The sequence below is a fragment of the Paenilisteria rustica genome, assembly GCF_013820765.1.
Classification (GTDB): Bacteria; Bacillota; Bacilli; order Lactobacillales; family Listeriaceae; genus Listeria_A; species Listeria_A rustica.
On record NZ_JABJVM010000001.1, the window covers coordinates 115,343 to 173,013 of the forward strand.

At 42.0% G+C, this 57,671-nt stretch carries 61 protein-coding genes, 1 tRNA gene and 1 riboswitch (1 of these 63 cut by a window edge); of the genes, 45 read left to right on the top strand and 17 right to left on the bottom strand.

The genetic code is table 11. The features are described 5' to 3' along the window. Positions 1-227 carry the beginning of a lipoteichoic acid synthase gene (gene ltaS, locus HPK16_RS00520; protein ID WP_181675071.1) on the bottom strand. The gene continues 1,762 nt to the left of window position 1, outside the view, so the window shows 227 of its 1,989 coding nt (coding positions 1-227); the start codon lies at positions 225-227; the stop codon falls past the left edge of the window. A gap of 458 nt (positions 228-685) precedes the next feature. Between ltaS and HPK16_RS00525 the strand changes: the two genes are divergently transcribed. From HPK16_RS00525 to HPK16_RS00610, 18 genes are all read left to right on the top strand, one after another. After that, positions 686-1,348 (top strand): sortase, encoded by a 663-nt coding sequence (locus HPK16_RS00525; protein WP_181675320.1) that lies wholly within the window; start codon positions 686-688, stop codon positions 1,346-1,348. Between the two features lie 418 nt (positions 1,349-1,766). Next, positions 1,767-2,228 (top strand): hypothetical protein, encoded by a 462-nt coding sequence (locus HPK16_RS00530; protein ID WP_181675072.1) that lies wholly within the window; start codon positions 1,767-1,769, stop codon positions 2,226-2,228. Between the two features lie 246 nt (positions 2,229-2,474). Further along, entirely contained in the window at positions 2,475-4,943 is a 2,469-nt protein-coding gene (locus HPK16_RS00535; RefSeq protein ID WP_181675073.1) for a DNRLRE domain-containing protein, read from the top strand. A gap of 14 nt (positions 4,944-4,957) precedes the next feature. Further along, positions 4,958-5,407, top strand: a complete 450-nt coding sequence (locus tag HPK16_RS00540) for a YiiX/YebB-like N1pC/P60 family cysteine hydrolase (protein WP_181675074.1) — start codon at positions 4,958-4,960, stop codon at positions 5,405-5,407. Positions 5,408-5,420: 13 nt separating this feature from the next. Beyond that, complete coding sequence (locus tag HPK16_RS00545; RefSeq protein ID WP_181675075.1) at positions 5,421-5,780, top strand: DUF3139 domain-containing protein; 360 nt, start codon at positions 5,421-5,423, stop codon at positions 5,778-5,780. Between the two features lie 89 nt (positions 5,781-5,869). After that, positions 5,870-6,229 (top strand): hypothetical protein, encoded by a 360-nt coding sequence (locus HPK16_RS00550; RefSeq protein ID WP_181675076.1) that lies wholly within the window; start codon positions 5,870-5,872, stop codon positions 6,227-6,229. 120 nt (positions 6,230-6,349) lie between these two features. Continuing rightward, a complete protein-coding gene (locus tag HPK16_RS00555) occupies positions 6,350-6,697 on the top strand; it encodes a DUF3139 domain-containing protein (protein ID WP_181675077.1) in 348 nt (115 codons plus the stop codon). Between the two features lie 137 nt (positions 6,698-6,834). Beyond that, on the top strand, positions 6,835-7,284 hold the full coding sequence (locus HPK16_RS00560) for a hypothetical protein (protein WP_181675078.1): 450 nt from the start codon (positions 6,835-6,837) through the stop codon (positions 7,282-7,284). A gap of 178 nt (positions 7,285-7,462) precedes the next feature. Next, positions 7,463-7,771, top strand: a complete 309-nt coding sequence (locus tag HPK16_RS00565; RefSeq protein ID WP_181675079.1) for a hypothetical protein — start codon at positions 7,463-7,465, stop codon at positions 7,769-7,771. A 156-nt stretch (positions 7,772-7,927) separates the two neighbouring features. Continuing rightward, positions 7,928-8,500, top strand: coding sequence for a VanZ family protein (locus HPK16_RS00570; RefSeq protein ID WP_181675080.1), 573 nt, complete (start codon positions 7,928-7,930; stop codon positions 8,498-8,500). Between the two features lie 207 nt (positions 8,501-8,707). Then, the gene (locus HPK16_RS00575) at positions 8,708-9,439 is read left to right on the top strand and encodes an MBL fold metallo-hydrolase (protein WP_181675081.1); all 732 of its coding nucleotides are present in this window, start codon (positions 8,708-8,710) and stop codon (positions 9,437-9,439) included. Positions 9,440-9,453: 14 nt separating this feature from the next. Further along, a complete protein-coding gene (gene lplA / locus HPK16_RS00580) occupies positions 9,454-10,449 on the top strand; it encodes a lipoate--protein ligase (RefSeq protein WP_181675082.1) in 996 nt (331 codons plus the stop codon). A 212-nt stretch (positions 10,450-10,661) separates the two neighbouring features. After that, complete coding sequence (gene glgB / locus HPK16_RS00585; protein WP_343064787.1) at positions 10,662-12,632, top strand: 1,4-alpha-glucan branching protein GlgB; 1,971 nt, start codon at positions 10,662-10,664, stop codon at positions 12,630-12,632. Between the two features lie 35 nt (positions 12,633-12,667). Further along, a complete protein-coding gene (locus HPK16_RS00590) occupies positions 12,668-13,810 on the top strand; it encodes a glucose-1-phosphate adenylyltransferase (RefSeq protein WP_181675083.1) in 1,143 nt (380 codons plus the stop codon). Continuing rightward, positions 13,800-14,948: a glucose-1-phosphate adenylyltransferase subunit GlgD gene (gene glgD, locus HPK16_RS00595; protein WP_181675084.1), complete on the top strand. Its 1,149-nt coding sequence runs from the start codon at positions 13,800-13,802 to the stop codon at positions 14,946-14,948. The genes HPK16_RS00590 and glgD overlap by 11 nt, the downstream gene beginning before the upstream one ends. Then, positions 14,945-16,372: a glycogen synthase GlgA gene (gene glgA, locus HPK16_RS00600; protein WP_181675085.1), complete on the top strand. Its 1,428-nt coding sequence runs from the start codon at positions 14,945-14,947 to the stop codon at positions 16,370-16,372. Before glgD ends, glgA begins: the two co-directional genes overlap by 4 nt. A gap of 190 nt (positions 16,373-16,562) precedes the next feature. Continuing rightward, positions 16,563-18,968, top strand: a complete 2,406-nt coding sequence (locus HPK16_RS00605; RefSeq protein ID WP_181675086.1) for a glycogen/starch/alpha-glucan phosphorylase — start codon at positions 16,563-16,565, stop codon at positions 18,966-18,968. Between the two features lie 18 nt (positions 18,969-18,986). Continuing rightward, positions 18,987-20,795, top strand: coding sequence for an alpha-amylase family glycosyl hydrolase (locus HPK16_RS00610; protein WP_181675087.1), 1,809 nt, complete (start codon positions 18,987-18,989; stop codon positions 20,793-20,795). Positions 20,796-20,921: 126 nt separating this feature from the next. Here HPK16_RS00610 and HPK16_RS00615 read toward each other — a convergent pair whose 3' ends face one another. Further along, the gene (locus HPK16_RS00615; protein ID WP_181675088.1) at positions 20,922-21,494 is read right to left on the bottom strand and encodes a hypothetical protein; all 573 of its coding nucleotides are present in this window, start codon (positions 21,492-21,494) and stop codon (positions 20,922-20,924) included. An 81-nt stretch (positions 21,495-21,575) separates the two neighbouring features. Here HPK16_RS00615 and HPK16_RS00620 point away from each other — a divergent pair, with 81 nt between their 5' ends. After that, positions 21,576-21,800, top strand: a complete 225-nt coding sequence (locus HPK16_RS00620) for a hypothetical protein (RefSeq protein ID WP_181675089.1) — start codon at positions 21,576-21,578, stop codon at positions 21,798-21,800. Positions 21,801-21,967: 167 nt separating this feature from the next. On the opposite strand, the gene HPK16_RS00625 is transcribed toward HPK16_RS00620, so the two are convergent. The 6 genes from HPK16_RS00625 to HPK16_RS00650 form a co-directional block, all read right to left on the bottom strand. Beyond that, a complete protein-coding gene (locus tag HPK16_RS00625; RefSeq protein WP_181675090.1) occupies positions 21,968-22,528 on the bottom strand; it encodes an isochorismatase family protein in 561 nt (186 codons plus the stop codon). Continuing rightward, positions 22,525-23,742, bottom strand: a complete 1,218-nt coding sequence (locus tag HPK16_RS00630; protein ID WP_181675091.1) for a multidrug efflux MFS transporter — start codon at positions 23,740-23,742, stop codon at positions 22,525-22,527. Before HPK16_RS00630 ends, HPK16_RS00625 begins: the two co-directional genes overlap by 4 nt. 80 nt (positions 23,743-23,822) lie before the next feature. Then, on the bottom strand, positions 23,823-24,647 hold the full coding sequence (locus tag HPK16_RS00635) for a helix-turn-helix domain-containing protein (RefSeq protein ID WP_181675092.1): 825 nt from the start codon (positions 24,645-24,647) through the stop codon (positions 23,823-23,825). A gap of 9 nt (positions 24,648-24,656) precedes the next feature. Then, positions 24,657-25,268 (bottom strand): TVP38/TMEM64 family protein, encoded by a 612-nt coding sequence (locus tag HPK16_RS00640; RefSeq protein WP_181675322.1) that lies wholly within the window; start codon positions 25,266-25,268, stop codon positions 24,657-24,659. A 144-nt stretch (positions 25,269-25,412) separates the two neighbouring features. Continuing rightward, entirely contained in the window at positions 25,413-26,393 is a 981-nt protein-coding gene (locus HPK16_RS00645; RefSeq protein WP_181675093.1) for a glycosyltransferase family 2 protein, read from the bottom strand. Between the two features lie 5 nt (positions 26,394-26,398). Further along, positions 26,399-28,531 carry an ArnT family glycosyltransferase gene (locus HPK16_RS00650; RefSeq protein ID WP_425487901.1) on the bottom strand — a complete coding sequence of 711 codons (2,133 nt, stop codon included), beginning with the start codon at positions 28,529-28,531 and terminating at the stop codon, positions 26,399-26,401. A gap of 230 nt (positions 28,532-28,761) precedes the next feature. On the opposite strand from HPK16_RS00650, the gene HPK16_RS00655 reads away from it, so the two are divergent. From HPK16_RS00655 to nfsA, 4 genes are all read left to right on the top strand, one after another. Beyond that, positions 28,762-28,832: transfer RNA gene (locus HPK16_RS00655), tRNA-Gly, on the top strand. A 376-nt stretch (positions 28,833-29,208) separates the two neighbouring features. Then, entirely contained in the window at positions 29,209-30,333 is a 1,125-nt protein-coding gene (gene queG / locus HPK16_RS00660; protein WP_181675324.1) for a tRNA epoxyqueuosine(34) reductase QueG, read from the top strand. Positions 30,334-30,338: 5 nt separating this feature from the next. Beyond that, positions 30,339-30,848: a tRNA (uridine(34)/cytosine(34)/5-carboxymethylaminomethyluridine(34)-2'-O)-methyltransferase TrmL gene (trmL, locus tag HPK16_RS00665; protein ID WP_181675094.1), complete on the top strand. Its 510-nt coding sequence runs from the start codon at positions 30,339-30,341 to the stop codon at positions 30,846-30,848. A 12-nt stretch (positions 30,849-30,860) separates the two neighbouring features. After that, positions 30,861-31,598 carry an oxygen-insensitive NADPH nitroreductase gene (gene nfsA, locus HPK16_RS00670; protein ID WP_181675095.1) on the top strand — a complete coding sequence of 246 codons (738 nt, stop codon included), beginning with the start codon at positions 30,861-30,863 and terminating at the stop codon, positions 31,596-31,598. A gap of 34 nt (positions 31,599-31,632) precedes the next feature. Here the strand turns inward: nfsA and HPK16_RS00675 are convergent, their stop codons facing one another. From HPK16_RS00675 to HPK16_RS00685, 3 genes are all read right to left on the bottom strand, one after another. Further along, positions 31,633-32,106 carry a low molecular weight protein-tyrosine-phosphatase gene (locus HPK16_RS00675; protein ID WP_181675096.1) on the bottom strand — a complete coding sequence of 158 codons (474 nt, stop codon included), beginning with the start codon at positions 32,104-32,106 and terminating at the stop codon, positions 31,633-31,635. Between the two features lies 1 nt (position 32,107). Next, positions 32,108-32,845, bottom strand: a complete 738-nt coding sequence (locus HPK16_RS00680) for an SMI1/KNR4 family protein (protein WP_181675097.1) — start codon at positions 32,843-32,845, stop codon at positions 32,108-32,110. Between the two features lie 84 nt (positions 32,846-32,929). Continuing rightward, a complete protein-coding gene (locus HPK16_RS00685; protein WP_181675098.1) occupies positions 32,930-33,355 on the bottom strand; it encodes an Rrf2 family transcriptional regulator in 426 nt (141 codons plus the stop codon). Between the two features lie 178 nt (positions 33,356-33,533). Between HPK16_RS00685 and HPK16_RS00690 the strand changes: the two genes are divergently transcribed. The 9 genes from HPK16_RS00690 to HPK16_RS00730 all read left to right on the top strand — a co-directional run bounded on the left by HPK16_RS00690 (position 33,534) and on the right by HPK16_RS00730 (position 42,280). Further along, on the top strand, positions 33,534-34,007 hold the full coding sequence (locus HPK16_RS00690) for a Dps family protein (RefSeq protein WP_036089159.1): 474 nt from the start codon (positions 33,534-33,536) through the stop codon (positions 34,005-34,007). 474 nt (positions 34,008-34,481) lie between these two features. Then, positions 34,482-34,784: a HesB/YadR/YfhF family protein gene (locus tag HPK16_RS00695; protein WP_181675325.1), complete on the top strand. Its 303-nt coding sequence runs from the start codon at positions 34,482-34,484 to the stop codon at positions 34,782-34,784. Positions 34,785-35,024: 240 nt separating this feature from the next. After that, positions 35,025-36,107, top strand: a complete 1,083-nt coding sequence (locus HPK16_RS00700; RefSeq protein WP_181675326.1) for an MBL fold metallo-hydrolase — start codon at positions 35,025-35,027, stop codon at positions 36,105-36,107. Between the two features lie 7 nt (positions 36,108-36,114). Beyond that, the gene (locus HPK16_RS00705; protein WP_181675099.1) at positions 36,115-36,348 is read left to right on the top strand and encodes a DUF3006 domain-containing protein; all 234 of its coding nucleotides are present in this window, start codon (positions 36,115-36,117) and stop codon (positions 36,346-36,348) included. A 78-nt stretch (positions 36,349-36,426) separates the two neighbouring features. Next, a riboswitch (SAM riboswitch) is annotated at positions 36,427-36,536 on the top strand. 128 nt (positions 36,537-36,664) lie between these two features. Continuing rightward, positions 36,665-37,696 carry a methionine ABC transporter ATP-binding protein gene (locus HPK16_RS00710; protein WP_181675100.1) on the top strand — a complete coding sequence of 344 codons (1,032 nt, stop codon included), beginning with the start codon at positions 36,665-36,667 and terminating at the stop codon, positions 37,694-37,696. Then, positions 37,680-38,330: a methionine ABC transporter permease gene (locus tag HPK16_RS00715; RefSeq protein WP_181675101.1), complete on the top strand. Its 651-nt coding sequence runs from the start codon at positions 37,680-37,682 to the stop codon at positions 38,328-38,330. The genes HPK16_RS00710 and HPK16_RS00715 overlap by 17 nt, the downstream gene beginning before the upstream one ends. An 89-nt stretch (positions 38,331-38,419) precedes the next feature. Beyond that, positions 38,420-39,274, top strand: coding sequence for a MetQ/NlpA family ABC transporter substrate-binding protein (locus HPK16_RS00720; protein WP_181675102.1), 855 nt, complete (start codon positions 38,420-38,422; stop codon positions 39,272-39,274). 24 nt (positions 39,275-39,298) lie between these two features. After that, a complete protein-coding gene (locus tag HPK16_RS00725) occupies positions 39,299-40,492 on the top strand; it encodes a M20 family metallopeptidase (protein ID WP_181675103.1) in 1,194 nt (397 codons plus the stop codon). 150 nt (positions 40,493-40,642) lie between these two features. Further along, positions 40,643-42,280, top strand: a complete 1,638-nt coding sequence (locus HPK16_RS00730) for a peptide ABC transporter substrate-binding protein (protein WP_181675104.1) — start codon at positions 40,643-40,645, stop codon at positions 42,278-42,280. Positions 42,281-42,320: 40 nt separating this feature from the next. Here HPK16_RS00730 and HPK16_RS00735 read toward each other — a convergent pair whose 3' ends face one another. Together HPK16_RS00735 and HPK16_RS00740 are read right to left on the bottom strand one after the other, a co-directional pair. Beyond that, the gene (locus tag HPK16_RS00735) at positions 42,321-43,517 is read right to left on the bottom strand and encodes a CynX/NimT family MFS transporter (protein WP_246369190.1); all 1,197 of its coding nucleotides are present in this window, start codon (positions 43,515-43,517) and stop codon (positions 42,321-42,323) included. Positions 43,518-43,521: 4 nt separating this feature from the next. Beyond that, on the bottom strand, positions 43,522-44,202 hold the full coding sequence (locus HPK16_RS00740; RefSeq protein ID WP_181675106.1) for a FadR/GntR family transcriptional regulator: 681 nt from the start codon (positions 44,200-44,202) through the stop codon (positions 43,522-43,524). A 182-nt stretch (positions 44,203-44,384) separates the two neighbouring features. Between HPK16_RS00740 and HPK16_RS00745 the strand changes: the two genes are divergently transcribed. Further along, positions 44,385-45,440, top strand: a complete 1,056-nt coding sequence (locus HPK16_RS00745) for an AI-2E family transporter (protein WP_181675107.1) — start codon at positions 44,385-44,387, stop codon at positions 45,438-45,440. A 44-nt stretch (positions 45,441-45,484) separates the two neighbouring features. Here HPK16_RS00745 and HPK16_RS00750 read toward each other — a convergent pair whose 3' ends face one another. Both HPK16_RS00750 and HPK16_RS00755 read right to left on the bottom strand, forming a co-directional pair. Next, on the bottom strand, positions 45,485-46,369 hold the full coding sequence (locus HPK16_RS00750; protein WP_181675108.1) for an alpha/beta hydrolase: 885 nt from the start codon (positions 46,367-46,369) through the stop codon (positions 45,485-45,487). Then, entirely contained in the window at positions 46,366-47,202 is an 837-nt protein-coding gene (locus HPK16_RS00755; protein WP_181675109.1) for an alpha/beta hydrolase, read from the bottom strand. The genes HPK16_RS00750 and HPK16_RS00755 overlap by 4 nt, the downstream gene beginning before the upstream one ends. A 165-nt stretch (positions 47,203-47,367) precedes the next feature. On the opposite strand from HPK16_RS00755, the gene HPK16_RS00760 reads away from it, so the two are divergent. After that, positions 47,368-47,826, top strand: coding sequence for a DUF4064 domain-containing protein (locus HPK16_RS00760; protein ID WP_181675110.1), 459 nt, complete (start codon positions 47,368-47,370; stop codon positions 47,824-47,826). Positions 47,827-47,929: 103 nt separating this feature from the next. Continuing rightward, positions 47,930-48,136, top strand: coding sequence for a hypothetical protein (locus HPK16_RS00765; RefSeq protein WP_181675111.1), 207 nt, complete (start codon positions 47,930-47,932; stop codon positions 48,134-48,136). A gap of 62 nt (positions 48,137-48,198) precedes the next feature. Here the strand turns inward: HPK16_RS00765 and HPK16_RS00770 are convergent, their stop codons facing one another. Next, a complete protein-coding gene (locus HPK16_RS00770; protein ID WP_181675112.1) occupies positions 48,199-48,444 on the bottom strand; it encodes a DUF3116 family protein in 246 nt (81 codons plus the stop codon). A 423-nt stretch (positions 48,445-48,867) separates the two neighbouring features. On the opposite strand from HPK16_RS00770, the gene HPK16_RS00775 reads away from it, so the two are divergent. The 10 genes from HPK16_RS00775 (at position 48,868) to HPK16_RS00820 (ending at position 56,901) form a co-directional block, all read left to right on the top strand. Continuing rightward, positions 48,868-49,167 carry a lmo0954 family membrane protein gene (locus HPK16_RS00775; protein WP_181675113.1) on the top strand — a complete coding sequence of 100 codons (300 nt, stop codon included), beginning with the start codon at positions 48,868-48,870 and terminating at the stop codon, positions 49,165-49,167. 29 nt (positions 49,168-49,196) lie between these two features. Next, a complete protein-coding gene (locus tag HPK16_RS00780; protein WP_425487902.1) occupies positions 49,197-50,066 on the top strand; it encodes a PspA/IM30 family protein in 870 nt (289 codons plus the stop codon). Positions 50,067-50,292: 226 nt separating this feature from the next. Further along, on the top strand, positions 50,293-51,432 hold the full coding sequence (gene nagA / locus HPK16_RS00785) for an N-acetylglucosamine-6-phosphate deacetylase (protein ID WP_181675114.1): 1,140 nt from the start codon (positions 50,293-50,295) through the stop codon (positions 51,430-51,432). Positions 51,433-51,445: 13 nt separating this feature from the next. Continuing rightward, positions 51,446-52,150, top strand: coding sequence for a glucosamine-6-phosphate deaminase (locus HPK16_RS00790; protein WP_181675115.1), 705 nt, complete (start codon positions 51,446-51,448; stop codon positions 52,148-52,150). Positions 52,151-52,242: 92 nt separating this feature from the next. After that, on the top strand, positions 52,243-52,965 hold the full coding sequence (locus HPK16_RS00795) for a GntR family transcriptional regulator (RefSeq protein ID WP_181675328.1): 723 nt from the start codon (positions 52,243-52,245) through the stop codon (positions 52,963-52,965). Between the two features lie 122 nt (positions 52,966-53,087). Next, positions 53,088-54,704 (top strand): copper resistance CopC/CopD family protein, encoded by a 1,617-nt coding sequence (locus HPK16_RS00800; protein ID WP_181675116.1) that lies wholly within the window; start codon positions 53,088-53,090, stop codon positions 54,702-54,704. Positions 54,705-54,720: 16 nt separating this feature from the next. Further along, positions 54,721-55,332 carry a YcnI family copper-binding membrane protein gene (locus tag HPK16_RS00805; protein ID WP_181675117.1) on the top strand — a complete coding sequence of 204 codons (612 nt, stop codon included), beginning with the start codon at positions 54,721-54,723 and terminating at the stop codon, positions 55,330-55,332. 19 nt (positions 55,333-55,351) lie between these two features. Beyond that, on the top strand, positions 55,352-55,675 hold the full coding sequence (locus HPK16_RS00810; protein ID WP_181675118.1) for a magnetosome magnetite crystal formation protein family: 324 nt from the start codon (positions 55,352-55,354) through the stop codon (positions 55,673-55,675). 69 nt (positions 55,676-55,744) lie between these two features. After that, entirely contained in the window at positions 55,745-56,407 is a 663-nt protein-coding gene (locus HPK16_RS00815) for an MOSC domain-containing protein (RefSeq protein WP_181675119.1), read from the top strand. Between the two features lie 80 nt (positions 56,408-56,487). Then, positions 56,488-56,901 (top strand): VOC family protein, encoded by a 414-nt coding sequence (locus HPK16_RS00820; RefSeq protein ID WP_181675329.1) that lies wholly within the window; start codon positions 56,488-56,490, stop codon positions 56,899-56,901. Positions 56,902-56,945: 44 nt separating this feature from the next. On the opposite strand, the gene HPK16_RS00825 is transcribed toward HPK16_RS00820, so the two are convergent. Next, positions 56,946-57,671, bottom strand: coding sequence for a potassium channel family protein (locus tag HPK16_RS00825; RefSeq protein WP_181675120.1), 726 nt, complete (start codon positions 57,669-57,671; stop codon positions 56,946-56,948).

Below are 57,671 nucleotides of genomic sequence, written 5' to 3' on the forward strand. Positions count from 1 at the left end.
ACAAACGAGCGTCGACCTTTTGCAAATAAGGCAAGTCCCATAAAGAACACAGCCGAACTCAGCGGATTAATAAGTAATAAAAATTGTTGCATGGCATTCTCGATACCAAGATTAAATTCAGTTTGATAAGCAATATACGTTTTTAGCCAGAATAGAATGACGGCTAGAATAAAAAATCCGTAGTTCTTACTTAAGAAGCTGAGGACTTTTCCTTTCCATTCGTTCATAGTTCACCTCTCCTAATACTCTGTGTGAGTAAGTACTTTCATCTTTAATAGAATAAAAAAAACTGGGCTTTATATGTAAGAAGCGTTACGCTAATTCCAAACCCACGTTAATCTAATTGTAACATAACTTTAACAAAAACAAAACTAAAAAACATGCGTCTAGAGACCGAGTTCATTTAAGAATGCCTTCGTGGCGCGGAATATCGCTATTTGGATGGGATGTGTTGGGTGGTTTATTTGGGGATGGATTGGGGAATATAGGAAAGAGTTGGCGTGTATAAAAAAGAACCTAGTGTTGGTAGTTCCATCTGGGCTTTGCATTAAGTTAAGAATCTGTGGATCCTGCTTCAAAAGCCAGCCTTTCGGAAATTTCGAGGCTAACGGGCTTTCTAAGCTTTTCAATGTTGCATTAGACACTAAACCTACTATATAATATAAAGAATAGCAAGGAGGAATATATATTGAAGAAAACGATTGCAATTATCATTTTAATAGTTGGGTTACTTCTTGTACTTTCGCCGTTCATTAAAAGCGGGATTGTGAAGTACCTAAGTGAACGGGATTCGGTAACGAATTACAGTGCAGAAACGATTGAAAAAAATAATGACAGAGATGCGAACTTTGATTTCGCGAGCGTCGAATTACCGTCGATGACATCGGTTGTGAAAGGGGCAGCGGATTATGACAAAAATGCCGTTGTAGGCTCGATTGCTATTCCGAGCGTCGATCTTAGTTTGATGGTCTTAAAAGGCACAAACACAGCGAATTTACTTGCTGGTGCGACGACGATGCGATCGGATCAGGTCATGGGGAAAGGAAATTACCCACTTGCCGGACATCATATGCGCAACGGCTCGATGCTATTTGGTCCAGTGATGAATGTGAAAGAAGGCGCCAAGGTATATTTGACCGATTTGACGAATTTGTACACGTATGAAGTAACGAATACAAAAATCGTGAAAGATACAGAAGTTGGCGTGATTGATAATACGGAAGAGCCGCAAATTACGCTAGTCACATGTGATGTTGCGACGGAGACGGATCAACGTTTTATTGCAACAGGGAAATTGGTTTCGACAGAGAAGCTGACGAAAGAGAAGAAAGAAAAATATTTTGAATAAGATTTCGGAATGCGCTGCATGGAATTTAGATTCTATGTGGCGTATTTTTTTGTTGGTATTTAATGTTATATAACTATATTCCTAGTTCAAATAACTATAAATCTCAAATAATGTTAAAGAAATCGCCTTCAATGTTAAATATTTTGTAAAGAAGGTCCATATGTCATTGCTTGATTGGAAACTTTGTGATACTTTTAGTATGCATGTTGGAAAATAGAAGTAGAAGGGCATGCGAAAAAAGTGAAAGAGGGAGAAATAAGATGAAGAAATGGCTATCAAGAGTATTTGTAAGCAGTATGGCGATGATGTTGGTATTTTCTAGTGTACCCATCCTTGATGCACAAGCAGTAGACACGGCAGATCATGCTACAGTTACGGCAGAAATATCAGAGAAACTAGAAAAGAAAGCAGTGAGGTTGTGGAGGAACGAACGGATACAGAAATTGTATATGATAACCAAGATGGCTCCTTTACAAAGCAAATTTACACAGAACCGATTAATGTAAAAGAAGATGGCGATTGGGAACCAGTTTCCAATATGATGATTTTGGATGGTAGTGACAGCATCGCTCCTGAAAGAACTGAAATCAAGCCAACATTTTTCCCAGAAATGGAACAAGGAAAGTATAGCCAATTTGGCGAAGGTGATAATCAGATCACATTTGCTTTAGAATCAGCAGATGGGGAGCAAGGAAAAGAGGCTGTGAAAGATGTCTCGGCTACATTAAAGGATAATGAAGTTCGCTATAAAGATATTTTAAAAAGCACGGATCTTCGTAATCTAACGTTCAATACTTCCGTTAAAGAGGATATTGTTTTGCGCGAATACACGGGAGTACATAGTTACAATTTCAATGTAACGACTGCTTTAAAAGCTTAGAAGCTAGCGGATGGCTCGATTATTTTTAAAAATGGAGCTGGTGTTGTAGAATATACATTACCAAAACCAGTGATGACAGATTCGAATATTCATCCAGATACAGGGAATGCGACAGAGTCAGATGTAGTATCATTTGAGTTGAAGAATATCGCAGCTAATATTTATCAAATTACGCTCACTGCTGATCAAAATTAGCTGAAAGATAGCGCTCGTGTTTATCCAGTATACATTGATCCGAGTGTCCAATTGAAAAAAGTAGTAGACGCAGGCATTTCAAGCGTTGCACCGACTACAAACTATTCAGGAAGCAAATTATGGGATGCAGCTCTAAACGAATACGTGTTGAAAGTTGGTCGTTACGATGATACAACTGGATTTAATTACGCGTATATTAAGCCAGATACAAGCTCGCTAGCAAATGCGACCGTCGAATCCGCTACATTTAAAGCATACGCGGTGTGGCATTTTTCATCCACAGCGAAGAATCCAGTAAAATTAGAAGAAGTGACTGGCGATTGGACAACAGCAGGCGTAACATGGAACACACGCCCAACGACATTTAACGTCGGCTCAGTAGACATCGGCCGGAATCAGTGGGCAAGCTTTGATGTGACGAGCTCGGTTCGCGCCTGGACAACAGGAGTCCGTCCAAACAAAGGCTTCATGATGCACACCGTGAACCAGCAAGATCATTGGAAAAAATTCACGGCGACCGAGACAGGTAAAAATGTACCTTATCTAGAAGTAACGTACACGTATGATAAACCAGAGAAAGCAACGATAAAAACAGTATCTAATGGTGCTGGCACTGGAACTGGAACTGGTTACATGAATATGTCATGGGACAAGGTACCAGGTGCGATAGGCTACAAAGTTATTATCGGAAACGGCTACAATTATGAACAAATCGCAGTGGGAAATGTTACCTCATGGACAACAAAAGGAAAGAACATTTTCCCAACACAAGCAGAAATTGCGAGCGGTCTGTATAAATTCCATACTGATGGAAAAGGAACCGAATTTGCGAGTGATCCACGAGCGCTCTATGAAAATGGCTATAAAGCAGGTAGTACGTTTGGTTTGCGGAATCAGTTGAAATATATTGTGCGTATTTTAGCAATCTATCCAGGTGGAGATGGTCCTACATCTGACATTACCGATGCGTATATGCCACCAGAAACATTACCAGCGAAGCCAGGGAAGTCCGTTATTAAGACATTTTCTAGTGGTCCGGGAACTGGAACAGGTTACATGGATATTTCTTGGCAAGCAGTACCAGGAGCTATTGATTATAAAGTAGTAATCGGAAACGGTTATAACTATGAATATTTCAATACAGGCAATGTGACTAGTTGGTCAACAAAAGGGAAGAAGATATTTCCGACACAAGAAGAAATAGACAATAAACAATATAAATTTCATCAGGACGGAAAAGGTGTAGAATTTGCAAATGATCCGCGAGCATTGTATGAAAATGGTTTTCAAGCGGGGAGTACTTTCGGCTTAAGAAATCAAACCAAATATATTGTGCGTATTTTAGCAGTGTATTCTTGGGGGGATGGTCAGGCGTCTGATATTACTGATGCAACGATGCCGGTGGAGCAGATGGCAAAACCTACTGTCACAAGCCATCAAGATGAGACCACTGGTAAAAGTTATCTTGATATTAGCTGGGGTTTGTCATCTGGAGCTACGTCTTACAAAGTTGGTTTTTTCAATGGGTATAGCTACCAGTATTATGATGTAGGAAACAGTACTAAGTGGTCGACAAAAGAACAACCTATATGGCCGACTCGGGAAGAGATTGACGCTGGGAAGTATGAGTTGCATACAGATGGATTAGGTGGGAGTTTGCCTTTAGATCCTTCTAAAACATATGAAAATGCGTACACTTCAAAGCAAGCAAAGAACTATGGAGATCGTTTATATTATTATGTTCGAGTTATTGCTGTTTATAATGGGGAAGAAAGCCCAACTTCTGATGCAACTACTGTTACTATGCCAATGCTAGACTTTGAATTTTCCGATGTTAACACAACTTCTGACAATAAAGAGACTGGTATAATAAATCTGTCATGGGGCGAAATTGAAGAAGCTGCAGGCTATAAAGTTTGGATTCTTGATGGAGATGTATATAATAGTTATGATGTTAGTTCTTCCTATAGTTGGAGTTCTAAATCTAAGGGTATATGGCCAGCTAAAGAGGATATCGATAAAAAATTAAAAGGATTGAACAAAGATGGAAGTGGTAAGGAACTTTCGATCTCTCCTCAAAATGTATATCAAATTAATAACCCTAATTTCCAAGACACAGAAAATTACTATACAAGAATAACAGCGTATAACACTGAAGGCGAAACGATTGCATATATAAACAATCCAAAAGTTAATTTGGAGAATGCTAGCAAAATTGTGTTTAATGGCGAAAGTGTGGATTATCTAAAAATTTATGAACAAGCTATTGAAGAAGATGTTATTGAGCCAGAGAATATAACATATGAGCAGTTTTCCAAGAGATGTCGAGAAGAGTTATATCCAGTATATAAAGATGGTTTGGATCAAGGCGCATTTGAGACTGATATAGATTATGGAGATTGGATTAAAGCGAATAACTATGGACAGACACCTAAAGCAGATCAAGAGTTTGAAGATGTTACTTTGCTGTTGAGGGCGCAGTGGAATGGTTTTTATATTAAAGCTGGAGATATATCATAACTGATGGAACTTCAATGTCAGGAGTCGTTGGGCATGCTGCAATTGCGAATAGTGATAATTATATATTGGATATGCCTGGAACATCAAAAGAGTCTAAAAAAACCAATAATAGACAGCTTCCTGTAAGAGAATGGATGAGCCAATATAAGCATGGAATGATTCGAGTCTACCGATTGAAAAATCAAACATTAGCAAAAAAAATTGCAACATATGCTGATAGAAACTATTATTCAACAACAGGTAGTTCTCAAAAAAATATTAATATACCATACGCATTTAATTATCATCTATATGAGAAACCGCCAAAATCAAGCTACTGTTCAAAGATGTTTTTTCAGGCCTACTACTATGGTTCAGGTAGCGCAGCAGTTATGAAGCCTACCAGTGGATTCCTTGCACCGTTTCATTTAATTGGGAAAATAAACAAGAGCTATGCACCAACTGGTACAACGATAGATTATTAAGGGAGGAATGGCAATGAAAAAATTTGTGATAGTAATAAGTATACTTCTAATCATTCTCCTAATAGTTCTAGGTGTGTATTTATACAAGAAAGATGTTGCAGAGACTGCTATTGACACTTATATAACTAAGTATGGCATACCTAAGAATGCGATAAGGAAAGAGGCCTTTGGCTATGCACATGCTCCTCCTGGATTTGTAAAAAGAGTCTATACGGATGATACAGGAGATGAGATTCATTACAATTTCCAATATTTTTCATGGGAAAAGAAAGTTCATTTTAGTGTTTACATTGAGGGGACCGAGGTAGGAATAGATGACCCTAGAGCTAAGAAATTAAAGTACCCGCCCCCAGCTTCCATGCAAAATCAATAGTGTCGGAGTTTAAAATAAACCATAGCCTAAAAATGACACCTAGGTTCATTTTTAGGCTATGGTAGCTTATCTTTCATTGAGGTGAAATTTTGAAAAAAGTTGTGAAGATACTCGGTATAATCGTGACAATTTTCTTGGTATTTTTAGGTGTGTATCTATACAAGAAAAATGTAGCAGAAAATGCGATTGATGCTTATGTCGCGGAATATAGAATACCTCAGAGTGCAATAAGAGATGAATCTTTTGGTTATGCATATGCGCCACCGGGATTTGTAAAAATAATATATACCAAGAGCGAAGGTGATGATATCCGTTATATATTCCAATATAACTCCAAGGAAAAGAGTGTGGATTATAGTGCGTATATAAAGGGAACCGAGGTTGGCATAGACGACCCTAGGACGAAAGAACTAAAATATCAGCCGCCAGCCTCGATGCAAAATCAATAAAAGTAGGAAACATGTCATGAGAATGGCAGGAGTTTTTCTTGGACACAAAATCTACCCTCCATCTCTATTTGCGTGAATGAGGTGGGTGAAGGCATCTGACTTAAATGGGGGGCTGAAATTTTGAAAAAGCGTTCAACGGTAATAATTAGCGTTATCGTTTTTTTAATCGCATTAGCTATCGGCGCCGTCATAGTCCACCTAAATTCCAAAAATCAAGCAGAGCAAAAAATTGATACCTATGTATTAGAACAAGGTATACCATTGGATCAAATACATGAGATAAGCTATGTTTGGGATTGGAAGTTTAGTGGTGATTACATCAAACGAATAGAAGTTGAAGGTGAAAAAGAAGGAGTCGTGTACCAGTATTTTTACACGGGGAAAGGGCAACCGGTACTATTTCGTCCCTATTCTAAAGAAGAGGGTACCGAATTTGAGGTCAAATATCCGCCGAAGGATGATAATTAAGAAATATTGAAAGATAGCACCTATCTCAAATCCTGTGTGATTGGAGTAGGTGCTATTTTAAGTATACCAGTAATTATTTGGTTGCTTTCAATAATAGACTGGTGTTTTTGTGATAAACAAATTATATAGGAGATAATATGAAAAAAATATGTATTGGAATAGTGCTGGGTGTAATTTTAATTTATGTAGGAATTTCTCTCAATCAACCACAAATTCTTAAAGGAAGTAGTGAAAATTGGAGTGTACTTTACAAACCGAGAAAAGGTGATGAAGCAGACACGGAAAAATATCCATGGATGGGTGTTATAAAATGGCGGAACATGAACGATGTTAAAATGTTGAAAGTTGAACAGATGGATGGCAAGGAAGCATATCCATTATTCGACAAAGAAATGCTAGCGGTTGAAACTGGTAACTTTAATGGGAAGAAATTAATAGATAATGAAACATTTTATAATCCACCTAAAAAGGAGGATTTGGGCGATAGTACGACGTTTAAAATCACATGGGAAAAAGATAACACTATGAAATCAGAATTAGTAGTCTTACGTTGGGAGAAAAGATATTTCGTAAAACCACTGTTCTGAAGTAGAGGATTTAAATCATTAGATAATGGAGAGTTTTATCATGACGAAAAAGAAATATCGATGGTTAATTGTGATTATTTTTCTGGGCAGCTGGATAACATATTCATTGCAGCAACCAGCTATTGTATACTCAAAAGGATAATATTGGAAAGTTGTCTATAAACCAAGAGCTGCGGGAGTGACGGATTCAACAGACCATCCTTGGAGTGGTTATATAAAATGGCGCGGACTTACAGAACCAAAAGTTCTACAAGTAGATATGATGATGGATGGCGAACCTGTTAATTTCCTTGAGGAGCACAATTTGAAAAATACGAAAGATGGTAATTTTGACGGCCGGACTATCCCTGATCCTATGACGTTTTATGATGGTCCTGATATAGACGAGGTTCAAGCAATCAAGATAACTTGGGAGAAGGGTAATAAAATATATGAAGAGGTAGTTAAATTGAAAATGTATAAAATAAGCTTAATCCCGTTTTTTTGATAGGGTTTGATTGTAATATAGCATGGAGGTGAATATTTGAAAAAAAGTTCAATAATAATTAGCGTGATTGGCTTTTTATATTAAAACGGAGAAAATAAGCAATAACGATACGACTAAAGGTATAGGAACTATTAATAAATAAGGTGGCGTTAGGCTATGCTAACTGCAAAAGTTATACTTCTCATTGCGCCTATTATCTATGTATTCTTTTTGATTCGATGGATTAGGAAGAAAGAGCCGATTGAGAAAATAGTTTTTAAATCATGTATGTTTATTTATGTAACAGGTGTCGTAGGCTATACGATGTTTCCAATTATGACAAATAGCATGTTGATTGAAGATACTCGTATTTTAAGAGATGGTGCAACTGGAATTAACATCATACCTTTTGCAACTGTTTGGGATATCTATATTTATAGTGGAGATTTGGATGTTAGTCAGGCTATTTTTCAAGTTGTCGCCAATATTATTATGTTTATACCACTAGGCTGTTTGTACCCACTATGTTCAATGTATAAAGTTAGCTGGAAAAGGATGTTTTTGTTGGCGCTCACTTTGTCAATGTCTATAGAACTATTGCAATTACTGCAAAATATTCTATATCAATCCGCTTTCAAATATGTAGATATAGATGATTTGATTTGGAATGTGAGTGGTGGAATGATTGGGTACACGCTATTTCGAATATGCAAACCGCTTTTTCAAAAGTTGAATGTTTATCATTTTTGATGTATATTGAAGCAGTTATTCGGGATAGATGATTATAAGTGGACTAAACGATTTGAAATACCAACCACCAGCCTCAATGCAAAACCAATAAAAGAAGAAAACATGTCATGAAAATGGCGTGTTTTTTTCTGGGCGCAAAATCTACCCTCCACCTCTATTTTAGTGTATGATAAAAAGGTAAACTAAATCGAGAGAGGACGTGGCGGCATGAAGTTGACTGTGTTTGGTCATTGGGGTGGCTTTCCGAAAGTGGATGAGGGAACGTCGAGTTATTTATTGGAAGAGGATGGATTTAAATTATTGATTGATGTCGGTGCGAGTGCCGTTTCTATTATGCAGAATTATGTGGACCCGAACGCCATTGATGCGGCGATTATTTCGCATTATCATCCGGATCATGTGGCGGATGTTGGGATTTTGCAGCATTATCGTTTGATCGGCGGGATGAACGCGGATGTTCCTGTGTTGCCGATGTATGGGCATGACGAGGATGCGCGTGGTTTTTCTTATCTTTCGATGCCAAATGTGTCAGAGGGAATTGCGTATAATCCGAACAAGCCGCTCACAGTTGGGCCGTTTACGATCACCTTTTTAAAGACGGTGCATCCGGTAGTTTGTTATGCGATGCGGGTTGAGGCGAACGGGAAAGTATTTGTGTTCACAGCGGATTCGGCGTATCAGGAGTCGTTTGTTCCTTTCGCAACGGGCGCAGATTTGTTGATGGCGGATACGAATTTCTATAAAGACCTCGCTGGAAAAAGTCAGATTCATATGGCAAGTACGGAAGTTGGGAAATTGGCGCAGGATGCTGGCGTGAAGACATTGTTGCTATCGCATTTACCGCAGTTTGGTGAGTTGGCAACGCTAAAAGCGGAAGCGGCGTCGGCATTTGATGGACAGATTGTGTTGGCTGAAAAAGGCCTGATTATCGAGTTTTAAGGAGGACGTAAGGCGTGTATTTTATTGATAATAAGAATGTATTGGATCCGACGATAAATTTGGCGGTGGAAGAGTTTATTTTGACGGAGCTCAATTTGGACGAACCAGTGTTGCTTTTCTATATTAACCAGCCGTCGATTATTATTGGGCGGAATCAGAATACGATTGAGGAAATTAATACGGAATATGTGGCGGCAAATAACGTCAAGGTTGTGCGTCGTTTATCGGGCGGTGGCGCGGTTTATCATGATGAGGGGAATCTGAATTTCAGCTTTATTACGAAGGATGATGGGGATTCGTTCCACAACTTCGCGAAATTTACGGAGCCGATTGTGACGGCGCTTAAGAAGCAAGGTGTGAATGCGGAGTTGAAAGGACGCAATGATTTGTTGATTGACGGCTTCAAAGTGTCTGGGAATGCGCAGTTTGCAACGAAAGGCAAGATGTTTTCGCATGGGACGTTGATGCTGGATCTTAATTTGGATCATGTCGTGGCGTCGCTGAAGGTGCGCAAGGATAAGATTGAGTCGAAGGGCATTAAGTCGGTGCGTAGCCGGGTTGCGAATATTTCGGAGTTCATGGAAAACAAGATGACAACGGAGGAGTTTCGTGATTTGCTATTGCTTGATATTTTTGATGTCGAAAGTGTGGCGGATGTGAAGGAATATGTGCTCACGGAGGCAGACTGGGAGAAGATTCATGCGATTTCCGAGAAGCGTTACAATAACTGGGATTGGAATTACGGGAAGTCACCTAAGTTTAATTTGGAGCGGACGAAACGTTTTCCAGTTGGTGGTATTGACGTGCGCCTGGACGTTGTGAAAAGTGTTATTGCGGACGTTAAAATTTTCGGTGATTTCTTCGGGGTTGGCGATGTGGCGGAGATTGAGGATAAGCTTCGTGGTGTCAATTATGAGCGCCAGGCGATTGAAAATGCTTTGAAAGACGTGAAAATAAAACATTATTTTGGTAATATTACAATGGAAGATTTCTTAGATTTATTATATTAATGACTGTTTTTGAGTCTGGGCCAAGGGGCTTAGGCTCTTTGTTTTGTATGGAGACTTATTTCTCTTCTGTAAATTAGGAGAAATGTCACATATTTTACTAGTGGTATTATTTTCAAAAAGAGAAGAAATCTGGTATATTAGAGGTAAGGAAATAATGTTTGACACTTTCCGATTTACTTCATAATGAACGCGACAGAATGATTTTTTGTTTTGTGAAAGAGAAAAAACAGATTATTCAAAAAGGGTGTGATGAAGTGAGCAATAAATTGCAGATCGGTACCATGTCAGAAGCGGATACATATTTATTTAATACGGGGAATCATTTTCAGAGTTATCAGCAACTGGGATGTCAATTTGCAGTGGATATGAATGGTAAGGAAGGGTTCTCGTTTCGTGTTTGGGCTCCTAAGGCTAGGGGAATTGCCATTGTCGGTGATTTTTGTGATTGGGATGCTGGGATGAAATTGAGGAAAATTGGTGAGACTGGGATTTGGCAAGGATTTTCGGCAGATGCGAAGCCGGGGCAGCATTACAAGGTTCTGGTGGAGGATGCGAATGGGAACAAGAAGTTAAAGATGGACCCATATGCGTTGGCGTTTGAGACGAGGCCAAAAGATGCAGCGGTTGTGACGAAATTACCGGATTTTAAGTGGTCGGATGGTCGCTGGATGGCGAAGCGAAAACGCAAAAATGTGTATCAGGCGCCACTTAATATTTACGAGGTTCATGCAGGTTCTTGGCGGAAACCAAAGGATGGTGATGCGGAATTTTATACGTTTGCGGAACTTGCGGAGACGTTGATTCCTTATGTGGCGGAGATGGGTTTTACGCATATTGAGTTTATGCCGCTCATGGAACACCCGCTGGACGCGTCTTGGGGCTATCAGATTACGGGATATTATGCGTTGTCGGCGCGTTACGGGAGCTTGGAAGATTTCATGGGCTTTGTGGATGCGTGCCATGCCGCGAATATTGGCGTGATTATGGACTGGGTGCCGGGACATTTTTGCCGGAATGATAATGCGTTGTCGTATTTTGATGGGACGCCGCAATTTGAGTATTGGAAGTCGTTTCAGGCGGATAATGTGCGCTGGGGAACGCTTAATTTTGACTTATCTAAGGCTGAGGTGCATAGTTTTTTGATTTCGAATGCGCTGTTTTGGATTGGGATGTGTCATTTGGATGGTTTGCGGGTCGATGCGGTGTCTGCCATGATTTATTTGGATTATGACGATGGGTATTGGGAAGCAAATGAGGATGGCAGCAACGTGAATAAGGCTGGTGTCGATTTTGTGCAAAAGTTAAACACGGAGGTTTTTAAGCGGTATCCGGATATGTTGATGATTGCGGAAGAAAGTACGGCTTATCCTGGTGTGACGATGCCGGTGGACGCGAATGGGCTTGGTTTTAATTATAAGTGGAATATGGGCTGGATGAACGATATTTTGAAATTTTTCGAGATGGACCCGCTGTTTCGCAAGGATTATTTTAACCTCGTGACGTTTTCGTTTATGTATATGTATAAGGAGAATTATATTTTGGCGCTGTCGCATGATGAAGTGGTGCATGGCAAGAAGTCGATGATGCACAAAATGCCGGGCGATCGGTACAACCAGTTTGCGGGACTCCGAACATTGGAGGCATTTTTGATGACGCATCCTGGTAAAAAATTGAATTTTATGGGCAACGAGACGGGTCAGTTTTTGGAGTGGAAGTTTGCGGAAGAGCTGGAATGGGCGGATTTGGAGCAGGATTTAAATCACCAGTATCAGTTTTTTGTGCGGACGTTAAATGAGCTTTATGTGGAGCATCGGGCGTTGTTTGAGTTGGATCATGATCCTGCTGGAATGGCGATTTTGGATGCGGATAATCGGGATGAATCGTTATTAACGTTTATTCGCCAAGGTGCGAAGCCGCGCGATTTCCTAGTTGTGGCGTGTAATTTTGTGCCAGTGGAAAGACAGCGGGTGCGGATTGGCGTGCCATATGAAGGAGTTTATGAGGAGTTGCTGAATACGGAGTCGCACGATTTTGGCGGGACGTGGAATGTGGCTCAGCCCGAAATGCGCACGAGTCATCAAGGATATAACGGGCAACCGTATAGTATTGAAGTTATAATGCCAGCAATGAGTGTACTGATTGTAAAACCGAAACGGATAAAAGGATATAAAAAAGGGCGGTGAGAGGGACTCGCTTTCGTTAGCGGTCCCAGATAATTATGAAAAATGACATGATTGCAATGATTTTAGCAGGTGGACAAGGTTCGAGACTAGGCGATTTAACGAAAACAATGGCAAAACCAGCCGTTTCGTTTGGCGGGAAATATCGGATTATAGATTTTTCGCTGAGTAATTGTTCGAATTCGGGGATTGATACGGTTGGTGTCGTAACGCAGTACCAGCCACTCGAGTTGAATGATCATATTGGAGACGGGTCTTATTTTGATCTGGATTATAAAAATGGTGGCGTGACGATTTTGCAACCGCATCTTAGTTTGGAAGGCGAGAAGTGGTTTAAGGGAACGGCGCACGCGATTCATCAAAATGTGGGCTTTATCGATAGTCATGATCCGGAATATGTGTTGATTTTATCCGGGGACCATATTTATAAAATGGATTATGAGAAAATGCTCGATTATCATAAGGCAAAAAATGCGGCGTTGACGGTGGCTGTTATCGAGGTGCCGATGGAAGAGGCGTCGCGGTTCGGAATTATGAACGTGGATAATACGGAGCGGATTATTGAGTTTGACGAAAAACCTGCTGAGCCAAAGAGTAATTTGGCATCGATGGGGATTTATATATTTAAGTGGAGCCTGTTGAAGCAGTATTTGAAAGATGCGCAGTCTAAAAACATTGATATGAGCGACTTTGGAAAAAATATCGTGCCATCGTATTTGAATAACGGCGAGCATATTTTTGCGTACCGTTTTTCGGGTTATTGGAAAGATGTTGGGACGATTTCGAGTTTGTGGGAGGCAAATATGGAGTTCATTAATCCTTGCCACGAGTTGAATATTCGGGACCGGGAATGGCGAATTTATTCGAAAAACCCGATTGCGCCGCCGCAACATATTACGAAGCAAGCGGATGTGAAAAATGCGCTGATTGTGGATGGCTGTTTTATTAATGGCCGGGTGAAGCATTCGATTCTATCTCAGAACGTGAAGGTTGGCGAGAATAGCGTGATTGAGGATAGTGTTATCATGCCGAACTCGGTTATCGGAAATAATGTTGTGCTAAAACGCGCGATTGTCGGCGAAAATGCGGTTATTGCGGATAATGTGGAAATTATAGGTGAGGACGAGATTGAAGTCGTTGGTCACCATGAAATGATAGGAGTGTCGGAAGATGAAGGCTAATAAAATTTGTGGGATTTTAAATTTATCGGAATGTAAAGCGGGATTACAGCCTTTGACGAAAAACCGGCCTCTTGCGGCGATGCCGTTCGCGTGTCGTTATCGCTTGATTGATTTTCCGTTGTCGAACATGACGAATGCTGGTATTAATACGATTGCAATGTTTTTGAATGAGAATAATCGCTCGTTATTTGACCATATTCGGAGTGGTAAGGAATGGGATTTGAACACGATGTACGGCGGATTGTTCGTGTTTGATGAGCGTAATGCAGATGATTTTTCACAGGAGAATTATGATAATAGTTTGAACTTCTTGACGAAATCGGCGACGGAATATGTGGTTATTATGGGAAGCAAGATGATTTGTAATATCGATTTGAAAAGCGTTTTACAACATCACAAGCAACAAGATGCGGATGTAACAGTCGTTTATAAGAAAATAACGGCGCCAATCGAGGCGGGGGATCATGAGAACTTGATGACGCTTGATCTTACTCCAGAAGGCAAAATTTTGGAGAATACGATGGTGGAGAAATCGGAGCAGGTGTCAAAGAGCAGTGCGCTTAATCTGGAAATTTACTTGTTGAAGCAAGAATTATTGCTGAAATTATTGGCTAATTATCGCGAAACGGGGCGTGACTTTTCGCTTGATGCGGTAATGAAACTCGCGGTGGAACATACGAATGCGAGTGGTTTTGAGCATACTGGGTATTTGCGCCAAATTTATTCGGTGAACTCGTATTTTGAAGGGAATTTTGATATGTTGGAAGATCAGAATTTATCGGCGTTGTTCCAAGAAAACCAGAAAATCCACACGAAGGCGAAGAACGAGGTTCCGACTTTTTACGCGGAGAATTCGGATATTAAGGATTGCTTAGTTGCGAATGGTTGCTTGTTGCGCGGGGCGGCGGAGCATTCGCTGATATTCCGGAACGTGGTGTTAGAAGAGGACGCGAGCGTGAGAAATTCGATGATTATGCAAGGTGCGAAAGTTGGTGCTGGTGCGCGATTGGAGTATGTGATTGCGGATAAGAAGAGCGTGATTGCGCCGGGGGTCGAGTTGATTGGTACGCGTGATAACCCGATTGTCGTGAAAAAGGATGAACAGATTGAGACGAGCAGAGGGGCGGAAGTCGGATGAAAGTCTTATTTGCAGCAGCGGAGGTCTTTCCGTTTGTGAAAGTGGGTGGCTTGGCGGATGTGGCGTATGCATTGCCGAAAGAGTTGGTGAAGCAGGGTGTGGATATTCGCGTGGTATTACCGTTTCACACGAAGATGGCGCAGGAATTTAAGGATGAGATGGTCGACGTGACGCAGTTTACGGTGGACGTTGGTTGGCGCCAGCAGTTTTGTGGTGTGAAGACGCTTGTGCGTGACGGTGTGACGTTTTACTTTATTGATAACTTGTATTACTTTGACCGCCCGAATGTGTATGGGGATTATGATGATGCGGAGCGTTATGCATTTTTCTCGATGGCAGTCTGTGAGATGATGGAGAAAATTGATTTTATCCCGGATTGGTTGCACGTGAACGATTGGCATACGGGGATTGTTCCGTTGCTCCTTCGGGATAAGTATCACTGGATTGAGGCGTATCAAGGGATTCGGACGGTGCTTACGATTCATAATTTACAGTTCCAGGGGATTTATTCGCCGCGTGTGTTGGAGGAATTGCTTGGGATTGGGATGCAGACGTGGCATGAGGACGGGATTAAGTACTATGACGATGTGAACTTTATGAAGGGCGCGATTCAGTTTGCGGACCGGATTACGACGGTGAGTCCGAGTTATGCCGAGGAGATTCAGACGCCGCTTTATGGGGAGCGATTGGACGGCTTGCTTCGTGCGAATGCCTGGAAATTGACGGGGATTCTGAACGGAATTGATCAGGAGTTGAATGATCCTGCGAGTGACCCGCTGATTCCGAATCACTTTAGCCAGGCGGATATGTCTGGCAAAGCGGCGAATAAGGCGGCAATGCAGAAACGACTTGGGTTGCCGGTTCGTGCGGATGTGCCACTAATCATTATGGTATCGCGATTGACGCATCAAAAAGGATGCCATCTGGTTGAGGAAAGTCTAGATGCGTTACTCCAAAAGGATATCCAAATCGCGATTCTCGGCAAAGGTGAAGTTGGTTTTGAGGATTCGTATCGCTTTTTCGAGCATGTGTACCCTGAAAAAATGTCGGCAAATATTGATTTTGATATCGGTTTTGCGCAGCAACTTTATGCGGCGGGAGACATGTTATTGATGCCGTCTTGGTTTGAGCCATGCGGGATTGCGCAGTTGATTGCAATGCGTTATGGAACGCTTCCTGTTGTTCATGAAACAGGTGGTTTGAAAGATACGGTACAACCTTTTAATCAGTATACGCAAGAAGGAACTGGTTTTAGTTTTCACAATTATGAGGCTGGTGTTTTCAAATCTATTTTGGAATCGGCAATCGCGCTATATGAGACGCAACCTGCTGTCTGGCAACAACTTGTGACGCAAGCGATGGACAAGGATTTCAGTTGGAAAGTTTCAGCAGAAAAGTATAAGGGTATTTACGAGGAACACTGATCAAGCACGGCGACAAACGATCATCTCCGTCGTTAAAAGCTCCGTTCCAGTGCTCACATACCTTAGTATGCTCCGCGCTGGTACTCGCTTTTGCCTAGGATCTAATCAATTGTCGCCGCGCTTGTGGTTTGGCGGAAACGCATCGTTTTTTAAGTCAGAAACCGGTTAAGCCCGATAAGGAGGAATCATATTGGAAATTAGTAAGGAGCATTTTAAAAAAGAATATAGTCGTGCATTGACGAGTCTTTATGCCTCTGAAATCCAGGATTTAACGCCGCTAGAGCAGTACATCACATTGGGAAGTGTGGTCAAGGAATACGCTTCTCAAAATTGGATGCAGACGAAAAAGAAAAATCAGCAGAGTCAAGCAAAACAAGTTTACTATTTTTCGATTGAGTTTCTACCTGGTAAGCTATTAAAAAGTAATTTATTGAACTTAGGAATACTGGATACGGTTCGAGAAGGTCTTGCTGAGCTAGGAGTTGATTTTGCTAGTTTAGAGGCAGCTGCCGCTGATCCGGGACTTGGAAATGGCGGGCTTGGAAGATTAGCTTCCTGTTTCCTGGATTCTATGGCGACATGTGATATACCAGGAAACGGAAATGGTATTCGCTACCGTTACGGTTTATTTAAGCAGAAATTTGTCAATGGATTTCAAGTAGAACTACCGGATGATTGGTTGAGACACGCGGATGTGTGGGAAACACGGCGTGAAAATAAGGCAGAACTTGTACGCTTTTTCGGGGATGTCCATTTGGAAGAGGATGAGGAAGGAGTTATTAAAGTTTCTTATTCAAATACAGAGGATATTCTAGCTGTGCCTTATGATACGGGGATACTTGGATATGAAAATGACACGGTGAATAATTTGCGGCTGTGGTCGGCTGAGATTCCAACGAACGCAGAGTTAGAGTATTATCCAGAGGAACGTAGGAAGTCTATCCATAGTATTTCTGAAATGCTTTATCCCGATGATTCAAGTTATGACGGCAGACTGTTGCGCTTGAAGCAGGAATACTTTTTTGTGTCGGCGGGTGTACAGAGTATTATTAGATATTATCGGAGGTTAGGCGTCCCTATAGAACACTTGGCGGAGAAGGTCTCGATTCATATTAACGATACCCACCCAACGATGTGTATCCCTGAGTTAATGCGGATTTTGCTTGATGAAGAAGGCTTAAGTTGGGATGCAGCATGGACGATTACGATGAAAACATGCTCCTATACGAACCATACCATTTTGGCGGAAGCACTAGAGAAGTGGCCGGAACGAATGCTGTCTAATTTAGTACCGCGGATCTATCAGATTATTTGTGAGATTAATCGTAGGCATTTGGAGAGTATGACGGTGCTTTACGGAGCAGACTTTACGCAACGGACAGCGATTATTCAAGATGGTGTTATTCATATGGCGAATTTGGCGATTATTGGTAGTCATAGTGTTAATGGGGTAGCTAAATTGCACACGGATATTCTGAAGGAGAAGGCGCTGCATGATTTTTATTTGGCCTATCCTGCTCGTTTTAATAATAAGACAAATGGCATTACGCATCGTCGTTGGTTGCTTCTGAGTAACGAAGGGCTGAGTGATTTAATCAGTGACTACATTGGCACGGAATGGAAGAAAAAGCCGAATGAACTTTACTTACTGAAAGCGTTCAAGGAGGACACCATTTTACTGGAAAAATTAGAACAGGTCAAATTGGCGAATAAGGAGCGTTTTGCGGCGTATGTGAAGGAAGAAATGGGTATTGAGATTGATCCAAATGCGGTTTTTGATGTTCAAATCAAGCGTCTGCATGCGTATAAACGCCAACTCCTGAATGTGCTTCATATCATATCATTGTACTTGAAGTTGAAGGAAACGAATGTCGAGGAAGAGATGGTTCCGCGTGTCTTTATTTTTGGGGCGAAGGCAGCACCGAGTTACTCTTACGCGAAGGAAATTATTAAGTTGATTAACGCGGTGGCGGACTTGATTAATAATGATGCGACGATTGATGATAAAATCAAAGTTATATTCGTGGAAAACTATGGCGTGACATTGGCTGAGAAAATTATTCCAGCAGCTGACATCAGTGAGCAGATTTCGCTTGTGACGAAAGAAGCTTCAGGAACGAGTAATATGAAATTGATGCTAAATGGTGCTGTTACGCTTGCGACACTGGACGGGGCAAACGTGGAAATTCACGATAAAGTTGGCGATGAGAATATGTTGCTATTTGGAATGCAGGATAAGGAATTATATCATTTTTATGACTCTAATTCGTATCATTCGCAGGAAATTTATGATCATAACCCACGATTGAAACGTTGTCTGGATGCACTTGTGGATGGAACAATTCCAAATATTGAGGCAGAAGGACGCGAGATTTTTGATTCGCTTTTGAAGTACAATGATGAATATTTCGTGTTGAAGGATTATGATTCGTATGTGCAGGCGCAGTCGCGAATCGATGGTTTGTACCGTGATCGTAAGAAATGGAATCAAATGTCGCTTATGAATATTGCGAATGCTGGCGAGTTTTCGTCGGACTATACGATTATGCATTATGCTGATGAAATTTGGAATGTGAATCACAATAAAAATCTGTAACGAGAGGGAGTTTAGCCAGTGGCAAAAGTAGTTTTTTTTGATTCATGGAATGAGCTTTATAAACGACCTTTTGGCGCAGTTAATGCGAGCGCGACGATTGATTTTCGAATCGATGTCGCGCTTCCTTATGTGTGCACAGTGGAACTTAAAATTCATAAAGATGGTATGGAAGAGCAGAGTTTTGAGATGAAACACACAGATGGAAATGCTTATGAAGTTTCTTTCAAGCCGTATGCAGCAACTGGGCTTTATTTTTATTATTTCAAAATTCAACAGAATTTTGACACGCAGTCGCGAACGACGTACTATTTTAATAATAATGGTCTGCACGGTGGGGAAGGCTTTTTCACGGAAAATTATCAGGATCTTCGTACGTATCAATTGACGTGTTTCGAGTACGCGGACAAGGCACCCGAGTGGTATCAGGACGCGGTTTTCTATCACATTTTTGTGGATCGATTTTTCAATGCAGACGATCATGTGCGTTCGCCGAAGCCAGATTCGTTTATTTATGCGAGGTCGGAGGACACGCCTTATTATATTAAAAATGCGCAAGGTGAGATTGTGCGCTGGGAGTTCTTCGGCGGGAATTTGGACGGGATTACACAGAAATTGACATATTTGAAGGAGCTGGGGATTTCGGGGCTTTATTTGAGTCCGATTTTTGAAGCGAAGAGTAATCATAAATATGACACGTCCGATTATAAAAAAATTGATCCAATGTTTGGCGATGAATCGATTTTAGCGGAGTTGATTCAAAAAGCTGATGAAATGGGGATGCGGGTCATCTTGGACGGCGTTTTCAATCATGTCGGTGAGGATAGTGTGTATTTTAATCGGTACGGGAATTTTGACTCGGTTGGTGCGTATCAAAGTGTCGACTCGCCGTATCATTCATGGTTTACGTTTCATCATTTTCCGGATCAATATGATGCTTGGTGGGGAGTCAGTAATTTGCCTGTCGTGAACAAGCAGGATGCCGATTTTCAACGGTTGATTTACGGGGCTGAGGATAGCGTCATTGATTATTGGACATCGCGCGGGATCGCTGGTTGGCGGTTGGATGTCGCAGATGAACTGCCAGACGCTTTTATCGGGGGGATTCGCCAGACGTTGATGAAGTATCCAGATCGCGTGTTGATCGGGGAAGTGTGGGAAGATGCCACGAACAAAATTGCCTACAATAAGCGGCGTCATTATTTAGAAGGTGGCATGTTGCAAGGCGTGATGAATTACCCGTTCCGCCAAATTATTATCGATGTCATAAATGGCAGTTTGACGGCCCAGCAAGCGGCTCAAAAAATGATGGCGATAAAAGAGAATTATCCAATTGAGGCGCTTCAGGCGAATTTGAATAATATTGGGACGCATGATACGGCGCGAATTCTTACGATGCTATCGGAGGATAAAGCGAAGTTGCGTTTGGCGATTTACTTGTTGATTGTGTTGCCAGGTGTACCGTGTATCTATTACGGCGATGAGGCGGGACTTACGGGCGGAGCTGATCCTGATAATCGTAAATTTTATCCGTGGGGACGTGAGGACGCGGAGATTAACGACTTTTTCCGCGAAGCTATCAAACTGCGAAATCAAAATGAGCCACTACGAAAAGGGAGATATCATCCTTTTTCTCTCGGTCAAGTATTCGGCGTGATTCGTTATATTGATGAGGATAACTGGCACATTTTTGTAATGAATCCAACTGGGCAGGAGCAGAAAATCAGTGCAGAAACGATTTATCCAGATCGCGACGACTGGCTACCTGTTTTGGAAGCTGCGAATATTCATGGAAAAACAATCGAACCATTTGGATTTTTCTTCGTTTAAACGAAGAAAAAATGCAGCAGCGGCTCTTATTAGAGTATACAAAAAACACCTAAAGATGTCGCTTCTTTTTGAAGTGTACAACTTATAGGTGTTTTTTGTATGTTCTTTAATAACTCTTCCCCTGTATTACTTTGGACTGTAATACTTGTTGATTTGGAAATTTGAGTAAGCCAATTTTGTTCTTGCGCTGTTACTATAGACTTGATATTCTGTTTTTATATACGTATTAACTGCATCTTTAGCATAGAATTTTTTTGTTACAATCCAATAATTTGGAGCTTTATATGTTATCAATTTTGCGGTCATACTACCTATGATAGCTCCTACAGCTCCTGTTGCAAAAGCATTAGCAATTTTCCCGCCCACGGTTGCTGTCATACCGCCAACAAGTGCAAGTCTACCATAATAATCTACTTTATTAGCAAGCACATTATTGTTGTAAGTCGTTGTTCCTACTTGCTTCCAACTCATTACAGGACCAACTGGTAATGCAACTCTTAGAAGTCGCGAAGGATTCTCTACTTTTGGCTGCGGAAATTCGAATGCTATTTCGAAAGGAGAATCAATAATGTTTTCTTCTAAAATAACATTATCAATTGCTTCTTCGCCAATAAATTCTGTAGATTCAGCATGAACATTGGGTAAACTCACAGGTAAGATTAAAGTTGCCGTTAATAAGATACTTAAAGTTTTTTTCATAGGTTTATTCTCTCCTTTTTTTATGTTATGATTTAATTATATACTAAATCAATAAAAAATAATAAGGGGATTTTATTTATTATGAATTATACGAAAATTCTATACGGTATTTTGATCGCCGGACTTTTACTTTTATTAATTATTGGAGGAATATATGCAGCTTTTATCGGATTAGGTTTTGTTTATATTATTGCTATTTTAGATGATTTACTTGGTCGGAAGTTCAGTGGGAAAAAACTCCTCACTAAAACAATGTTTTTAATTTTGGGGTTGCTCTTTTTATACTTTGCTTTACGTTTCCTGTAACTAAATTATCTACATTCTAAATGAATTTTTAGTAGCATAAAAATCATTGTTTTAAGAGGAATCTGAAATATTTACTGGCATATTAAAACTACTTAAATACCACTCTCCCGTATGCACAAAGAGAAGATGCCGTTCACCGGATTTGGTGAATAGCATCTTCTCTTTTCTTATAGGTATGAAATAACTTCCGCGCTAGACCGTACTTTACCGATTCTCGGGAAAATAGTTTGGCATACATAGTCATGCATTTCTTTGTTCGCCGCACCCATAACATCCTCCACAAAAACTTGATTGTAACCGAGTTGAAAGGCTTCGCGCGCTGTTGTATCCACACCAATTCCAGTAGACACACCACCAAGCACAATCGTCTCAATGCCACGGCGACGCAATTGCGAATCAAGGTCTGTACCATGAAACGCGCCCCATTGGCGTTTTGTCATCGTGTACGTGCCATTGATTGTTGCAAGTTCAGGGACGATCAGATCCCAACCATCAGGATATGCGGCTGTACTTTGCTCCTGATCTGTTGCGGGATGTAGCATATCCTTCCCGTCGAACGTCGAAACACGAACTAATACCACGAATCCGCCTTTTGCGACAAAGGCTTTGACTAGCTCTCCTGCTCGTTCAATAATAGCTTCTGGCGTGTAAGGTGCGCTATGATGCCCGATAATTCCGTTTTGTAAATCGATCAAGACAAGTGCTGTTTTCTCCATTTCTAGTTTCATTTTATTTGCTCCTTTAATAGTTGATTTTGTATATTTAGCTTTTTATACACTTTAAAATAAACCCAGACTGCGTTGACGAAAAGGAGGGCGCTGGTGATGAAAAAAACATACTGGATGCCGAGCCACGCTGCAATTTGACCACCAAAAACCGACCCAGTGAAAATCCCCAGATAACCGGCAGAATTTGTGATTCCAAAAACGCGGCCAGTAAATTCCGGTGGCGTCATTTTTTTAATCAAAATATTGACGGAAGGATTGAGTCCAGCGACCGCGAGACCGAGTATAAACCGCAACGCAATCAGCTCCCAGGGATGGTTTACAAAGGCCTGAGGTATAAAAACAACACCAGCCACAAGCAAAGCGACAAAAATAACGCGTTGTGCGCCAATTTTATCAGATAATTTTCCGAGCTGTGGTGCTGCCATGATACTCGCCAGGCCAGATGCGGAGAATGCGAGCCCCGAAAGTAGCGCGATATGCGATGCTCCCATTGATAGTTGCTGCATGTAAACCGTGATGATTGGTTCCACCGAATAAAGCGCTAATGTCAACGTAAAAAATGTCACGAACATCGTTAAAATAAAGCTTTTGTTAGGCAAAGCGCGCCATACTTCTTTCGTATTCATCACTTTTTTATCCGATCGTACAAAATTCTCTTTCACAAACAGCGCTGTTGAAATAAAAGCGATGAAAAGGAGTCCACCAGTCATGAAAAAGACATTTTGCAGTCCGAAATGTTCCGCGATGATACCGCCGACAAGTGGACCGAGTAGCGAACCTGTGATGGCGCCAGTAGAAAGCGTTCCGAGCGCCCAGCCCGCGTGTGCCTCATCGGTTTGCGTTGCGACGAGCGCTGTGCAAGCTGTTGCAAATCCAGTCACGACACCTTGCAAGGTACGCAGAGCAATCAGTTCATAGACATTATGCGTAAATCCCATGCAGCCAATGATAATCGCCATGCCAAGACTCGCGCGTAGCAACATCGGTTTACGCCCAAATCGATCCGCCGCCTGCCCCCAAATTGGTGAAAAAATAGCGGACATAATAAAAGTGATACCAAATGTCACGCCGGCCAGTTGAGCGACGAGTGCAGAGTTATCAACGCCGAGGTGCTTTATGTAAAGCGGTAAAACAGGAGCAATTTGACTCATCCCGATGCTGGTAACAAACGTTCCAAACCAACAAACAATTAAATTTCGCTTCCAAATCGGCATGTGACCTCATCTCCTCTTGTTATCTTAGACAATAACAACCTTATTATAAATGAGGAAATGCTGCTAATCCATGCACGATTTTAAAAACCATGGATATTTTTATTGTAATATTCCGTAGGGCTGACCCCTTCTAGCTGCTTAAAAAGTCGGCTAAAATAAAATTCATCGCTAAAACCGAGCTGTCTCGCGATATCTTTCACCTTTTTCATGCCATCCATCATCAGCTCTTTCGCATAATCGACCTTCATTTTGTTGAAAAAAGCAATCACAGAATAGCCGGTCGTTTCTTTAAAAATGCGGGATAAATAAGTTGGGGAGAGCTGCACAAGATCCGCCAATTCCGTGAGTGTGACGTTTTGTTGGATATGAAGCTGCATATAGGCAATCACTTTTTCCACCTTCAAACGTGTGGCATCATTTTTATGCTGTGTCCGAAGATTCTGATCAATCGCGAGAAGCAATTGGTGCAACAACGTTTTAGCGGTGAACTCATAGCCAGGGAATTTGGCATGCCAGCTAGTGACTAATTTTTCGAAGGCTTCACTAACGGCGTAATAATCTTGAAGCGCGGTTACAGGAGGAAGCGCAAGCCAATCGTGTTCTGGCTGAATCGTCCAAGCCGCATCGCTAAATCCAACTCGCGCATAACTAAAATGAACGGTGAACAGGGAAGCTGGTTGCGTGGCGCTCGTTTCAATCGAATGCTGCACATTTGCGGGCAGATAGAAAAGCATCCCTTCATGAAAGGTCCCGACTTTATCCGCAATGCTGTACGTACCAGTACCGCTAGTCACTAGAATCAGCGCGTGGTGTTGTAACGTCCGGGTCAGCTTTTTCGCTAAAATCAACCTCGAACCACCGCCATTGCAATAATGAATATGAAAAAATAGCTCATGTATGTTCATCCTAACCTCCTAAACGGTATCCTTCTTTTTCGTTCCCATCCAACGCTCCAACCGCTTGCCAACGAACCATAATACAACGACAATCACGATCAAAACAAGCAATTTCACAGGGTGTTGCAAGATGTCTCGCAAGTCATAGCCAATATAACTAATCGCAAAAACTTTAATTACTTTCCCACCGATGAGCGCCATTAAGAATTGGAAAAATCGAATTTCTGATAATGCAGCGACCACATTGACCGCAGAAGAAGGCGTAAACGGCATCACAAGCAAAATGAAAATCGGACCAAATCCGTGCTCATCAATCCAGTCCATCACCTTGCGAACGTGTTTATGGTTTGTCACAAATCGCAAAAATCGAGTTTGTCCAAATCGCCGGACAATCCAGAATACGCATAGACTCCCGAGAATCGCCGCGCTACACGAAATCACAAATCCCCAAAATAAACCGTACGCGCTCACGTTAACGATAACAAACAAGGAGAACGGCAAAAATGGCAGAAACGCTTCCAGAAACGGCAAGAAAAATGCCAATAAAGGTCCAAATGCGCGATACGACTGCATCCACTGCATCACATTATCATACGAGAAAAACTCTTTCATCGAATTATACCAATCCATCATGGCTATCCCACCCAATTCCTAACAGTTTTCTATTATTTTCTCATAATACCCGTAAAATTGCATTTTCAAGCTCCCGATGCAAAACAAAACCATATTTTCCGTGAAGTCTAGCATCACAAGAAAATCTGGTTTTGCGCGTTTTTAATTCGCTTTTTGGTTCATAAATACCGCGTCACTAGTCACACGCGATTTTTCAAAGCCATAATGTTCCGCAACGACATACAGCGGTCGATCCTTGACCTCATCGTAAATGCGACCAATATATTCGCCAATCATGCCTAGAATAACGAGGACAAATCCGCTAAACAATAGTTGAATAACGATCATCGAAGACCAGCCACTCACCGTCGTACTCGTAAATAACGCCTGGAAAAGCACGATCAGCATGTAGATGAATCCAACGCCAGATAAGACGACACCTGCATAACTTGCTAATTTTAACGGTTGATGGGAAAAAGAAGTAATCCCGTCGATCGAGAGTTTGAGCATTTTTTTGAGCGGATATTTCGTTTCTCCAGCAGCTCGTGCATCCCGTTCATACTCAATTGCAACCTGCTTAAAGCCCAGCCAGCTCACCAAACCACGAACAAATGGATTTTTCTCATTTAGCTTTTTCAGTTCTGTATATACTTTCTGGTCCATGAGGCGGAAATCCCCAGTATCAACGGGAATCTCCACATCTGTCAGTTTATGCAGCGTACGGTAGAACATTTTAGCACTCCATTTTTTGAAAAAAGTTTCACCATCTCGCTTGGATCGTTGTGCATAGACGACATCGAAACCGTCTTGCCATTTATGCACCATTTCAGGAATCAGCTCTGGAGGATCTTGCAAATCGGCATCGATAATAATAACCGCATCGCCACTCGCATAATCCGTCCCAGCCGTAATTGCTACTTGATGCCCAAAATTTCGTGAAAACCCAATACATTTCACATGTGGATCAGCGAAACTAATTGCTTGAACGAGCTCTAATGTTTTATCCTTACTCCCATCATTCACGAAGAGGAGTTCGTAATCCAAGGGCAGCTTCTCCATCACATTTTTCAAGCGCTGATATGTGTGTTCCAAGACAGCCTCTTCATTATAAAGCGGAACGACCACAGAGATTTTTTTCGTCATTGTCCTCAATCCTCCTCGGTAAGTTTATAGAGTGTACCACCAGACTGTCCACCAGGGCCACCTTGCATGCCGCCGCGACCTTGTGAATTTTCACTTGTTGTTGCGCTCGTAGTTGCATCGGTCGCGGTTGTCGTTTCATCGCTCCATTCCGAGCTAGCCACTTTCACGCCATTTTCCTCAATCCAAGCCACTACATCTGAATTACTTGCCTTATTATTCGATGGTAAATAGAAATATTTTATTTTGCCATCCTTAATCATTTGCTTCAATTCTTTCACTGTCAAAATTGGATCCGTCCCGTTGAACCCGCCGAGTGCCATCACAGATTTGCCAGTTTTGATAATATAAGGCGCAGCTGTGGAAGCATCGGTTGTTCCGAATAAGAATTCCGTTCCGCTACTGTTTTCTTCTAGATAGGAAATCAATTTCGCGTTCACTGTCGCATCTGCAAAACCACCGCCACTGCTCGTTTTTAGTTGTGGTCCAGCCTCTGGAAGTGCACTATTACCACCGTACATCATTGGCGTTAATGCCCAATAGGTTGGGGCTAAAAGGAGGGCGACTAAGGACGCTATGGCGATCCAAGAAGTCCATGAGGCTTGTTTATGCTTCACGATAAATAGTGTTGTTGCAAGACCTAGACCAATCACGCCAACGACTCCCATCCAAAGCATCGAATATTGCGCGATGAAGAACATTTGTAGGCCAGTCGTTGCGACTACTGCGCTTGGCAATAAGTAGCCGGGCACGCCATGATTTTTGCGATAGAGCTTGAGTAGGGCCATAAACCCAGCGCCAGTCAACGCTGCGATGGCAGGAGCTAGCATGATTAAATAATAGTGATGGAAGAAGCCTGCGATACTGAAGAATCCGGCAACAGGAATGAGCCATGCAGCCCAGAACGCCATCTCTTTTTGCGCGGTATTCCATTGGAAGAAGCGACGTTTGCGACTCCAATTAGCGATAAAGATAGCCGCCATGCCAAACAATGCCAATGGTAATAACCAGCTGATTTGATCGCCGAGTGCTGTTTGGAAAAGACGTAATGGACCAGCTGTACCAGTACCAAACATCCCTGTGCCGCCCATCATTTTCGAGCCGCCACCTTGTTTTCCACCGTTTTGTCCGCCGCCAGGGCCACCACCGTTGCCACCAGGACCACCGCCATTCATGCCATTTGTTGAGCCACTCGGAGGTTGAGGTGGTTGACCAGACATGGATGAGCCATTTTGAGCCGATTCCGTGCTAGCATCAGGTGCGATATTATCGTTATTGGACGATCCGATTTGTGAATTTGTTCCATCTTGACCGCCACCACCAGTACCCATGCCAGTTTCTTGCCCCAGAAGTCGCTCCATGCCGTTATAGCCAAATGCGAGCTCTAACACAGAGTTTGTTTGACTACTGCCGACATAAGGCCGCGCATCCGCTGAGGTGCTGTCGACAATAACTGCCCATGAGACAGAAACGCCGAGCATCATCACGAGCGCAATCACAAGATGTAGCAGTTTTTTCTTCCAGTTTAATTTTGCTGCGATTAAATAAAATAATAAAAATGCGGGAACAACCATGTAAGCTTGTAACATTTTGACATTAAACCCGACACCGATTAAAACAAATGCCAGTAATAAAAAACCAATTTTCCCTTTGCGCACGGCTTTAAACAACGCCCATGCGCCGAGCAATAATACGAAAACGAGAATACTATCCACATTATTTGTCCGGCTAACCGCGACAGCAATCGGCGTCGTAGCCATTATGAGCGCTGCAATCCGAGCCGCCCAGCTACCAAATGTCGGTTTTACGAGGAAATAAAGTAATAAAACCGATCCAACACCTGCGAGCGCCTGCGGTAAAATAACACTCCACCCATGAATCCCAAAAATCAGAGCACTAATCGTTTGTAACCAGAGCGCGACAGGTGGCTTATCCACTGTTACAAACCCAGAAGGATCAAGCGCCCCGTAGAAGAAATTAGACCAATTCTCCGTCATACTCGTAACCGCCGCCGTATAATAAGGGTTTACCGTATCGTCATTCCATACACCCCAAAAATTTAGAAACGCAGCAAGCACTGCAATACCAATTAAAAACCAATCAATCCGTCGTTGTTTCACCATTTCCATCACTTCCTTCATTTACTGATAATCCCAGTGTATCTGGCAAATGTGAAAAAAGAATGAACAGAATGGGAACATAGTTTTAAATGTTTATTTTAGAAGGGAAGAAGCAACCTAATAATAGATGCATTTTATCTCCGTTTAGCTTTTCGAAAAGAATTTGAAAAAAGTTTTCAAAAACCCCTTGCCAAACACGCGGAGTAGTGATAATATATTAAATGTTGCTAGAACAACTTGTTCTAAACTATGCGGGTGTAGTTTAGTGGTAAAACTACAGCCTTCCAAGCTGTTGTCGTGAGTTCGATTCTCATCACCCGCTCTTAAATATGTTATCAACGCAGTGTTTCGACCTTTATAAGCGAAGCATTGCGTTTTATTTTGACCGAAAAGCTGAAACGGCCCGTTCAGCTCTGAAAAAAACTGGAGCGGCCGCAGTAAAAATCCTCTTTTGATTTTTGTGGAGGGCGTGAAGTTTTCGAGGAGTTGGCCGTTGAAGCTAGATCTTGAGGCGCTGAATTTGACGCAGTACCTTGTTTTTTTGTTCGTGACTTAACGCTAACCTTTCCATTTCAAACGCTTTCGCTCGATTTGTGTAAAGCCGTATCTACGTTTTACCCAAAAGATAAAAGAAGATAAAGACAAAAGATAAAGACAAGAGACTAAGAACTGAGGTGCGAACCTTGCAAAATATAGATATGGACGTATTAAAACAAGACATCATTGAGTACGCAGATGAAATAGGTATTCAAAAAATAGGATTTGCTTCGGCTGATCCTTTTTTAGAATTGAAAACAAGGCTGGAGGTTGCCGCGAAAGAGGATGTTTTGACTGGTTTTGAACATCCAAATATTGATGAGCGTGTGTATCCTGATTTGATATTCAAGGAGCCGCGGTCGATTATTGCGATTGCGCTGGCGTATCCTTCGAAAATGAGGAACGAGCCGGTGAGTAGGAAGGAATCGCGTCGTGGTGTTTTTTCTCGGGCTTCGTGGGGGACGGATTACCATACGGTGCTTCGTGAAAAATTGACATTACTGGAGGCATTTATTGCCGAACGTGTTCCGGATGCGCAGTTTAAATCGATGGTGGATACGGGTGAATTGTCAGATGTCGCGGTCGCGGAACGGGCTGGGCTTGGGTCGCGCGGCAAGAATACGCTTTTGATAACGCCAGAGTTTGGCTCGTTTGTATATTTAGGTGAGATGTTGACGAATTTGCCTTTGGCGCCGGATAAGCCGATGGGGGATTTGTGTGGCGATTGTAATAAGTGCGTCGAAGCCTGTCCTACGGGGAGTCTGCTCGGGGAAGGAAAGATGAATCCGAAAATTTGTCTGAGTTATTTGAGCCAGACGAAAGGCTTTTTGGATGAAAAATATCGCGATGTGTTGCATAATCGATTATATGGTTGCGATACGTGCCAAGTGGTGTGTCCGTACAACCGCGGGCATGATTTCCATTTTCATGAGGCGATGGAGCCGGATCCTGAATTGGTGAAACCTGAATTGAAGCCGTTGTTGTCGATTTCGAATAAAGAATTCAAGGAGAAATTTGGTCCAATGGCGGGCTCATGGCGTGGGAAAAAGCCGATTCAGCGTAACGCAATTATTGTGTTGGCGCGATATAAGGATAAGACGGCGGTGCCGGAGCTAATTCGGTGTATGACGGAAGATCCGCGACCAGTGATTCGCGGGACGGCAGCTTGGGCACTCGGCAAAATTGGTGGGGCAGACGCGGAACAAGCACTGATTCAGGCGCACGATGTCGATGCAGAAGTAACTGCAGAAATTACGCGGGCAAAGAATTTAATAGGAGTAAGGTGAAGAATTTGGCAAATCATATAGTACTTTATCAACCGGAAATTCCGGCGAATACGGGGAATATCTCGAGGACATGTGCAGGGACGGATACGTATTTACATCTGATTCGACCGCTTGGGTTTTCGACGGATGACAAGATGTTGAAGCGGGCTGGACTTGATTATTGGGATCATGTGAAGTTGAAATATTACGATTCGATAGAGGAATTTTTCGAAGTGAATGCAGGCGGCGAATTTTATTTTATTACGAAATTTGGACGTCATTTATACAGTGAGGTGGATTATCAAGACACGGATAAGGATTATTTCTTTATTTTTGGGAAGGAAACGACGGGATTGCCGGATGAGGTTCTCGCGGTGCATGAGGATACGTGTTTGCGGATTCCGATGACAGACCATATTCGGTCGCTCAACTTATCGAATACAGCGGCTATTTTGATTTATGAATGCTTGCGTCAACAGCAGTTTGGTGCGCTTGATCAAATGCCGCACTATGATCGTAAAATTTTTAAAGACTAGGGGATGAGTCCAATGAACGAAACGATTGAAGGGATTTTAAGTCATTATTCGGTACGCGATTTCACAGATCAGGCGCTGACAGAAAATGAGATTGCTCTGCTTGTCAAAAGTGCACAGGCCGCTTCTACGTCGAGTTTTGTACAAGCATACTCGATTATCGGTGTTTCCGATTTAAAACTGCGTCAGGAGCTTTCTGCGGTTGCTGGAAATCAGGATTATGTCGTGAAGACAGGTCAATTCTTCGTTTTCGTCGCCGATTTGTCACGCCATCATGAAATTGGCAAGGCGCGCGGGGCAGATACAGAATCGCTGTCAACGATGGAACGCTTTCTTGTGGCGACGGTGGATGCAACGCTTGCCGCTCAAAACATGGCGATTGCAGCAGAATCAATGGGTCTTGGCATTTGCTACATCGGCGGAATCCGGAACAATCTTGCAAAAGTTTCTGAATTACTACATATTCCGGACTACGCCACACCACTATTCGGCCTGACAATCGGCCACCCGACTACGAATTCCGAACCGAAACCAAGACTTGCTAGCAAACTGGTCTACCATGAAAATCAGTATCAACCGAAAAACATGAAAGACTTCGAAGGCTATGACGCTACGATTCGCGACTACTATGCGGCACGAACTGGCGGTAAGCGCGTAGAAGGCTGGACCGATCAAATCGAACGCGGTTTGCGCCACACGACAAGGCAGGACATTAAAGATTTCTTAGCGAGTAAGAACTTAGGTAAAAAATAAGAAAAACGACGATTCGCGCTGAATCGTCGTTTTCTTATATATCGAATTTTTCCCGAATAGCCTGCAAAAGTCCCTCACACCCTGCACTCACAAGCCGTTCTGTTTCCTCGAAATTCCCCGTATAATAAGGATCAGGAACTTCTGTCACTTTTTCATCAGGCGCGAAATCCATCAGTTTTTTCAGGATAACATCACTATCCAGAGGTTTCAACGCCTCTAAATCCGTCATATTCGACCCGTCCATCCCAATCACATAATCGAAATCAGAAAAATCATCCTGACCAATCAGACGCGCGCGCATTTGTGAATAATCAATGCCGTGCCGCGTTAAAACCTGCTGCGTCCCGCGATGTGGCGGATTCCCTAAATTCCAATTTCCTGTCGCTGCAGAATCAACCCGAATCTGCTCCGTTAACCCGGCCGCATCCACCTTAGCGCGAAACATTCCCTCCGCCATCGGAGACCGACATATATTCCCCAAACATACAAATAATACACGAACTACCATCTTAATCCTCCCATTCCTTTCTTAACTCCGCAACTTTTTCCGGCCAAAAATGCTGTGATTCCAGCCAAGACAACATCTCGTCCACTCGTTTTGCATCCAATTTTCGCCGGAAATAATAAATCTGATTTTCAAGCAAAGTCACGCCAACTTGTCGATAAGGCGCCTCATCCGAATGAAGCAAGCCATCAATCTGCATCAAATACCAATCCTTTTCCGCGCGGTCCTCAAGCAGCTGCAAAATCTCCAGCGTCTTCTGCACATTCGCCATCGCCAACATCTGCTCCAATTTTTCAAGCGGATAATTGGGTGTAAACGCCACATCAAAAGGAGAGAAGTACAGCGCATCGACGAAATCCGCAAAACTTTCCGCGACAACAAGTGTTTGCAGTGTTTCAAAATCTACATAAATCACACGAGGTTCCGCCGTCTGATAATCGAGCCCAATATAGCGATGCCCGTCTTGATGAAAATACACCTGTTCCCCTGGTAAATCCACATCTTGCTCCTCCAAAATATGAAGTAGCAGCCCATCAAGACCCGCCATCGAATAAATTTCTGCATCCGCGAGCCCATATGAAGTCGGCTCTGTAACCGGAAAATGATTTTTCGCAAGCAGTCCGCCATTATGAACACGCAACATATCTTTATAAACTTCCGGCAAAGAAAGCCGATGCGTCTGTTCCCACTCCTTGATTTCGCCATCCAAAGCAGGGTTCGCCCCACGCAACCAAATAGCCATCCGGTTCACCTCTTTCTACACCCAGTATACCAAAAAGAATCATTTTTGACGCGCCATAACATCAAAAATGATTCTATCTCTATTTTATACTAATTCCGAGCGAATCGAATCCACAACGTCCGCCATAGTTTTATCTGCCAATACTTGTTCCATCGCAGTTTGTGCGTCACGTAATGTTTGCTCCATTGCACCTTGAATATGCGCCCCGACCTCACAATTCGGATTAGGATTCTCATGAAATTGAAACAATTCGCCATCCTCGACACTATCCACGGCTTTATAAACTTCCAAAAGCGTTATTTGATCCAGCGGCTTCAAAAGTGTCGCGCCGCCAGTCCCAGCCTTGACCGTAATCAGTCCAGCCTTTTTCAACTGACCACTAATACGCCGAATCACAACAGGGTTCGTATTCACGCTCCCAGCAATTTTCTCAGAGGTTAATGGTGGCTCTTGAGTAGCAATTAATGATAAAATATGAGTAGCAACAGTAAAACGACTACTGATTTTCATCCAAACCAACTCCTTTGTAACCATTGTAGTTACAAAATAAGAAGATGTCAACCATGTTTCATCCCAACGCTTTATGGTAAAAAAGATTGTGAGAGAAAACACGATTGGACAAATCGTAAAAACTAGTTTATAATTATTATTAGATAATAGTTATTATAAATAAGGAGGAGAATTATAAATGAAAACAATCAATTCAGTAGACACAAAAGAATTTTTAAACCATCAGGTGGCGAACTTAAACGTATTTACGGTGAAAATTCACCAAATCCATTGGTTCATGCGTGGCCATAACTTCTTCACATTACATGAAAAAATGGACGATCTTTACAGCGAATTCGGCGAACAAATGGATGAAGTGGCAGAACGCTTACTAGCAATTGGTGGCGCACCATTTTCAACATTGAAAGAGTTCTCAGAAAACGCAAGCGTAGAAGAAGCACCTTACACAAAACCAAAAACAATCGAGCAGTTCATGGCAGATCTTGTTGGCACGTTAGAATTATTACGCGACGAATATCAACAAGGCATTGAACTAACAGGAAAAGAAGGCGATGACGTAACACAAGACATGCTTATCGGCTTCAAAGCATCGATTGACAAACATATTTGGATGTTCAAAGCCTTCCTAGGAAAAGGACCTCTGGAGAAATAGATCATATCCCAGATAAATCGGCGATAAGCGCTTGCATTGTTGGGGCTGTTCGAAATGAAATGAGTTACAGCCCTAATATGCATGAGAGCGAAGCGAGCATGTAATCGTTCCTGGCTGTTCGAAATTAGTTATGCCTAGGAGCATCGCGAATAGGCGTTCCTTCTGGAAATTTAGAATAAGGATGTGATACATCTTTGTTCCACCAAACTCCCTGAATACAAACGCTTTCGCTCGATTTGTTTAAAGCAAAATTTTCGTCTTACCTGGCATAATCGGTTTGGCGATTTTTTGTCGTGTTTAGCTATCAATCATATCTGTGGTATTAAATTATATTTTAAGCTTTTATCAAAAAAGAAGTTTAACTTTTCAAAAAAAGTGGTACATACAATTATCAACTGTAAGCAAAATACATGCGAAATGAGTAGATATCTGCTATCCTTGCAGTAATCGAAATAGGGAAGAGGAGTGATGACAATGCAAATCGAAGTAAGCGATCAAGCGCAACACTGGTTTAGAAATGAGTTTAACACGGCTGGCGGTAATGGCATTAGACTATTCGCAAAATATGGTGGCTCTAACAGTTCCCTACACCCTGGTTTTTCAATCGGGTTAGTATCTGAAAAGCCCACAGAAATGGCATTGCAACACAAAATCGGCGATATTTTATTCTACGTAGAAGATCATGATTACTGGTACTTTAAAGATCATGACTGGATTATTGACTACAACCCAAAAAGCGAAGAAGTGACATTTAAGTTCTTCGAGAAAGTAAAATAAATCTCTCAGCGGGTCGACAAACGCTTAGTTTCATCGACCCGCTGAGGCTTGGTGAGAAATCATGTGAAGCGGTTTTTCAAGATTTTGGCGAGTCCTTATAGGGCTCGTTTTATTTGGCGTAAATCTCCCAACTTTGGAGGAAGCTATTTACTCTCCGTGCCGATTCTGCTATTCTAAAGTGTAGAGAATTAGGGAGTTGAGGACTTGAAGAAATTAGCAAAATGGAGCATTCTTGGACTTATGTTAGTCTTATTTATCGCTGGATGCTCGAACAACACACAAACATCAAGCGTTACCGAAAATACACTGAAAGGCGCGAAATTCACTTTTTTCGACGTCGGTCAAGGGGATAGCACGCTTATTCAAGCTGACGATGGCACCACGATTTTGATTGATACCGGGCGCCACGACGATAATCGAATTTTGACATACCTCGAAAAAGCGAATATCGAAAAAATTGATTTGCTGCTATTGACGCACCCGCACTCGGACCATATTGGGAATGCGGATAAAGTCATCAAACAATATAAACCGAAAGAAATTTGGATGGACGGCCTCGTGTTTAACAGTTCGATTTATGAACGTGTCATCGATGCTGCATTGGCATCAGACGCTAAATATAAAGAACCGAGACGTGGTGAGAAGGCGACATTTGGACCATTCGGGATTCAAGTTTTGAGCCCAGATAAACTGTCGGATAACGCGAATAATGATTCTATCGCGATTCGTTTAACATACAAAGATATCGCGGCTATTTTTACAGGAGATGCGGAGAAATCGCGCGAGCGAGAGATGGTGGACAGCGGACTTGATTTGAACGCGCAGATTCTTGATTTGGGCCATCACGGTTCATCGACATCGAACCAGCCGTACTTTTTAGATGCGGTTAAGCCAGAAGTTGCTGTTTATTCCGCTGAAAAAGGGAATTCATACGGGCACCCACATCGCGAAGTTATCCAGTGGTTGAAAGACCGCGATATTACAACATACGGAACGGATGTTGAAGGAACGGTGACGATAGAAACGGACGGTAAACAAATCCACGTAGCAACAGAAAAATCAGGGACACCAGAGCCCGGAAGTACTAGTGGCAAGCAAACCGCCGAAGAACCTGGTGCCGCAGTCCCAATGCCGGATGCAATCAATATCAACAAGGCAACAGCAGAAGAATTGCAATATCTACCAAGCATTGGCCCCGTTTTAGCAGATAAAATCATCTCAGAACGGCCATACCGAACCATTGATGACTTGAAAAAAATAAACGGAATAGGCGATGGCATTGTTCGACAAATCAAAGAACAAGGCAAAGCAACCGTAAAGTAGGTGAATCATGAGCAAAAAAGCGATTTTAGACCGTATCGAGGATGGAAAAGCCGTTTTTCTACTTGAGCCAGACCAGCAAATATGGACAGTTCCACAAACCAAATTACCAAAAAATATTCGTGAAGGTAGTTCTGTTCGTATTGATGGTACAAGAATCACGCTAGACGCCCAAACTACAGCCGAAAATAAAGCACGAATCGCATCGAAACTCGAACAATTACGCAGAAAAAACGGACAATAAACAAAGAACTTTTCCAAAAGTGGTTGACAGTATCCGAAATACACGATATAGTTATAAAAAATAAATAACGACTTACACATTTTATCCAGAGAGGTGGAGGGATTTGGCCCTACGAAACCTCGGCAACAGATCATTTATTGATACTGTGCCAATTCCAACAAGCATTCTATTTGCTTGGTAGATAAGGTGAGACGACAAAGACTGCATTCATATGACTGTATAATTATTCGGTACATAGATGTTTGGACTAGAATCTCCTCTTATTAACTTAAGGGGAGATTTTTTTGCGGGTAAGGCAACTAAGGGAGTGAAGAGAATGATTGAATTCAAAAATGTAACAAAAACATTCAAAAGTGGAGGCAAAGAAATTACCGCTTTAGACGGCGTCAGTCTAACCATCGAAAAAGGCGATATATTCGGTGTCGTAGGCTTCAGTGGTGCTGGGAAGAGCACCTTGATTCGCACGGTAAACTTGCTTGAACGGCCAACAAAAGGCTCAGTGGCTGTGGCAGGAACCGACTTAACAACACTAAAACAAAGCGAACTCCGCGCAGAACGTAAAAAGATTGGGATGATTTTTCAACATTTTAACTTATTGAATTCCAAAACGGTCTTCGATAACATCGCGATACCACTAGCTTTAATACATACAAATCGAAAAGAACGCGAAAAACGAGTGCTAGAATTGCTTGATTTTGTTGGATTAGCAGATAAAGCAAAGAATTATCCCGACCAGTTATCAGGCGGTCAAAAGCAGCGTATCGGCATTGCACGGGCGTTGGCAACCAACCCAGACGTGCTACTATGCGATGAAGCAACGAGCGCACTAGATCCAGAAACGACAGGCGCGATTCTCGAACTACTGCAAAAAATCAATAAGGAGTACAATATTACGATCCTGCTTATCACCCATGAAATGTCCGTGATTCGCGAAATCTGTAATCGAGTAGCGGTGATGGAAGGCGGTAAAGTTATTGAAGAAGGCAAAGTATTCGATATCTTCTCAAATCCGCAAAGCCAAACTGCAAAAAACTTTGTGAAGACCGTTATCAATGATGATATTCCAGCCAGTGCGTTGAAGCTGATTCAAAATCATGACGCCACCGTTTGGAAATTCACATTTGTTGGAGAATCCTCTGGGAATCCGCTACTTTCCAATATTGCCAAACAATTTGACGTCAATGTCAGCGTTTTAAGTGGGAATATTTCTGAAATTCAGGCGATTGCATTTGGCTACATGATCGTAGAAGTCACAGGCGAGCCAGAAGAAATTGCGAAAGCCTATGCATACGCAATGACACAGAACGTCAAACTAGAGGAGGTGGGAACACATGGAAGTAACATCTGAACAGCTACTGACAGCTTTTACCGAAACACTTTATATGGTGACTTGGTCGCTCTTGTTTGCCTGCCTCATAGGAATTCCACTTGGCGTTCTACTTGTTGTCACACGAAAAGGTCATATTTTGCAAAATACAGTGATCTTCAACATTTTGAACCCGATTATCAACATTTTGCGTTCCGTACCATTCATTATTTTGCTCGTAGCTTTGATTCCTGTGACGCGTTTTATCGTCGATTCGAGTATCGGCGTCAAGGCCGCAATTGTCCCGCTTGTTTTCTACGCAGGACCCTACATCGCAAGACTTGTTGAAAACTCACTTTTAGAGGTGGATCAGGGCATTATCGAAGCAGCCCAAGCAATGGGCGCGAACGCTTGGCAAATTATTTGGCGGTTCATGTTGCCAGAAGGACTTAGCTCACTGATTCTGACGTTGACTACTGCGACGATTGGATTAGTTGGTGCGACCGCGATGGCAGGAGTTGTTGGTGCTGGTGGGATCGGAAACTTGGCGATTACCTACGGCTATCAGCGGTATGATAATATTACAATGCTCGTTACAGTCATTATTTTGGTCGTTATCGTTCAAAGTGTACAGTCACTGGGGAATTTCATTTCTCGCAAAATCCGCCGTCGCTAGATGCCGGCGCCGCCTTCGTGAGGAGGCTCAATCATGAAAGACTGGAAGCACGATTTTAACAATAAAAAATAATAAGGGAGTTTTTTTAGATGAAAAAATTGGTATTGGTTTTGACTTTAGCTTTGTTGGCAGTTGTTGTTACGGCTTGTGGTGGTGGGGACGAGAAGGCAAGTGGGGATGAGAAGAATTTGGTGATTGGCGTTAGTGCTGGGGATCGCACTTGGCCTGAAATTAAGCGGATTGCTGAGAAGGATGGCATTAATATTGAATTGAAAGAATTTAGCGACTATGTGTTGCCTAACCGCGCACTTGCTGATGGCGACTTAGATGCAAATGCATTTCAAACGATTGCTTACTTCGATTCTTTTATTAAAGAAAATAAGCTAGATCTTGAGCCGCTTGCTTCGACAGTTATTGCTCCAATGGGCGTGTATTCGAACAAGGTCAAAGATATTAAGGATATTAAAAATGGTGCTACAATCGCTGTTCCTGATGATGCTACGAACTATGGCCGCGCGTTGCTTTTGTTACAAGAGGCTGGGCTTATCAAGCTTGTTGATGATTTCGATGGTAATGGCTCACCGGAAGCGATTAAAGAAAATCCGAAAAAATTGGATATCAAACCGATGGTGGCCGGCCAAATCCCGCGTGCATTGGACGATGTGGACGCAGCAGCTATCAATAACGGCGTAGCAGTTGACGCGAAACTTGACCCACTAAAAGATTCGATTTTCCTAGAGTCGGATACGGCGAAACCTTACATTAACATTATTGCCGTTCGAAAAGGGGACACGGATCGCGAAGCTTTGAAAAAAATCGTAGAAATTTACCACTCGGATGAAATGAAGAAATTTATCGATACAACATATAAAGGTAGCTCGATTCCGGCATTTGTTCCGCTTGATGAGCTAGAAACGTATAAAGAAACGTGGTCTAAAAAATAAATTCGAAATACGGAGGCGTTGCACATGGTACAAGCAAAACTGACATGGTCTGAGGCCATTAAAACAAACATTGAGGCGCATCAAGATTTTTACATTGAAGTGAGTCATGACATTCATGATCATCCTGAAATCGGCAACGAAGAATTCTACGCAAGTGAAAAATTGGCGACGGTCCTTGAAAAAGCTGGTTTCACAGTGGAATCAGACGTAGCTGGTCACAAAACGGCTTTCCTCGCTCGTAAAAAAGCAGAGAAGTCAGGCGCGACGGTTGCCTTTTTAGCGGAATATGATGCTTTACCAGGGCTAGGACACGCCTGCGGACACAATATCATTGGGACAACAAGTGTTGCTGCAGCCATTGCGCTCGCGGAAGTCATCGAGGAAACTGGCGGTGAAGTCGTCGTACTCGGAACACCGGCAGAAGAAGGTGGACCAAATGGTAGCGCGAAAGGGAGTTTCGTGAAGCATAACCTTCTAAAAGACATCGATGCTGCGTTAATGATTCATCCATCGAGCGATTCCGCGCTAACAACACCATCTCTCGCTGTAGACGTTCTAGAATTCGAGTTTTTCGGGAAACCAGCCCATTCAGCGGCCAACCCAGAAGACGGTATCAACGCACTAGACGGGCTCATCCAGTTTTATAACGGTGTCAATGCCTTGCGCCAACACGTGACTTCCGATGTGCGTATTCACGGTATCATTTTAGACGGTGGTCAAGCACCAAATATCGTTCCAGATTACGCCCGTGCCCGTTTCTTCACGCGTGCCGATAAACGTCGCCGTCTCGATGATATTACGAAGCGCGTCATCCAAGTCGCAGAAGGTGCCGCGATTCAAACAGGTACGACTTTTAAAGTGACAAATATCCAAAATGGCGTCGATGATTTCCTGATTAACAAACAGTTTAATCGCCTATTCGCGCGTATCGCTGAGCAACTAGATGAGCCGCTTATTACCGATAGCCGCGGCATTGGCTCGACAGATGCAGGGAATATTAGCCAAGTTATCCCGACAATCCATCCTTATATCAAAATTGGCTCGAGTGACCTCGTTGGGCATACCGTAGAATTCCGTGAAGCCGCAAGATCCGCAGCAGGAGACAAAGCCTTAATCAAAGGCGCCAAACTCCTCGCACTAACCGCTCTAGAACTTTACACGAACGAAACACTACTAGCTGATATAAAGCAAGAATACGAAGATACAAAACAAGTTTAATCTACCGAAAAAGGAGATAGGTCAAGCGCTTATCTCCTTTAACGTAGTAAACATTATAAAATAATTCTATTAATTTAGAAAAAGGTATTTATTTTCACACCAAAATAGCGTATGATAGAAATAGCCACACAAAAAAGGGGAGTTATACATATGAAAAAAAGGTATATTATCAGCTTGATTCTAGTAGCTAGCATGCTCGTATTAGCAGCATGTGGAGGAGGAAAAGACACGGCGAGCGACGCCTCAGATAAGCAAGTTCTGCGCGTCATTGAATCCACAGAAATTCCACTTATGGACACATCACTTGCAACAGATGGCGTCAGTTTCACAGCGATGAACCAAGTTTTTGAAGGGCTGTATACGCTTGATAAAAACGACCAAATCATCCCAGCCGCCGCCGAAGCAATGCCTCAAATAAGTGATGATCAGAAAACCTACACCATCAAAATCCGCGACACAGCCAAGTGGTCAGACGGATCAGACCTTACAGCCAACGATTTCATCTATGCTTGGCGCAAAGTCGTCAATCCAAAATCAGGTGCACAGTATTCCTTCTTGTACCGAGATGTTGTCGCTAACGCGAGTGATATTATCGACGGCAAAAAAGATCCAAAAGAACTCGGCGTGAAAGCACTGGATGACAAAACGATCGAAATCAAGCTAACACAAGCCGTTCCATATTTCAATTCACTCCTCACATTTGGTCCATTTTATCCACAAAAAGAGGCTTACGTGACCAAAGAGGGCAAAGATTTCGCTAAAGATTCCGATCATTTACTTTACAACGGTCCTTTTACCATGTCAGATTGGTCCGGCACAAGCAAGAGCTGGAGCTTCATCAAAAACGATAATTATTGGGATAAGAAAAACGTCAAACTAGACCGCATCGATGTCCAGGTTGCTAAAGAACCAGGCTCAGCCGTCAATCTCTACAACACTGGAAAAGTCGATCGCGCACCTTTAACTGGCGATTACGCGAGCCAATATAAAGATAATAAAGAGTTCGTCGCAGAACCCGATTCCTATGTATACTGGCTGAAATTTAATCAAAAACAAACGGATGTTGCTAACGTAGAACTGCGAAAAGCCATTGCTAAAGCGATTAATAAAGAAGCACTTGCTGACACAGTTATTGCAAATGGCGCGACACCAATCGACGGTGAGATTCCAAACGGTTTTGCCGAAAATCCAAAAACGGGTAAAGACTTCCGCGAAGATAGCGGCAATCACCTCACATACAACGTCGCAGAAGCCAAAGCACATTTTGCGAAGGCGAAGCAACAACTCGGTAAAAGCGAAATCACGCTTGAACTAGTAGGCGACGACCAAGAATTCGCGAAGAAAACGCTGGAGTTCATTCAAAGTGAGCTAGAAACAAATCTTGACGGACTTAAAATCAACCTAAAAACCGTTCCTTATAAAAACAGGCTAGCACTTGATAAGGCGCAAGATTATACCGTCCAATTATCACGTTGGGCACCAGCATACAAAGACCCAATGACCTACATCGCAAGCTGGCAGACAGATAATAATTACAACAATATGAGCTACTCAAGCCCGGCTTATGACAAACTGACAACCGATATTTCCACAACTCTGGCAACAGATCCAGAAGCACGTTGGCAAGCCATGCTCCAAACCGAAAAAGTCTTGCTAGATGACGATGCAGCAATTGCACCACTTTATCAAAACGCCACAGCAGTCCTTGAAAAACCATACGTAAAAGGCGTAGTCAAACATCTTTTCGGCGCACCATACAGCTTTAAATGGACATATATAGAAAAATAAGAAAAGGCAATTTCAGTTTTCAAGCTGAAATTGCCTTTTCTTATTTCCCAAAAACCTTTTTATCGCGTCCTGCATCCATTCCAGTAATAAATAATAACAAGGCAGCAACCACGATAATTGTAAGTGGTACCGTATAGCTATCCGTCATATCATGAAGCGCACCAAACAGTGTTGGGCCAGCCGCGGCTAATAAATACCCAATCGATTGTGCCATTCCAGACAAATCAGCCGCTTCCGTTGCCGTGGATGTCCGCAAACTAAAGAACATCATACACACACTAAAAGCCGTTCCAGAGGCCACGCCCATCATAAATACCGACGGCCCAACAATCCACGCGTCTCCCGCGCCAAAAATAAGCCCTGTGGTTCCAGCAAGTAGCAAAACCGTCATCATAATAACAATCGGACGTTGCGATTTCATGTTGCTGGCGATAATTGGTACGATGAATGTAAATGGAATAATCCCGAGTTGGAATAAAGATAACATGAAACCAGCCTGCGTACTCGCCATTCCTTGACTAATGAGTATCGACGGCAACCAGGCGACCATTACATAAAATAAAGTCGATTGCATCCCCATAAAGAGCGTGATTTTCCAAGCAAGAGGAGAACTCCAAATGCTCTGTCTCGGTTTTTGCGCTACAGATAGGGGCAGGCTTTTCTGATTATACTTCAATTGCGGCAACCACATCAGAAGCGCGATAATCGCAAAGCCAGACCACACTACGAGAGCGCCTCGCCAACCAAAGCCTGAATTCACCGCGATTGGCACGCTAATTCCAGATGCTAACATCGCACACACGTTCATGGAAATCGAATACATCCCTGTCATTAATCCCATTTTAAAAGGGAACTCCTTTTTGATGAGACTAGGTAACAATACATTTCCAACCGCGATAGCTAGTCCGATGAGAAACGTTCCAAATAAAAGTAACGGAATCCCGCCAAATGGCCGAATCAAACTTCCGACTACCATCAAGCATGCTGCAAAAAAGACAATAAACTCCATGCCCCATCTGCGCGCTAATTTGGACACAAAAGGGGATAAGCCCGCAAAGGCAAGCAGTGGTAACGTCGTCAAAAATCCAGTCATCGTGTTAGAAAGTGGTAAATCCACACGAACATAACTAAGAAGCGGACTGAGCGCCGTAATAGGAGCCCGTAAGTTCGCGGCTACCAGCAAAATACCAACTATTAATAAAATACGACTCCGCCTTTTCCGTCTTTCTTCGTCCATTGTTTCACTTTCCTTTCTTTGGTAGCACAATTTGTTTAAAATGCGAAATATACATATCAACACAATGCACAGCCGAGGCCGCATCCTGATTTTGAATGGCTAGAATAAGATCATTATGACCAGCCCCATTCGCATCATTCATTTCCGTCGTACTCGTGATTGACATTTGAATTTCCTCGAACAAATGGGCGTACATATCAATCAAAAGGGGGTTATAAGAAGCCGCAGCAATAGCTTGATGCAACTGCCAATCCGCCTCCACAAACTTCTCCAAATTGTTTTCCATCGTAAATTGTAAACACTGATCGCGATATGTCACCATTTGTGCTAAATCGTCTTCCGTTCGTCGCAAACAAGCAAGCGACACAGCCTCGCGATCAAGCGCATGCCTTACCTCTAAAATTTCCAGCACCGCGGCGCTTTGAATTCTTTTTTGAAGTACGGCACTTAGTTCACTTGTTGCAAGCACAAATGTGCCGTCGCCTTGTTTGACTTCGAGTAGCCCGACGTGCACCAAAGCTCGAATGGCTTCTCGTAGCGTATTCCGACTGACGCCAAACTGCTCCATCAAATCTGATTCATTTGGCAAACGATCCCCAATTCGCCAAACGCCGTCCTTAATCATCTCTTGAATCTGGCTAGAAACCTGTTCAACTAATGATTTCTTTTGTAGTTTATGTAGCATTATTGCGACACTCCTTTTAAAGGTAGGATGATTGGTTCATAGGATATATTACAACTTTTTCGATCAAATGTAAAGCCTTGAAAGTCAATTTTTGCAGATTTTTAGTAGAAAAAATAACTAAATTTTTCATGATCCGCAAAAATGTGCTAGAATATGATAAGGAAACGATAGGAGTGTGTTCTATGGAAGAACTATGGGAGAAATTTAAAGGAAACACAGCATTACAACGAGTTCTTATTTTTGCGCTCCTCATTTTTGTTTTATATTTAGTGAGAAGCATGATTGATCTGATTTTATTAACTTTCATCTTCACTTTTTTAATTACACGATTGGAAAAAGTGATTTTAAGATGGGTGAAGGTGCCACGGAAATTAATCGTTATTGTCTTGTACATATTGATTGTGATATTCTTATATATCGCATTTACGCATTACTTGCCAATTATTATCCAACAGATTGTTTCCACGTTCAACGGTGTCATGAAATTCTATAATAACCCTGGAAATAACGATTTTATCAAATATGTGATGAATTTATTCAATGATTCCAATGTCAAAGCCTATATTAATTCTGGTTTGAAATTCATTATTGGATCGCTAAGTGGGATTGGTAGTATTGGTGTTGCCTTCTTTATGTCCCTTATATTGAGCCTGTTTTTCTCCTTGGAACAAGAGCGTGTTGTTAGCTTTTCAAGTAAATTCCTAACGAGCAAAATGGGGGCTGTTTTCCGCGAAGTTGCCTATTTTGGTAAGAAATTTGTAGGCACATTTGGCGTTGTCTTAGAGGCACAATTTTTAATTGCGATTGTGAATACCGTGCTGACAACGATTGCTTTAATCGCGATGGGCTTCCCACAAGTGTTAACCTTATCGATCATGGTGTTTTTGCTTGGGCTCATCCCAGTTGCCGGTGTTATCATTTCGTGTATCCCGCTTTCGATAATCGCCTATTCCGTAGGTGGCATTACGGATGTCATAGTTATTTTAATCACGATTGTCATTGTGCATTCGATTGAAACCTATATTCTCAATCCAAAGCTAATGTCATCAAAAACCGATTTGCCAGTTTTCTATACCTTCATCATCCTGATTTTCTCCGAGCATTTCTTCGGCGTATGGGGCTTGATTGTGGGTATTCCAGTTGTCGTATTCCTATTCGATGTATTAGGCGTACGCGGAAATGAAGCCGAAATAAAAAGCCGCAGTTTCTGGGGCTTCAAAAAGAAGAAAACGAAATAATAAAAGGCGCCGCATCCAGTATCATCGGACGCAGCGCCTTTTTGTTATGGCCAGAGAAATTGTTTTACGGCTGTATCAACATCTTTATTTTCGTGAAGTTTACTATGCTGTGCTTTACTTCCTGTGAATACAAGTTCCTTATAACTAGCGACCTGATCAAAAATAAATTTACCAGATAGCGCGCTTGCTAAGGAAACACTCGTATCACTTTTCGTACCATCCTGCACATCACCAGCAATATTCAAAACCGCCAGCGCTACAGGTAGTGCTTTTTTGTTCGTTATAAAATTTTGATATCGCTCTGTTTTTGTCGCGGGGCCATTCTCCGTTAAATCATAAGCCGTTTTACCATCCTCACCAATGACTAGTCCGTTAAAAGGAGCGCCGATAGCAACCAGCTTCGTAACGGTCGGGAAATCGGCTTTATCGCTAGCTTCTTCCAAATAACTCGCCCAGTCAACGCCGCCCATCGAATGACCGACAACGTTCACAGTAGGAATATGATACTCGTTTTTGAGTGTGCGCATCACATTTTGCAACCAGATTGTTTGATTGGTCAAAGAACTCTTATTGTCCTCAAAAAGGATTTGAATCAGCGGTTTTGTCGCAAATTTGTCCCAATCACCGGTTGCTTTTACATTGCCTTCTGGTGTAACTGATAGAACCAGTGAGCGATTAGCGTCACCATTTCTAGCAAGCCGGTCCATCATGTGACCCATCGAATTCTTTGTTCCAGAATAGCCGTGTAAGAATAGAGTTGGTGTATCAATACTTTTAACTTTTACTGCCGCGTCTTTTGTTGGAGCTTTCTTCGTGACAGTATTTGTGGTCTGGGGCTGCTTTTCCGTCGCGTCATGTGTCGCGAAGATGAAGCCAAATCCCACAGCGAAGACCGCTAAAACAGTAAAAGTGATTAAAATTTTCTTCATTTCGTCGACTCCTTAAATCCCCATAAGAATTTAGCAACATATTCATCCACTACTGGTAATTCATGCATGTTACTATGTTTTGCGGTTGGGCCAGTCAGCGTGTGAGCTTCCACATATTGATTCGTAAATAGCTCTTTGCCGTACATCACACTATCAATTTTGACCTCACCATCACTATTCGAACCGTCTTCCAAATTACCACCAATAATCATAATTCGCGTCGTACTTTTTAGTTTCTGCTCCATCTGTTTTGCGAACTTGGTATGAATAGCGCTCGCATTGTCCAAATCGACTTCCTGATCGCCGTTCACATACTCTTCCGGATAAAAGGGAACAGCTAAAAAGACAATCTTCTCAACCTCCGGATAATCTGGATTGTTAGCATAGGAAGCGAGGTAAGAAACCCAAGCACCGCCACCCATCGAGTGTCCGGCGGCATTAAACTTTGTCACATCATAGTGATCTTTCAAATAGCGCATCACTTTTTTCGTCCATAAAGATTGTTGTGTCACCGTTGCACGATTATCAGCAAAAACAATATTAATAAGTGGATTATCCGCTCGTTTGCCGTTATACGTTCCTTTTACAGAAATATCACCAGTTGGGCTTACCTTAACAGTCAAAGCATCCGTCGCCCAATCATATTTCTGATCAAAACGGCGAATCATTCCGTGAAGCGATCTATCAGTCCCACGATACCCGTGAATAAAAATGGTCGGTGTCACACTTTGATTCACCTCCCGATGCGTCCCATTCAATTGAAGTAATAACAGTACGGAAGCCGCAACAAAAATAGCTGATAACAATCCCATCCATAAACTTTTTTTCCACATAGGCAAAATCCTCTTTTCTAAAATAACAACATCTTTATAAAGTATACAAGTTTTTTCGGGAAAACGCATCTTCTATCCTATGAAAATGACATCTTTATTTTTACAGGGGAATGTATTTATAGTATACTGAAAACAAACACGTAAGAAATGAGGGAGTAGAATAATATGATTAAACGTACAGCAGAGGTTGTCCTAGCTGTTATTGGTATGCTTTTCGGATTAGTAACCTTAGTTGGTTTTACAGCGATAGGGTTTATTATCGATAGTGCCGCCAGTACAAAAGAGGGTGTCGCATCTTTCACGCGAAGCTATTACCAAAGTCTAGAGGAATCAGGTATTTCCGCGTCGGATGTGCCGAGTGCTAAACAAATTCTTGATATGGTGCATACATATGCCATTCTTGCTCTAATTGCAACGATTGTTTTCACGGTCTTGCTAGTTATTGGCTTGATTTGTATTACTGGAAATAAGAAGCCTGTACTTGCTGGATTTATGTTCCTAATCGCAGGTATTATCGTCACAATTGGTGGCTTTGTCGTAGCCGGATTTGTACCGGGATTATTGCTTGTCATTGCAGCAATTCTCAGCTTCGTCCGCAAGCCAAAAGATCCATTTTTAGCCTAGAAGAATATTATTTTTGTGAACCGTGTCTTTTGTTAGATGCGGTTTATTTTCATATAGAGTGGGAAAAGGAAGAAGGACATCGATTAGGAAGGGGAGGTATGAGATGAAAGATAAGAAGAATTGGGTGCTACTAGGAACGGCTGTTGGTGCCATTAGTGGAGTTATCGCCTATGTGCTATGGAATCAAAAAACATTGGATCCCTTTGAAGAAGGAAAAGAAGAGCTTGATTTGGAAGAAAATAATATGATTTCAGAAGGTGCGATGACGAGTATTGATTATGAAAACAGAAGACAAGCGCTAAAAAAATAATGTTCTTATGGCCTACCGCTAAGCATCTTCACTCGCGGTAGGCTTTTTTCATCTCGATATTTCTATTCTTTTTCTAGAAGCCGTTTCCCTTTTGGGGTAATGTGATACGTTATATCTTCTAAATGATATACTCGAAACACATACCCATAACTTTCCAACGTGTAGAGGACAACTAGAATTATATCTTTACTAAGGTTCGTTTTTCTCTCTATCTGAGTACTCGCTTTATTGAAATGCGTGAGCGATAGACCACCATCATCTAAATGACGCAAAATCGTAGTCAAATGCTTGTTTATTTCTCGTTTCATTTCCCCTTCACCTCTATTTCCATTCATCCCACTAGTCTATTATCCACTGTAAACACACGCTGAAAAAGTCCTTACTGTACTAAATTTAACAATCACCTCCGATACCTAGAGAATCAATAAGTTCATTGATTTATCACCCCCATTCAGAGTATAACCTTTGTAAAGAAAAAATAAAAATCAGAATCGATAGAAAGTGTATCGAACGAATCAAAAGGGTGTTTTTCGATGGGAGTTTTAAAGGTGTGCTAGTAAGTTAGCGCAAGATTTGATATAGTAAGAACTAAGAAATCGTATACATAGAATATACTTATAGAATAGTTGGAGTAGGACTCTAGTTGTAGTGAAAGTTCAAACTCGAGTAGCTTACTGAAATCCGGAATCTATTTTATGATAGTTGTATAGTAAAGCAAGGAGGACATAATCATGAGAGGAATTATTATTGGAGTATTAGTCGCAGCGCTCATCATTGCAATCATTGTTTTCCTTTGGCCCGCGATTATGGCGGCGCTTGGAGCGGCTCTTGGTTATTGGGCTTTAAGACAATTTATGATAGCAAATAGTACAGGCGAGAAGATTTTGTACGGCATACTTATCGGTGTTGGTGCATTAGTTATTTTATCTAATTTGCATGGCGTTCTCACAGTAGCCATTGTTGTTGCGTTGATTTACTTCTTAACTAGGAATAAGCGTAAGACAACAAACACGAATACATTTGATTACTAATAGATATTAAACAATTGGAGGAAAAAACAATGACAAACTTTTTTAATAAATTTAAACAAGCAGTGAATAACGACTGGGATGCAATGAAAGAAAAACGTGAAGAGAAAAAACGCAATTCCGTTTCTTATTATATGGATCAAACGAAGAAAGAAATGAAAGATATCGAACGTGCTGTTGACAAACAACGCGAGCTGAAGTCTTTATTCTATAAAGAGTGTACAGAAATTGAAAAATACATCGAAAAACGCGAATATCAAGCAGGAATCGCGGAAGAAGCTGGCGAAACTAAGCTAGCGAATTTTGCAAAAGAAGAAGTAGCGCAATATAAAGAGCAGTTAGCAACAACGCAAGGACACTACGATAATGCTACAGAACAATTAGACAAGCTAGAATTAAAAATGCACGAAATGCGCTTGAAATGGAAGAACCTAAAAACACAACACTTAGCCGAAACAGCCGAAAAAAATGCAGCCGAAACAGCTGAAAAAATGGATAAAGTCATCCATGATATGAGCTGGGGCAGTGTTACAGATTATCATGAAGCACAAAAGCAACGTGATCTTGCTAATACGGCTAAAAAACAAGCAGATATGACAAGCGAATTATCGCAAACATTTGACGAACTAATGGCTGAACTCGAGAAGAAAACAGCAAAAGGTAAAGAAGCAATCAAAGGAAAAACACAAGATTTCACGCAAATGGTTGATGAGATTATCGAACGCGAGAAACAAAACTTCAAGAAAAAAGACAATGCTTCGATGGAAGAATTGTTAGAGGATTTGGAGCGTGACGCGAAGAAACAAGCGAAGGAAGAAGAATCAGAGAAAGAAAAAGAAGTCCTCATTCCTGAACTTGAAAAGAAAGATATTCCAAACGAAGATAAAAAAGAGCAAGAATAAATAATAATCACACAAAGATACAGCCTTTCTCAAAACAAGAGAAGCGCTGTATCTTTTTCATTATATCCTTTTTTATTTGAAGACAGGGAATGCTGTACCTTATTTTCACCAGCTAGATGCATAATTATTGGAATCAGGGGTAAAGAAAGAGCGTAAAGAGGTTGCATTTTTTTAAATAAGTTGTATAATAATTGGTATAGACCAGTTATAGAAGGGATGTTTTATAATGACTTCAAAAGTAATTAAAAACGCAGTAATATACACAGGCGATTCCGTTATCGAGGAAGGTTTTGTGAGGTTTGATAAGACTGTTAGTGAAGTTGGCCCGATGACAAACTATCAAGAAGTGGCGGACGAAGAAGTTGTTGACGCCAAAGGTCAGAAGTTAGTACCAGGATTTATCGATGTTCATTCGCACGGTGGCTTTGGTTTCGACGCGATGGATGCTGATCCTGTGAAATTAAAAAAACAAGTGCAAGGTATGTTGAACGAAGGAATTACCACGTATTTCCCAACGACAATGACGCAATCTAGTGAGAATATTGAGAACGCGTTAAGGGTTATTGACGAAGTAGCAAAAGACGAGCCGTTAATCGGTGGGATTCATTTGGAAGGTCCGTTTGTGTCACCAGTTTTCAAAGGTGCTCAGCCAGAAGAATATATTACCGCGCCTGACTTGGAACTTTTCAAAAAATGGTTTAAGGCAAGTGGGGAACGTATTAAATTAGTGACGTATGCGCCAGAACACAGCACATCGCCAGCTTTTGAGGATCTTTGTATCGAACTTGGTGTTGTTCCGTCTGTTGGGCATTCTAATGCAGTTCGTGCGGAGTTGATTCCTAGTAAGGCGAGCCATGCGACACATATGTATAATGCTTGTCGTCCGCTACATCACCGCGAACCAGGCGTTGTAGGGCACGTTATGTTGGAACCAAGCATTCATGCAGAATTGATTGTAGATGGTATTCACGTGCATCCTGACATGATTAAACTGGCATACAATGTGAAGGGGCCGAAGCGAATCAACATTATTACAGATGCGATGCGTGCGAAAGGAATGCCGGATGGCGACTATGAATTAGGTGGCCAAAAAGTATTTGTGAAGGATCGCCAAGCGCGTTTGGAAGATGGAACGCTTGCTGGAAGTGTATTAACGTATGACGATGCTTTCCGTAACATGGTGAAATTCACTGGTTGTTCGATTGAAGATGCGGTATTGATGTCCTCGGTTAACCAAGCAGAGGAATTTAAATTAGATTCAAAAGGCGGTATTGAAGTAGGTAAAGACGCTGACTTTAATCTTTTGAATGATGCGCTTGAAATCCAAGCAACCTATTCATTCGGGAAAAAACATAGCAAACAATAGGAGGAAATAAATCATGAATATTATTGTAAAAGAGTCAAAAGCAGAAGCATCAAAAGAAGCTTTTCAACTAATCGAGAAAGCCATTAAAGCTGGCGAAGCAAAAACGTTAGGTCTCGCAACAGGAAGTACGCCAACCGATTTATATAAAGAGTTTGTGAATAGTGATGTAGATACATCGAACTTGGTTTCTGTGAACTTGGATGAGTATGTTGGACTTTCAGCAGAAGATCCAAACAGCTATCATTTCTATATGCATGATGCGTTGTTTTCGAAAAAGCCGTTTAAAGAAAGCTATCTGCCAGACGGTTTGGCGGAAGATGGAGAAGCTGAATGTGCGCGTTATGAGCAAGTTTTGGCAGATCATCCAATCGATATTCAAGTGTTGGGAATCGGTACAAATGCGCATATCGGTTTTAACGAACCAGGAACGCCGTTTGAAACACCGACGCACAAAGTTTTGCTAACGGAATCAACGCGCGAATCGAACAAGATTTATTTTGAGCGTGAAGAAGATGTACCAACACATGCCTATTCGATGGGAATCAAGTCGATTATGGGCGCTAAAAAGATTATTTTACTAGCGTTTGGCGAAAATAAAGCACAAGCGATTAAGGATACGGTGGAAGGCAAAGTGGATGTAAGTGTTCCAGCTTCTGTCTTACAAAACCACCCAGACGTGACGATTGTTGTGGATAAAGCCGCAGCATCCTTGTTATAAGAAATAAAGAGCACCAAGCTAAATCATTTTAAGGATGGAATAGCTTGGTGTTTTATGATATACTTCATTTCTACAAAAAGAAGGTGTAAATGATGATAGATAAGTCGTCGGGAATTCCGATCTATATTCAAATTCAAGGTGAGATTAAGCAGAAAATTGAAGATGGAACATGGCAAGTTGGCAAAGCAATTCCGGCTGAAAGGCAGTTAGCGGAGATGTTTCATGTGAGCCGAATGACGGTTCGCCAAGCTATTCAAGGGCTTGTGGATGATACGATTTTGCAGCGGCGTGTTGGTGCTGGAACGTACATCGCAGAGAAAAAGATGACAGAACATTTAGAAGCGGTTACCAGTTTCACGAATTTAATGATTCATGAGGGAAAAACGCCATCATCGCGAATTGTTTCTTACGGTATCAGACCGGCCAGTGCACAGGAACGTGAGGCGTTACAATTACCTGAGAACAGCAATGTGATGCGGATTGAACGGATACGTTACGGAGATAAGATACCAATTTTATTTGAAGTAGTGGTTGTTCCGGAAAATATTGCTTCGTTATTGAATAAAGAAGATATAATGGATTCGCTTTATGAAGCTATTTTGTCGAAGTTGGGTCAAAATATAGGAGAAGCTGAGCAAATTATGGAAGCCGCACTCGTTTCTGAAAAAGTGGCGCCGTATTTGGATGTGAAGCTTGGTTCACCGGTGATGAAGTTACGTCAAATTACATTTTTACAAGATGGTAGACCATTTGAATTTACGCGTTCACAATATGTTGGAAATCGCTTCCAATTCGTGGCGCGAGTGAAGCAATAGATTATAGGGAAGAGGTCGGGAGTCTTGCATGGGCTTGCGGCTTTTTTGTGAAGCAGATTAATGTCGTAACGAGAGGTTGCATGGTATCTTAGAAGGTAGATGATTTCATAGGGGGTGGATAGATGGTGAAACAATGGTTATGGTGGGGTGTTGGGTGCGTTGTTGCGATGTGTTTGTTCTTTATTCCGACGACGCTAGCCGAGGCACACGCTTATTTGCAAAGTTCGACACCAGCGGATCAGTCAGCAGTAGACCAAGCGCCTAAAAAAGTGGTGTTGACGTTTACGGAGATGATTCAAAATGAGTATCCATCGATTATCGTACGGGATTCTGATGGCCGACGAGTGGAAAAAGGGAAGGCGTTTATTAATCCAGAAAATGATCATGTTGTGGAAGTTGTGTTACAAGATGGTTTGCCAGCGGACGTTTATAGTGCGGAATGGCGAGTTGTATCGGCGGATGGACATCCAGTTTCAGGCGTGATATCCTTTAAAGTTGGGAAAACAAATCAAAGTTTTGCCGCGAATAGCCAGTCAGTAGCGAGTGCGACCTCTTCTTGGCCGAGTACAGCAGTCAAAGTGATTTTATACATAGGCTTTAGTTTGGTATCGGGTGTGTTCTTATTTTTCTTGGCGCTGTACAAGGATACGGTGACTCCTAGGCTGCGTAAGAGATTGGCTCGCGTATTGGTGGTAGGACTGGGACAACTTATCGTTGGATTGCTATTATTTTTGCCATTGCAAGTTCATATTTATACAGGTGGGAATAGTTGGGATGTTGCGGCGATGGGGACATTAGTAAAGTCTTCGGGAATTGGGCATTTATGGCTTGTTCAGATGGCGGGACTGTTAGGCTTAATTGTAAGCTTTCTCCTTATTTTCTGGAAAGGTAGTTTGGAAAAGATCTGGTTATGGCTTGTACCGCTTTCGTTTTTTATCGTCATATTATTTGCGAAGGCAATGCAGGGACATGCGGCGGGTAGTCCAGATAAGACAATCGCGATTCCAATGGATTTCTTGCATCTTGTGAGTGCTTCTGCGTGGGTAGGTGGCATCGTGGTGTTGTTTTTACTCTTGCCAAAACAACCAGAGGCGAAAGTCGCATGGAATCGATTTAGTCCTTGGGCCGCGAGTTTTGTGGGAATGATTATCGTGAGTGGTTTGCTGATGAGCGTGATGAATCTTGGCTCGATGGCGAAATTATTTACGACGGAATACGGCAAGGTTATTTTGCTGAAAATAGTACTGTTTCTCTTGATGGGCGCGCTTGGCTTAGTTCATTATTTGTACATGCGGCAGACTGGGAAAATGATGTCGGCAAAAACTGTTGTCGCCGAATTTGGAATTGGCCTAGTCATCCTCGGTGTAGCAGCATTTTTGACGAATGTACAAACACCACCCCCAGCGCCACCAGAAGCTTTTTCGCAAAAAGTGGCAACGGATTCTGGTTTTGTTTCGCTAAAAGTGGCCCCGGCAATTGTTGGTGATAATACGTTTCTAGTTGTATTTACGGATCAGGATGGCCAGGCGCGGACGGATTTTCAGAAGGTGACGTTGACGGTGATTCCATCGGGTAATAAGAAAGCGACGGAGTTTGAGGCGTCAAAAAATTCACAAAATGAATATGCGGCAAGTGGTCTATATTTAAATGCGACAGGACGTTGGGAAATCAAGGTTCATGCGCTGACAAAGGACTTTTCAGAGATTGATGAAAGTTTTACCATAAAAATAAAACAATGAGGGAGTGTATGATAAAATGAAGAAATTAATGACTTGTTTATTAGCAGGAGCAATGTTAGTGATTTTGCCAGTTATTGCGAGCGCCCATGTAACGGTAGCGCCAGCGGAATCGACGACAGGGGCTTGGGAAACATATACGGTGAAAGTGCCAGTAGAAAAAGACAGCGCAACAATCAAGGTGGTCGTGAAAGTACCAGCGGGTGTGGCTTTTCAATCGTATGAGCCTGTTCCTGGTTGGAATGTCGTAGTAAATAAGGCGGATAGCACGGTAACTTGGACGGCGACGAACGGTGGGATTCAGAATGGACAATTCCAACGTTTTAGTTTTGTAGCGCAAAATCCGGATAAAGCTGGAACGGTAGATTGGAATGCGTACCAATATTATCAAGATGGCTCGATTGTGGAGTGGACTGGCAATGAGGACGCGGATTATCCGCATGCAACAACAACCATTTCGAAGGCTGTATCGGACAGCGCTACAGATTCACATGGTAAAAAAGCGACGGAAAAAAGTGAGACCAACGAAGATACGAAAAGTGTTTCTGTGGTACAATGGGTATCTCTAGGCATTGCTATTCTGGCACTTGTCCTAGCTGTTTGGACATTTGTAATGAAACGTAAGAAATAACGAGAGGATTTGATGAAGTTTGACAAGCGATAAGGTTTGGGCGATACTTTCTTACGCCAGCCATTTCTTTCTACCGGTCGTTTTTCCAGCGGTAGTATGGATTTTTGTGAAATCGGAGTATGTAAAAAAACATGCTAAAACGGTATTATTTGTTGATTTAGTTCCGACTGTGTTGAATATTTTATTTTTAGTTATGATCGGATTGTACGGATTTTCGACAGGAGATAGCTCTGGAATGACGTTTATTGCTATATTCATGTTGTTTGTGATCATTGTTGTGAACGTCATTATCTTCATCTGGATAATTGTCAGAATTGTGAAGGTCTCCATGGATAAAATATAAAAAAAGGACGCCAGAGCTTGAAAGTTCGGCGTTTTTTTGTTAAATTGAAAGCATCAGAGGGGTGAAGACATGGAAGGGAAAATTATTGGACTTGCTATTGGTAAGCCAAAAGAGATGCCGGTTGGTAAGAAGCGGTCGATGATGACGGGAATCGTAAAGCAACCAGTTGAGAAAGCAATGTTGACGCAATATGGTTTTGTAGACGACGGGCAATATGACCTGGCGCACCACGGCGGAGTGGATCGTACGGTTTGTATTTACCCCGCAGAACATTATGAACGCTGGAACGAGCAGTTTGGAATTGAGTTACCACCTGCAGCTTTTGGTGAAAACTTAACGGTAACGGGAATGTTAGAAAAAGATGTGTGTATTGGTGATGTTTTTAGAATTGGACAATCGATTATTCAAGTGACGGAAGCACGTAACCCATGTGCAACGATTGGCAAACGTAATGATTTATCTGAATTATTCAAAGAAGTTAGAAATACAGGTTATACGGGATATCTATGCCGTACGATTGAGGTTGGGGAAATTTGCCTTGGGGATACGGTGGAGTGTATCGAGCGACCAGATGACTTGGTGACAGTAGCGTATTGTCACGAAAATATTCTCCATGGATATGGAACGGAAGAAGAGATGATTCGTATTTTAGAAGTGGAAGCGCTAGCGGAGCGTTATCGTTTTGATGTAGAGACACGTTTGATCAATTTGGCGATGGTGAATGAGAAATGAATGTGTGTGCTTTTTTTCAGTAGTATGGTATAATTTTAACGAATGAAAGCGTTATAAAATAAAAGAGAGTGGGAATGAAAATGACATTAGGTATTTATATCAATATGAAGGATCAGGTGCGTGAGGCATTAGGTTTTTATGGAGAAATATTTGGTTCGACGTGTACGGATATGATGACATATGGTTCTATCAAGGAAGAGGGCGGACCTGAAATAGACGAAAAAACCAAAGAATTGGTAATGAATGCGAGTCTTCAGATTGAAGGGGACACGGTGATGTTTTCGGATACGCCAGATTTCATGGAGTTTATCCCAGGAAATAATGTGACGCTCGTTTTGGAAACGAAAGATGCGGAGAAATTAACACGTTATTTTGATGCTTTATCTGATGGGGCAACGAAAATTATGCCGCTACAGGAAACTTTTTGGTCAGAAAAATTTGGTCAATTAACAGATAAATATGGTGTTGGTTGGTCGTTCAATTTAACTAAGTAACAAAAAAAGTTTGCGTTTCGTATTAAGACGAGACGCAAACTTTTTTATTGTGGGGGGCCTTCTTCTTGTTTTTTGCTGTGAAGGAAAGTTTGGACCATGTTGATTTCAGCTTCTGTCAGAGTACCAGCTTGTTCGATACTCCGCGTAATTTTTGTGATTTTTTCAGAGCTGCTAAGTTTTTTCCTATTGTTTGTAATGAAGCTACGGATGGTCGAGGTTAGCGCCCCGATGAAGCCGATTCCGAACAGCATCAGGAGAATCGCCAAGAAACGACCAAGTCCTGTTACTGGAACAATATCACCATACCCTACAGTCGTTGTTGTTACAATGGAGAACCAGATGGCGTCTGGATAATTTTTGATACTCGGCTCTACGAGAATAAGTGGTAGTGGAATCACGATGACAAGGATTACGAACGTATTAATCATCCGATTGAAGCCATTGGTGCGCAAAAAACTATAAAGTGGAGCGATATAGCGCCTGCCAATAGCTGTTAATTGAAGGATTCGAAACAAACTAACGATACGAGCTAGACGGAAGAAACTGTATAGTGGCAAAATCGCAATGAGTTGAAATAGATGCGTCTTGATATATGTTTTCTTATCTTCTGCCCGGATTAATCGCGCAAAATAATCGACTGTAAAAACAGCCCAGATAATGGTATTAAGAATGGTAACTGCTTTGCTATGTATCGGGATAGTCAGAACCGAGAGCAGGACTAAAAAGAGCATAAATAATTCGTAATAAAGCGTGCGACGTGGAGCTTTCAA

Coding starts and splice junctions, on each gene's coding strand:
- HPK16_RS00795 (WP_181675328.1), top strand. CDS start 52,243: ATGATAGATAAGTCGTCGGGAATTCCGATCTATATTCAAATTCAAGGT.
- nagA (WP_181675114.1), top strand. CDS start 50,293: ATGACTTCAAAAGTAATTAAAAACGCAGTAATATACACAGGCGATTCC.
- HPK16_RS00545 (WP_181675075.1), top strand. CDS start 5,421: ATGAAAAAATTTGTGATAGTAATAAGTATACTTCTAATCATTCTCCTA.
- HPK16_RS00680 (WP_181675097.1), bottom strand. CDS start 32,845: ATGGCTATTTGGTTGCGTGGGGCGAACCCTGCTTTGGATGGCGAAATC.
- HPK16_RS00615 (WP_181675088.1), bottom strand. CDS start 21,494: ATGAAAAAAACTTTAAGTATCTTATTAACGGCAACTTTAATCTTACCT.
- HPK16_RS00700 (WP_181675326.1), top strand. CDS start 35,025: ATGTTAGTCTTATTTATCGCTGGATGCTCGAACAACACACAAACATCA.
- HPK16_RS00770 (WP_181675112.1), bottom strand. CDS start 48,444: ATGAAACGAGAAATAAACAAGCATTTGACTACGATTTTGCGTCATTTA.
- glgA (WP_181675085.1), top strand. CDS start 14,945: ATGAAAGTCTTATTTGCAGCAGCGGAGGTCTTTCCGTTTGTGAAAGTG.
- HPK16_RS00575 (WP_181675081.1), top strand. CDS start 8,708: ATGAAGTTGACTGTGTTTGGTCATTGGGGTGGCTTTCCGAAAGTGGAT.
- HPK16_RS00740 (WP_181675106.1), bottom strand. CDS start 44,202: ATGCTACATAAACTACAAAAGAAATCATTAGTTGAACAGGTTTCTAGC.
- HPK16_RS00620 (WP_181675089.1), top strand. CDS start 21,576: ATGAATTATACGAAAATTCTATACGGTATTTTGATCGCCGGACTTTTA.
- HPK16_RS00790 (WP_181675115.1), top strand. CDS start 51,446: ATGAATATTATTGTAAAAGAGTCAAAAGCAGAAGCATCAAAAGAAGCT.
- HPK16_RS00750 (WP_181675108.1), bottom strand. CDS start 46,369: ATGAAGAAAATTTTAATCACTTTTACTGTTTTAGCGGTCTTCGCTGTG.
- nfsA (WP_181675095.1), top strand. CDS start 30,861: ATGAACGAAACGATTGAAGGGATTTTAAGTCATTATTCGGTACGCGAT.
- HPK16_RS00760 (WP_181675110.1), top strand. CDS start 47,368: ATGATTAAACGTACAGCAGAGGTTGTCCTAGCTGTTATTGGTATGCTT.
- HPK16_RS00745 (WP_181675107.1), top strand. CDS start 44,385: ATGGAAGAACTATGGGAGAAATTTAAAGGAAACACAGCATTACAACGA.
- HPK16_RS00730 (WP_181675104.1), top strand. CDS start 40,643: ATGAAAAAAAGGTATATTATCAGCTTGATTCTAGTAGCTAGCATGCTC.
- HPK16_RS00780 (WP_425487902.1), top strand. CDS start 49,197: ATGACAAACTTTTTTAATAAATTTAAACAAGCAGTGAATAACGACTGG.
- HPK16_RS00775 (WP_181675113.1), top strand. CDS start 48,868: ATGAGAGGAATTATTATTGGAGTATTAGTCGCAGCGCTCATCATTGCA.
- HPK16_RS00755 (WP_181675109.1), bottom strand. CDS start 47,202: ATGTGGAAAAAAAGTTTATGGATGGGATTGTTATCAGCTATTTTTGTT.
- HPK16_RS00805 (WP_181675117.1), top strand. CDS start 54,721: ATGAAGAAATTAATGACTTGTTTATTAGCAGGAGCAATGTTAGTGATT.
- HPK16_RS00710 (WP_181675100.1), top strand. CDS start 36,665: ATGATTGAATTCAAAAATGTAACAAAAACATTCAAAAGTGGAGGCAAA.
- HPK16_RS00735 (WP_246369190.1), bottom strand. CDS start 43,517: ATGGACGAAGAAAGACGGAAAAGGCGGAGTCGTATTTTATTAATAGTT.
- HPK16_RS00800 (WP_181675116.1), top strand. CDS start 53,088: ATGGTGAAACAATGGTTATGGTGGGGTGTTGGGTGCGTTGTTGCGATG.
- HPK16_RS00540 (WP_181675074.1), top strand. CDS start 4,958: ATGTCAGGAGTCGTTGGGCATGCTGCAATTGCGAATAGTGATAATTAT.
- HPK16_RS00720 (WP_181675102.1), top strand. CDS start 38,420: ATGAAAAAATTGGTATTGGTTTTGACTTTAGCTTTGTTGGCAGTTGTT.
- HPK16_RS00650 (WP_425487901.1), bottom strand. CDS start 28,531: ATGAAGGAAGTGATGGAAATGGTGAAACAACGACGGATTGATTGGTTT.
- HPK16_RS00715 (WP_181675101.1), top strand. CDS start 37,680: ATGGAAGTAACATCTGAACAGCTACTGACAGCTTTTACCGAAACACTT.
- HPK16_RS00560 (WP_181675078.1), top strand. CDS start 6,835: ATGAAAAAAATATGTATTGGAATAGTGCTGGGTGTAATTTTAATTTAT.
- HPK16_RS00685 (WP_181675098.1), bottom strand. CDS start 33,355: ATGAAAATCAGTAGTCGTTTTACTGTTGCTACTCATATTTTATCATTA.
- glgD (WP_181675084.1), top strand. CDS start 13,800: ATGAAGGCTAATAAAATTTGTGGGATTTTAAATTTATCGGAATGTAAA.
- HPK16_RS00635 (WP_181675092.1), bottom strand. CDS start 24,647: ATGAACATACATGAGCTATTTTTTCATATTCATTATTGCAATGGCGGT.
- HPK16_RS00725 (WP_181675103.1), top strand. CDS start 39,299: ATGGTACAAGCAAAACTGACATGGTCTGAGGCCATTAAAACAAACATT.
- HPK16_RS00820 (WP_181675329.1), top strand. CDS start 56,488: ATGACATTAGGTATTTATATCAATATGAAGGATCAGGTGCGTGAGGCA.
- HPK16_RS00625 (WP_181675090.1), bottom strand. CDS start 22,528: ATGAAACTAGAAATGGAGAAAACAGCACTTGTCTTGATCGATTTACAA.
- HPK16_RS00640 (WP_181675322.1), bottom strand. CDS start 25,268: ATGGATTGGTATAATTCGATGAAAGAGTTTTTCTCGTATGATAATGTG.
- queG (WP_181675324.1), top strand. CDS start 29,209: ATGGACGTATTAAAACAAGACATCATTGAGTACGCAGATGAAATAGGT.
- HPK16_RS00690 (WP_036089159.1), top strand. CDS start 33,534: ATGAAAACAATCAATTCAGTAGACACAAAAGAATTTTTAAACCATCAG.
- HPK16_RS00695 (WP_181675325.1), top strand. CDS start 34,482: ATGCAAATCGAAGTAAGCGATCAAGCGCAACACTGGTTTAGAAATGAG.
- HPK16_RS00815 (WP_181675119.1), top strand. CDS start 55,745: ATGGAAGGGAAAATTATTGGACTTGCTATTGGTAAGCCAAAAGAGATG.
- HPK16_RS00590 (WP_181675083.1), top strand. CDS start 12,668: ATGAAAAATGACATGATTGCAATGATTTTAGCAGGTGGACAAGGTTCG.
- HPK16_RS00765 (WP_181675111.1), top strand. CDS start 47,930: ATGAAAGATAAGAAGAATTGGGTGCTACTAGGAACGGCTGTTGGTGCC.
- HPK16_RS00645 (WP_181675093.1), bottom strand. CDS start 26,393: ATGACGAAAAAAATCTCTGTGGTCGTTCCGCTTTATAATGAAGAGGCT.
- HPK16_RS00570 (WP_181675080.1), top strand. CDS start 7,928: ATGCTAACTGCAAAAGTTATACTTCTCATTGCGCCTATTATCTATGTA.
- HPK16_RS00675 (WP_181675096.1), bottom strand. CDS start 32,106: ATGGTAGTTCGTGTATTATTTGTATGTTTGGGGAATATATGTCGGTCT.
- HPK16_RS00705 (WP_181675099.1), top strand. CDS start 36,115: ATGAGCAAAAAAGCGATTTTAGACCGTATCGAGGATGGAAAAGCCGTT.
- HPK16_RS00630 (WP_181675091.1), bottom strand. CDS start 23,742: ATGCCGATTTGGAAGCGAAATTTAATTGTTTGTTGGTTTGGAACGTTT.